This window comes from Sulfitobacter sp. G21635-S1 (assembly GCF_027213915.1).
Lineage (GTDB): Bacteria > Pseudomonadota > Alphaproteobacteria > Rhodobacterales > Rhodobacteraceae > Sulfitobacter.
On the sequence record NZ_JAPWGV010000002.1, the window covers coordinates 338,449 to 391,121 of the forward strand.

The following is a 52,673-nucleotide window of genomic DNA, read 5'->3' on the forward strand; positions in this document are numbered from 1 at the left end:
CGATATCCGCAATCGGCTCATCAACCAGCGGCACTTCGGGAAGAACATCTTCAACATCCGGCGCGGCACCGCCAAGCAGGCCGCCCAGCAAACCACCACCCAGCACCGCATCCACAACGCCGTCGTCACCCAGCAGACCACCAACGACACCGTCATCCCCGAGAACCGCATCCGCAAGGTCTTCGACAGTCTCTACAACATCCTCGACCACTTCCGGTGCGGCCACATCCGCCACATCCGGCGCGTCGCCGCCAAGCAGGCCGCCCAGCAAACCACCGCCCAGCACCGCATCGACAACGCCGTCGTCGCCCAGAAGACCACCTACGACGCCATCCTCCCCGAGAACCGCATCCGCAAGGTCTTCTACCGTATCCACAACATCCTCGACCACTTCCGGCGCAGCCACATCCGCCACGTCCGGCGCGTCGCCGCCAAGCAGGCCACCCAGAAGACCGCCACCGCCCAGCACCGCATCGACAACGCCGTCGTCACCCAGCAGACCACCGACGATACCGTCCTCCGCGAGAACCGCATCCGCAAGGTCTTCGACAGTCTCCACGACATCCTCGGCCACTTCCGGCGCAGCCACATCCGCCACATCCGGAGCAGCGCCGCCAAGCAGACCACCCAGAAGGCCGCCACCGCCCAGCACCGAATCCACAACGCCGTCATCGCCCAGCAGGCCTCCGACGATACCGTCTTCACCAAGGACACCATCGGCGAGGTCTTCGACAGTCTCTACAACATCCCCGACCAGTTCCTGCGGCAAGATATCCGCGGCGGACGGCAGGTCGGGCGCGTCGTCGGAACCGCCCCCGAAGAGACCGCCAAGAAGCGGCACCGACCCGAGCAGACCGCCAATGCCACCCTGCTCACCCGACAAACCGCCCAGCAGGCCGCCATCGCCAAGCAGGCCACCCAAAACGCCATCTTCCCCGAGGACGCCGTCAACCAGACCGTCATCACCCAGAAGTCCGCCAACCAGCCCATCATCACCAAGGAGACCGCCAACCAGCCCATCATCACCAAGGAGACCGCCAACCAGACCGTCTTCGCCAAGGACACCGTCAACCAGACCGTCATCGCCCAGAAGCCCGCCGACAATCCCGTCATCGCCAAGCACCGCGTCAACCAGACCATCGTCTCCGAGAACGGAATCGATAACACCCCCGTCGCCGAGCACGCCCGAAAGGACGCCGTCTTCGCCGGTGAGCACGTCCACCACGCCATTCTCGCCCAGAACGGAACCAAGCACGCCACCCTCGCCGAGCAGACCACCCAGGACACCATCCTCACCAAGGATCCCGTCAACCAGCCCGTCATCGCCAAGGACGCCGTCCAGAACCCCATCGACCAGACCGTCGTCACCAAGGATCCCGCCAACCAGCCCGTCATCGCCGAGGACGCCGTCCAGGACCCCATCAACCAGGCCGTCGTCACCAAGGATCCCGTCAACCAGCCCGTCATCGCCAAGGACGCCGTCCAGAACCCCATCGACCAGACCGTCCTCGCCAAGGATCCCGCCAACCAGACCGTCATCACCAAGGACGCCGTCCAGAACCCCATCGACCAGACCGTCCTCGCCAAGGATCCCGCCAACCAGACCGTCATCACCCAGCAGCCCGTCCACGACCCCGTCGACCAGACCGCCGTCGCCCAGGACACCGTCAACCAGACCGCCATCGCCCAGAAGCCCGCCGAGAACGCCATCGACCAGCCCGCCATCGCCAAGCACCGCGTCGATCAGACCATCATCCCCGAGAACGGAATCGATAATGCCGCCATTGCCCAGAACACCCGCAAGGATGCCATCCTCGCCGATGATCGCATCGATCACGCCATTCTCGCCCAGAACGGAGCCAAGCAACCCGTCCCCGCCGAGCAGGCCATCCAGCAGGTCGTCCACAAGACCACCATCACCGATGACCGAATCGATACCCCCCCCGACAACGCCATCCTCACCCAGAAGGCCGCCGATCACCCCCTGATCGTCCGGGCTGACATCGTCCTCGGGGCTGGCATTTCCGCCGTTGTTATGGCCGGTCTCGACCACCGGAGCGTTCAATCCACCCCCGCGGACTTCGGTCTGCGCCGCGACCGGAGAAACGGTCATTGTATTCGAAACGGCAACAATACCGGGCGCATTTGCCTCGCCGGCAATGCTGAAAATTTGCTGATTTTCCTGGAATGCAGGGGTGGCCGCAAGGTCGCTCGCGGCGGATTCCTGCCCCTCTTCGCCAAGCGAATCGGTCCGGGCGCCGGCTTCAGCCAGGGGAGATTCGGATTGGAACTCGGCCGCGACACCGGCTTCGGCCGCAATATCGCCCGCGCCGTCAACCGGCCCGCCGCCGCGCTGCGTCTGAGATCCGGCTTTCGCGACGGGCGCAAGGAAATCGCCTCCGGGCAGGGTCGCCGCAAAGGCAAGCAGCCCGTCCTGGGACGCGCTCTGCGATGCCAGGCCCATGCCGATCGCGCCAGCCGTGACTGACACGCCGGTGTTACGCGACCCCATTTCGCTCAATGCCTGAAAGTGGGACATCGGAATCGGCGAACGCGCACCCTGATCCTGCGCCTGAGTACCCTTGTTGCTCTCAAACTTGCCCAATTGGCAGCTCCATGACTCTGAGCCGTTCACACGACATGATGCCTTGCATCAAAAACGCGGTGCCCCGCCCTCGGTCATCACGACGAAAGCGAGGACACCCATACTTTTAACCATACACCGCTTAGTACGAAACTCTACATAAATTATCCATACCAAAGCATTACAGACTTAAGATATAGTGCAATTTTGCCTCACCTGACAAGGCTGTCGTAACGGCGATTCTGGAAACAATCCTTGCGCGCCCCGGGCCGGTTCCGACATCCTTTTGAGAGTCGCACCGGGGCCAGCCAGGGGATCGGCCCGGGGGGTAAGTACGCCCATAGGGGCGCCAAGATCTCCGGCAACCTTAGGTTATCCTTAGCCGCAATCGTGGCTGACGGCCCAGACCTGCCGTTGGCTTCAGTGATCGGTGCAGCATTGCGGCTTCACCGAAGCAGACGTTTGGCACATTGTGCAGCATTTTTGGTTTGCTATGCGGAGAAAGCCGCCCTTCACTTTTGTAGTGCGAAGGACGGCACTGGATCGTGTTTCTACTTGCGAGAAGTGGCGCTCCCGTGGCTCTGTCGTGCTCTAGGAAGCGCTGTTGCCACCCTATGTATGGCGTCAGTCGTGGAAAAACTGCGTTAGCAACTCTGCAATCGGCTTCGGTGTTTCCATCAATGCCAGGTGTGGCCCGTCGATCCAGTCGAGCGTGCTATGGCCGATGCCATCCGCCAGAACGACCGAGGCTTTGGGGTCCACCATCTGATCCTGTTGATTGCCAAGTACCAACGTATGAGCGCGAATATCTGCCAGATCGCTTGAGACATCGACTTGGAGATCGAGCTCGGCCTGCCGCGCGATACCTTGCCAGTTGCTGCTTGCCACCATTTCCGCAACGACCGATTCCATATCGTCTATTGCGGCGAGGAAGGCGCGGCTGAAGCCTGTCAACAGCATGAGCCGTGCGAGCGATGCCGGGTCCCGCCGTGCAAGATCCGCCCAGTGCCGGAACTGCAATTGCGACCGGGGATCACCTCCAGAGACAAAGCCACCGACCAGCGCGAGCCGTTCGACCCTGTCTCGCTGCCGGGCCGCAAGCCGAGTTGCAACAGCAGCGCCGAGGGAGAAGCCCAACAGATCGAATGACTCGACGCCGGCATGGTCCACCGCTGCCAGCACTTGCCCGGCCAGACGGTCCAGTGTCAGGGCCTTGGCGGGATCATCTGTCAGCCCGGCCCCTGCGTAATCAGGCCGGATTACCCTTCGGGCAGACAGGTAGGGCATTACGCCAGAAAAGTTCGCCTCACCGTCCCCTCCTGTCCCATGCACCAGCACCAGAGGCCGCCCCTCACCGTCGTCACGATAACCAACGCGGGCACCGTCATACTGCAAATATTCGATTTTCGACATGAATCCATTCTCCGACTTGATGTGTCGGCTCTTGTTATGCACCCTGACAGCGTTGTTAGGGTCAAATGGAAAATGGAGATATATCCATGCAGATCGGAGAAATTGCTCGGCGCAGTGGTATCACCGTCCGGATGTTGCGCTTTTACGAGGCCGAAGGCTTGCTCCAGCCGCACCGAACCGGCAGCGGCTATCGCGACTATTCTGAAGCCGACCTCGAAGAGGCAAAGCGGATAAAACAGTTGGCGGATGCCGGCCTGACGGTCGAGGCGATGCACGACCTTTTGCCCTGCATCATCAGCCCGAAGCCTACGTTCCACCCCTGTGACCGCTTGCGCGCCCGGCTTGAAGGTGAAGTGGCGAAACTCGACCGGAGGCTGGCGGATATGGAGCGGTCCCGGTCCCAGATTGTCGGCTACTTGGCTGATCTGCCAGTGGATACCCCCGTCCCCTTGTCTCAGGACTAAGGCATTTACACCTTAGCCGGTTTTTCTCAAGACAGCCTCGCTGAACACTGCCTATGAATGGATTGAAGGGCCATCGGACCTGCCCTTCTTGCCTTGCGCAGAATTGATCAAAGACGGCCTCCCGGGTACTTTTGCCGCCCTGGCGTCGGGTGGCGGTAACATCAACAAAGCCCCTTTGAGCGACTTTTTGCAATACAATACCGGTTTGTCGGTTGGCTGCCGGATAGAAATCACTATTCATTTCTGGCAATTTTTTTCTCTTTTGCAGGTCCGGATTGCATGTGGTGAAGCCAGTGGCTAGCCTGTCGCTAATTGCTTAGGATGATGTCGCACAGCCAGCCCAAATTTTATTTTCAGAAAGGCGTTGACCAGATGAGCCTATCCAACACCGCACCTGTCGCTGAAAATGATGCTGTTGCAACGGATGCTGACAACATCCTCTCCGGTTCGGTTCTGGCAGACAATGGATCGGGGGCGGACAACGACCCAGATGCGGGCACGGTTCTGGGGGTGATAGAGGTCAATGGCGTCGCAGCAAATATCGGACAGCAGATCACCTTGCCCTCGGGCGCACTGCTGACGCTCAACGCGGATGGTACGTTTGACTATGACCCAAACGGCGCGTTTGACGCGCTGCCAGACGGGGAAAGTGTCACGGATACTTTCACTTATACGCTGACCGATGGGGAGCTGGTCTCGGCACCAGGTATATTTGCCGCAGAATTGGAGCTTTCGGAACTTGATGGCGGAGATGGCTTCGTAATCAACGGCATTGATCCCGTAATCATCGACCCCGGGGTACCTGATGGCGAAAATAATATTATCAATCAAGGGGACCACAGCGGCAACTCAGTCGCTGCTGCTGGTGATGTGAACGGTGACGGTATTGACGACTTGTTAATCGGGGCGTGGGGCGCCGATGGCAATGGTTTTCGGGATGCTGGCGAAACCTATGTCATCTTTGGCAACGCCTCTGGATTCGACGCTAGTCTTGAATTATCTGAACTCGACGGAAGTAATGGTTTCGTCATCAACGGCGTTGGTAATCTTGACCTTTCGGGAATATCGGTTTCGTCCGCAGGAGACGTAAACGGCGACGGTATTGGCGATCTAATAATTGGAGCATCCGGCGCAAATCCGAATCAATATGTGACCGGAGCAGCATATGTCGTGTTTGGCAACACGGCAGGCTTTGATGCAAACTTTGACTTGGACGCACTAAACGGTAGCAACGGTTTTGCTATCCACGGTATGTCTTTTCACGACTATTTCGGAGAGTCAGTCTCATCTGCTGGCGATGTCAACGGTGATGGTATTGACGATGTGATCATTGGAGCTGTCACGGTTGACGCAAATGCGGAAAACTCCGGTGCAAGCTATATTGTTTTCGGCAGTGATGCTGGTTTTGCGCCTAACTTGGAGTTGTCGTCACTGGATGGCTCCAATGGGTTTGCTATAAGCGGACTCATAGAGTCTGACCGTTTCGGAAGATCGGTTTCCTCCGCAGGAGATCTCAACGGCGACGGCATCGACGACGTGATCATTGGAGCAGATGGGGCAGATCCGAATGGCATTCAGACTGGAGCGACCTATGTCATATTTGGTAGCAATGAAGGCTTTGACGCAAATTTTGACTTGAACGCATTGGATGGACGCAACGGATTTGTCATCAACGGGTTATATAATTTCGACAATAGCGGTTACTCCGTTTCGTACGCAGGTGATGTAAATGGCGATGGTATTGCGGATGTCATTATCGGTGCACCGAACGCCAACAGGACTGACGTACGTTCTGGACAAAGCTACGTTGTGTTCGGCAATGCTGAAGGATTTGATCCGAGCCTAGAATTGTCGGCCTTGAATGGCAGCAATGGCTTTTTGATCAACGGTGTCGCACGAGGAGACAGGAGCGGTACTTCGGTGTCATCCGCAGGTGATGTAAATGGCGATGGCATTGACGATCTGATCATAGGAGCCCCTCGCAGAAACTTTAGCAGCAGCGGCGAGAGTTACATTGTGTTCGGAACGAGCACGGGCTTTGAGCGACAATTGGATCTCTCAGCACTAGATGGCACAAACGGCTTTGTTGTGAACGGCATCAATGAATTTGACCTCAGTGGTATATCCGTCTCCGCCGCTGGTGATGTAAACGGCGACGGCATTGATGATTTGATTATCGGAGCACCCGGTGCGGACCCTAATGGAAATGCAAGTGCTGGACAAACTTATGTTATCTACGGTCGGATAAGTTTTGTACCTGTCATCGACGTGGGTACAGTCACGGTCACGATCAACGGCGTGGACGATGCGGCGATTTCGCGGGATGACGCTTTTGACGTTGGAGAAAACGCTGCGCTCAGCGGTCTCAGTGTATTTGGCGATAATGGCTTTGGCGCAGACACGGATATTGATTCACCTCTTTTGATCACGGCGGTGAATGGCAGCGCCGCTGACGTGGGGCAAACGGTTGTTCTGGCCAGCGGCGCTCTGCTGGTCCTGAACGCGGACGGTACGTTTGACTATGACCCGAATGGCCAGTTTGAACATCTGCCGGGTGGGGTCACTGCAACCGACAGTTTTACCTATGAGTTGAATGGCGATGCTACCGCCACGGTCACGATCACGATCAACGGCGCAAATGATGCCACAGTGGCGCAGGACGATGCGCTGACCTCCGATGGTCTTCGGGTTTTGCAGGGCTCTGTTTTTGCAGATAACGGTTCGGGATTCGACAACGACCCGGACTCCAATTCACAACTCACCGTAGTCGAAGTGAATGGCGTGCGAGCGAGCGTAGGCCAACAGATCATGCTCCCTTCGGGCGCGCTGCTGACGCTGAACGCGGATGGCACCTTTGATTATGTTCCCTTTGGGGCGTACGAAGTCCTTGGTGCTGGTCTGCAAGGCAGTGACAGCTTTACCTACCGGGTTTCCGATGGTTTGGGCTGGGGCGGAGACGTGGCCACCGTGACTATCACACTTGGTGCTTTGGACGGAAACATTGCCCAGTTTGGCACGTCCGACAGCGAGCTTATGAACGGCGACCCGGACAGCGACATTCTATTCGGCCTGCGCGGAAATGACACGATCCTTGGCAATCAGGGGAATGACACACTCAGTGGTGGCGAAGGTGCTGATCTGGTCTTCGGGAATGCAGGCTTTGACACTCTCTGGGGAGACGAGGGCGATGATACGCTGGATGGCGGGGCAAATACGGACCAGTTGAACGGTGGGTCTGGCGATGACCGACTTGTCGGGGGTCAAGGCTATGACAATCTCTATGGTGATGCCGGCAATGACACGCTGCTGGGGGGAACGGATGCGGACCGTCTATACGGCGGTGCCGATGATGACCTGCTTTATGGGGGCACCAATGTTGGCCTGAGCGTTGATCGTCTCTTCGGCGAAGAAGGTAACGATACGTTGTATGGTGAAGGCGGGTTTGACCATCTCGACGGCGGAGCTGGCAATGACCTGCTGGACGGCGGCAATCAGGCCGACAATCTTTATGGCCGCAGTGGAAATGACACGTTGATTGGCGGTCAGGGGTTTGACCGCCTTTTCGGAGGCGACAATGATGACCTGTTGCACGGCGACGCGGGGACTGACGGGCTTTTCGGTGAACAGGGTGATGATACGCTGGACGGCGGCACAGGAAATGACCGTCTCTGGGGGGGCACGGGCAATGATGATCTGAGCGGCGGGGCGGACAACGACCTTGTCCAGGGCGGAGCAGGATTTGATCGGATCGACGGAGGCACGGGCGACGACACACTGATAGGTAATTTCAATGCTGACACCTTCGTGTTCACGGATGGTCATGGGAACGACACGATCACGGATTTTGATGCAACTAACGATCTTGAAACAATTGATTTCTCGAACCTTTCGACGATCAATACTCTTGCTGATCTGTTGGGAGTGGGCGGCGCTGCGTCACAATCCGGAGCGAATGTGTTGATCGACACGGGCGACGGCAACACAATCACGTTGCTGGGTGTGAACCTGAACGAACTTCACGCAAACGATTTTATATTTTGATGTGCGCAGGCTGGCGAAATGCTGAGTGTGGGGACCCAGGATCGGTCTGGTCTTGTCAGAAGAACTTGACTTGCGGGCATCTATGAAGCCGAACGAATGAAAGTCTAACAAACACGCGTCTTTGATGAACCGACGAAACAGACTCCTGGTTTTGATAATGGGTTCAGGTCCCTTGATGGCATGTTTGCAGGTGTGCGCCTCAATCTTGGTCGGCAAAAGTTTGGTCGCCACTACACAGGTGGGGATCAGAAATGTACCCAAACATCCAAATGCCTTTTGGTTGCCTGTCCTATGGGGCAGGTTTTACCCTGAATTTGACGCATAGATGTTGATCTTACCGTTCGACTTTCGCAGTCGCGACTGCAATGCGTAATGACGTAGCGAGTACGGTAAACGGTCGTTGCCGTCATTGTCCGTCTTCAACTCTGTTACGTCCAAGAAGTGATTGAAGATACCTCGTGCCGTGTTCACCGCTGTCGTGCGGTTCGGGTACTCTGGCATGAACACAAACGCTTGTGGGTCAGTCAGGTCACTGTCTCCGTCAACGATATCTTGGTAAAGAGAGTAACCGCGCGGCATCGTCGCTACATAGCGGGGACCCGTCTTACCGTCGATCTTCAATTCAAGATGTAGCGGGTCATCAGCGTTACCTACAGCGTTTCGGGATTAACTTGAAACATCCAACATCACTTTTCGCGTTCGACCGCAGGGAGAGGCAGCGAACAAGTGATTCAGGTATCTCCCGAAGCGCTATAAGGTGCCTCTCTCGACCACATCGCAGTGACGCAGGGCAAACTACTCCGACACGGTTGGACGCATGAACGAATGCACCATGAACTCCCAAATTTGGACGTGTTGGGGTTCGATCAGGACACCCCGGACCTTCGTTTCTCCTGCCGCCGCGATCTTGCGCGCAGTCGTAATCAGTTTTTTGTACTGCCCCCCAGTAATGGACACCCGTGGCGCATCTTTCGTACGCTGCTTGGGCATCGCGGGGATAATGTCGATCACGCCGTCCTCTAGCGCGTACATCAGCACCTTGCCGATCATCATGCATTGTTTTGCCTTGGTGCCTGACGCGAGGGGTTTGTCTCTCCGACTGTCCAAGAACGTCAGGTCGTCACGCACCATGCCTGAATTGATCTTACCCACGTCATGTTTCCCAAAGTACGCGACGACGCCGTCCTCAGCGCGAAACAAGATCTTATACTCATCGCTGAACGCGTACTTGTTCTGTGCGCCCCTCTTCTGAACTTTCGTCGCATTCGACTGCAACCGTGCGTAATGCTCAAACGAACGATCCTTGGTCAAAGCGTGACTGGTGTTCTGCTTCGACTTGTAGTCAGCGACGATTTCTTCTGCGACTTCGGCAGCATCTAAGCGACTGGTTTCTTTGGTCGAACGAACGACGTATCGCTTCTTCACGGAATCATATACACGCGCGCGCCAGAACGGTGATCTGCCCGTCTTATAGATGCTGAGTCCACGTCGGAGATGCTTGATCTGTTTCTTTGCGTTTGGTGATTTTCCCGTTAAACCAATGGCTTATCCTGAGTGTGTAACTGTGTCTAAGTATACGAAACGACAAGACAGTCGGAAAATCTATATTTTATCTAATTAATTCAGCAATTTAATGGTGCCCGGGGGCGGAATCGAACCACCGACACGAGGATTTTCAAACCGAAGCTTATTGAAGGTGTCCAACAGCTTAGCTTCGGAAAACCTGTCAAACCCACCACAGCGCATCAAGCACTTAGCGGCGAATTGTCAAACCTTGTCCCCGAGGCCATCCAATGAGCTGGCGGGTTGCGAATGCGTGTGCCGAACGGAAATTCGGGAGTGCGACGCGCAAGCAGATTATCATGTTCTTGGCGGACAAGGCCTCGGATGATGGTTCAGGCATCTGGTGTTCGAAGGGGACGATCCAGCGGCACACCGAGCTGGGCGAGACCACGGTCAAGCGGACGATCCGCGACTTCCTGAAGGAAGGCATTCTGGTCGAAACTGGCGCGCGGGGGTGCAAGAACGGATTCACAGTGGTCTACCGGATCGATCTGGCCCAGATCGAGGCGCTCGAGCTGACCGCCGAGCCCGATATCGAGACGGGGGCCACTGTGGACCCCGTCCAGACTGGACCCGGAACGGGGGCCACAGTGGCCGGGGTACCGGGGCCACTGTGGCCCCCAAACCATCCTAAAACCATCCATAAACCTCCTTCGCGCGAGCGCGAGGCGGCGGAGGATGAAGAGGCTGAGAAGATTCTGGCCGCCTATCCGACCGACCGGCTGCGCGGGAAGGCTGAGTGTCTCAATCGGATCAGGGAAGCTTTGGATGCTGGAACAAAGGTCGAGGCCCTGTTGCAGGCCGTCCAAGCCTACGGGACTGAGAGCAAGGGCTTCACCCGGTCCAAGGTCTGTTTCTCGGACAACTGGTTCAAGTCGGGTCGCTGGCGGAGCTATGTCGAGGACATCGCAAAGAGCCGGGAGACTGCGAAGGCCAAAGAAGCTGAGATGCTGGTAGGCTTGGCAAACTGGGTCACAGACAAGCATCCGCTTTGCCGCCACATCACGCCGGGCCAGATCGACGCGTTGCTGGCCGCAGAGCTTGTGACACAGGCGCAAATCCAGGCGGCGGGCCTTAGATCATGACCGCAACCGATCCCACCGAAGAGCAAACAGCAAGGCGACCCATGTCATACGCTGGCGCTGCTGACACGGGACCTTGCGAGGGGCGGCAAGCCTCCCCTTCGAACCCCACCGGCGCGGGAAATGCCCGCACCAAAGAGCCGCTGACAGAGACCTTCGTCTTCCGTTGCACCGCGTTCGAGAAGGCCCAGTTGCGCGCCAAGGCTGAGGCCGCGGGCCTGCCCGCCGCGACCCTGCTGCGCGAGGCGCTTGGCCTAACCGAAGCGCGTCGTCGTAAACCCATCCCCCGCGCCGATCCTGCGCTGGTGCTGACCGTCGGGCGCATCGGCGGCAACCTCAACCAGATCACGAAACAGATCAACGGCGCTGCCAAAAGAGGCGACTTTGCGGAGGTCGTGGCTCTCAGGTACCTGACCCGTTTGGTTGTGATCGAAAGGGGTCTGGCCAGTCTTCTGAAGGAACATCGAATTGCTTGATTTCTTCGTCAAACCTGCCGCGCTTCATGCACTCAAGCAAAGCAATTCCGGCCTGCCTGCGCAACGCATCGTAGAGCTGGTTGCTCTTAAGCCATTCAGGATCGTTAGTGTCTTCAGACGGATCGTTCGCAAGTGCTGTGACGAGTTCTTCTATCCGATCCAACTGGCTCATCTCATCCTTTGTGAATACCGGCTCGGTCATGCAGAGGAAGCATGTCTTAGGCGAGACATCGTCCCAAAGGTTCACGAACTCATACCAACCCATGCTGGCCGCGTCCTCTGGCACGACCGCCATTTCCAGCCATTCTATTTGTCTGTTTCGGATACGCTGTTTGACAATTGTACTGTCCATTCTGCGGTCCTTGTTCCGGCACGCGTTTCAGCATCTGAGAAAATCGAATGCTGATCAAGTTCTTCCCAAATGGCAAAGGCGCGGGCGCGGGACCGGTCGGGTACCTCGTGGCCGAGCGCGTGCTGGCCTATGACGACAACCGCGATCTGATCCGCGATGTGTCGGGCCAGCCGATGACCGTCACGCGCGCCCCGCTCCCCGAGTCCTGCGCGGCAACCCTGAGCGCACCGAGGCGTTGATCGACGCCAGCCGCCACCAGTGGACCTACCGCGCGGGCGTGATCAGCTTTGCCGCCGAGGACGCGCCCAGCGAGGCGCAGCAGGCCGAAGTCATGGACCAGTTCGAGCGGCTGGCCTTCGCGGGGCTGGACGGCGAGCAATACGACATGCTCTGGGTCCGACATACCCACGAAGGCCGGGTCGAGCTTCACTTCTGCACGCCGCGCCTGGAGCTGACGACGGGTAAGAGCCTCAACATCGCGCCACCCGGCTACCAGAACGCCTATGACAGCCTTCGGGACGTTATGAACCAGCGTCACGGCTGGGCCGATCCGATGGAGTTGGACCGAGTCCAAGAGGTCCGCGACACCATTGAAACCCCGACCCGCGCCCAAGGCCGCGACGAGCTGCACGCGTGGTTGCAAGACCAGATTAGCGTCGGCCTGATCACTGACCGCGCCACCATGATCGACGCCCTCACAGACGCAGGCTACGACCTGCCCCGCGTCGGTAAAGCATACCTGACCGCCCGCGATCCAGACACGGACGAGCGCTGGCGTTTGAAAGGAGAGATTTTCCATGAAGACTGGCAAGCCGACCCGGCTGAGCGAGAAGCTGAACGTGGAACTCGACACGATCCGGGCCGAACACGTCGCCTCGATCTCGTCTCAGCTCAAGAGCTTCAGGATCGATTTGAAGAACATTGTGGGCGCCGCGCAGCATACCATCGCGAGCGATACGCGCCGCTTCCAGACCGAGACGGCGACCATGTTCGAGACGCGGCTGAGATCGATCCACCTTTGGCTGACGATCTCACCCTGGCTGATCGCAGCGATGGTACTGACGGGGATCGCCTTGATGATGGCCGCGAGCTTCTTCTGGACGGTGCATCTGACACGCTCGGAGCTGACGGAACTGGGCCTGACACGGATCGAACGGCCCGAGGGGACCTGGCTGATCCTGGACCCATCGAAGACGCGGCTAAGGACCTGCACGATGGGCGGCAGATCAGTGACCTGCATCAAGATCGAGGAGAATTAGATGACGACCCCCCTGACAGCCTTGGAACGCGACTTGCTCGCCTGCGTCGAGCGGTTGGTGACGGCATGCGAGGTCTCAGCAAAGGAATTGAGCGGGTTAGAGGAACGCTCGACGACGAGGATCGAGAAGGAACTGGCTGGCTTGAAAGACTGCGTAGCGTTACTCATTCGTTCACAAGCCGCATCCATGAAGGCCTTGAACGGATTGCTGAACGACGAGGCGAGCTACAAGACGCTGGACGAGAGCTTGCAGCAGAGCTTGACCTTAGCGAAAGCCGCCGCCGAGAGATTGAGGGACAGCTAGACAGCCAGGAGGCCCATGCGGAGAGGGGGCTGCGGCATTGACGGTGGGCCGTTGATAGAAATTGTCGATGGCATCGCGAATAAAGATGAAACTGCAAATCACAATATGCCCAAACGCCATGCGTCACGCCCCATCTTTGATTCTCCTAATTAGGTCAGCAATTTGATCGTGATCGATTCCATTCATCTCTGTCGTCGTGACTAAAGTTGCCACTTCACCACCCCCCTCATCGGCGGATTTTACACCGTTCTTGCGGTACCATTCCTTCTTGTAGCCCCATTTCTTTTCATACTCAGGGTTGCCGAGCATGCCGAGGTGCTCCCACAACCACGTGACGCCGGTATCCGGGTCCTCAATCGTAAAATCAGGATATCGGCGACTGCCATCCGTGCCAATAAAGGGTAGCTCGTAGGCATACTCGATGCCGGAGGCGCTCAATTCATTGGCAATTATCACTTCGGACTTTGAGATCATCAGCTCTTTGCGTCGAGACATGTGAATATGCTTGCCGTCATAGACATGCTGGCCGATCTGCACGGGTTCCGGATCTTCGAACAGGTTTGTCAGACGGCGCGCTGCGTCTGAAAGATGCCGGTACTCAAGAAGCTTGTGCAATTCACCCTGGCAGAACAGGACAAGCCGTTCATTTTGGCGGGTCAGCGCCGTGTAAAGCAATTCACGTGAGAGAATCCTGCACGGGTTCGGCAGCACCACAAACACCGTGTCAAACTCGCTGCCCTGGGCCTTATGGACCGTAAGAGCGTAGGCAAGTTCGAGCAGGTTCTTATCCTCGCCGAGATCACTCTGCCAGTAGGTGTATTCGTAGCCCGGCTGCGAGGAGAGCGTGACCTTCAGATTGTTGAGCTTTGTTTTCTTGCCCTTTCTCTTGAAAGGGCCCGTAACGATGCCAATCTCGCCATTCGCGACATAGAGCAGCGGCTCGGTGCCATCGTCGAACTGTTCGGGGAAGACCCATCGCCTGCGATGGTTGCCGAGATTGATGACCTTGTCGCCATAAATGATCCCGTCACCGCCCATCGGTGTCGGCACCTTGGCGAACCTGCGGTCAGCAAGCGCTGCCTTACGCTTTGTCTCGCCGCGAAAGCCCTGCTGGATCAGGCGATTGAGCGTGATCGTGCCTGCCGCTTCACCCTTGATAGGCGAGAGGATTTGCCAACGGTCTGCTGCCGGTCCCGAGCTCCAGAAATTGAAATAGACCGATGAGCCGCTCGGATTGCCGCCAAGGGCCTGTACGGCGAATGATTGTTCCAGATTCTCAGGATCGACACCGAGCTCTTCTCCGATCACTTTAGGCAGCATCGTTGCGAGCGCTGCCGGGGTAGACCAGGAACAGATTCTCAAGTGTGGGCCGATCTCACCGTCGGTGACCCCGGCAATTATCTCGTCCTGCGCCGGTCCTGCTGGGCGGCCACTGAACAGCTCGGCGAACTCAAGATCGCGCCGCTCTTTGCCTTTTTGGCGGCTGCCGATAGTCAGCTCGGCATAGCCCTTGCCGATGCGCGGCTTGTTGGCGGCGAAGCTCTCGGGCTGCAGCAGCTTGACGATATCGACAAAGGGGCGTCCCGCGCCGATGGGCGGAAGCTGGCTTGGATCGCCGACGAGGATGATCCGCTCGACGCCGCCAAGACCGTCAAGCAGCGCAGCAAGCTGCTCTTCGGTCAGCATCGAGGCTTCATCAACTATCACGGTTTTGCAGGCAGAGTAGCGCTCGGTATCGCCCATCACGTGATAACTTTGCGTTGCTTCGTGGTAGCGCTGCGGTCTCAGAAACTGCGCAAGGGTTTTTGCTTCCATTCCTGTTGAAAGCTGCAGGCGTACCCGTGCCTTGCCGGTCGGGGCGAGCAGAAGAATGCCGCGATTTGCGATCGGCTCCGCTTCACACAAGAATTTCAGAAGGGTCGTCTTTCCCGTTCCGGCGGGGCCGATCAGCACAGAAAAGCGTGAGGCGGCAAGTTCTTCGAGTGCCGCGGCCTGTTCCTGGCGGCGAAGATACGCGCTCGATCCCTTGGAGGCCTTCTTGTCGTCGGGAAAGGTCATATCCAGCTTTTCGAGCCAGTCGATCTCGACGCTGTGCCGCTTGCCCTGATTGACGCGCTTCCTAACCGTGCTCGCGATCAGCTCGCGGCACACGACCAGCCGGTCGAGCTGGTATGCGGGCTTGCCGTTCTCAAGCTGACATTCGGTGATGATCGGACCGAGCCGGTCGGCATGGATTTCATACTGATCGTCAGACGCCGGAAGCGACGGGCTCAATGGCTTGTCGCGCAGTTTTGCAATGATGTCCGCCCGTGAAATCAGGGTATGGCCGTTGATCGCGGCCTCTTCCAACACGGCGGCGGTTGCCGCGCGTAGCCGCCTGCCATCAACAGGACCGGTGATCTTTGACGGTGCCTCCAGCGGGTGCTTGGTGGCGATCGCCTTCTCTGGGAACGCGCCCTGATCGATCGTTTCGAATGCGATGGACTCTGGCTGGTCGCGATCGCTTTCATACAGCAGATAAGGGTTCGCCATGATCGCTGCATCACTCAGCTCTTCGCCGGACAGAGTGATTCCGGCATTGCTTCGCGATGACTCGTCCCACCAGCGCATTGCCTGCGGCAATGAGATGTCAAAGCGGGCGAGCAGTTTGCCAAAGGCGAGGCGATCCGTGCCACGCTTTCCCGCAAGATAGGCCCATGTATCGGCAAAGCCTTCGACCTGGTCTTTCAGATCACCCGGGAGTTCCTTTGGGTCTTTGACCAGAGCTGCAAGGACCGGCCACGGATTACCGTTTTCGCCTGCTTTTTCCCAGCAGTGATATGCGAGCTGATAACCGTGTTCGACGCCCATAGCACACAGCACCGAGCCCATGCCCGGATAGGGGCCGCGCATGGTCCAGAGCTCGCCGAGCTGCTGGTCGATCCATTTTTGCTGCAGGCTCCAGTCACCCCCGAATTGCTCTTCGTAGTTTGCCAGCGCGGTCTTGATGCTCAGCAGAGCGGCGATGGCCGTTCCCGGCGAGACGTGCTCGCTCGCAAACAGAAATTCCTCGCGATAAGCATCGGGGATGAAGGCCATGTAGGGCGACGGGTCGAGCGCCGGATCATTGTCGCAGCGCTCAAGGAGATCGTGATAGGGCAGCAGAATGCCGTCCTTGCCGTCAGGCCGGATGGTATGGCCGACCGAGCGTTCCCAGAGATAGGAGCGCAGCCCGTCATGGTTGGGAGGATCGTAGTCCCATTCCTGCAGCTCGCCGACTGAGGTAATCCGGCCAACGCCGATCAGCATCCACTTGTCATCGTCGATGAGCGGGGTGCGCTTGGCATAGGCGAAGATCAGGCTTTGCTTGGGCTTGAGCGCGCCGAAGAAGGCATCCAGCAAGGCCGCCTGATTGTTCTCACCCTGAATCCAGGGCCTACCGGCCAGCCATCCCGGTTCGTCCGGTTCGTGCTCGGGCGCAGACTCGATCCCGTAGCGCTCGACGAGCGAATAGTTGTCGAGTTTCCCCTTCCGCCAATCCTTCCCCCATGCGCGCTCTTTCAGGAGCCAGCCAAACGGCGTTGCCGCCGCCGAATAGGCAGGGTGAATGAAGGCGGTATCGCTGATGTGGCTGTGGTGCTCACTCGTGCTCGAATAGGCGTGGTGAGCGATCCGGCGCTGCGGTCGCTTCGAGAGAAAGTTCACGCGCTCGGCAAAGCAGGGCGGAACGTCCTTGACCGGAATGTCGTCAAGAAACTCGCCTGCATAGGTCTCTTCGAGATCACCGTCCTTGCTTGCGCCGATGCGATTCAGCGCAAGGCAGCTCGCATTCTCGCGCGGTGCGCGGCAAACAGTGCCGTCCCAACCAGCGTCATGCCAGGGAACTCTAACCGATAGGTGACGTGTCGGAATCCGGGACATCGAGTGTCCTTTACTATGCGTGTCGGGCAACAATATCCGGTACCTCTTGTGGTTCAAAAGCAACGTCCCATGACCAATGTCTAAAGCCACCGACTTCATTCACAGCATCTACCCACTCGGCCAGTGCAACGCGTTTTGCCTTGTTTTGTGGGCTGTCAGCCCCTTTGATTTCCAACGCCAACATTTTGCCGTTTGTGTATTTCACCAGGAAATCAGGAACATAGCGCCTGCGCGAACCCGACCATAGATATTGTATTTGAAATCCTAGGTGATCATTCTTTGCGTAGGCCTGAACATCGCTCGATCTCTCGAACACGTTGGCTGCATGACCTTCCCAGGAGGAATCCCCCACCAAATGGCTGATATGTGACTTAACGGCAGGGAAATTGGGCTTGGTCGTGTACCAGGTGCGCATCTGTCCCGTGGAACCGATTGGGTTTTCCTCGTCGAAGATCGGCGTCAACTTGGTCCTGTTCTGCTCAAACACACTTTGCATAAGGTGCTGAACAACCAGATCGATGTTGAGAGCGATCAGAATGCGACGCCTTAGAGGATCGGAGTGAAAGAGCGACGGGATTTGCAGCGCCCCAGAGTCGATGAATTCTTCGACGATCCGGACAAGCTGCGCTGCAAGCAGGTCTTCCGACCCCTTAAAGCCATGATTTAAGCCTGCGAACCCCTTTCGGGCCGCTTGAAACACGAGGCGTTGAAGCCTGAAGCCGTCCGGGAGCTTTTCCAAGTCAATCGAGGAGACTTTGCCCAGGTCGGTTGCACCGCCTAGAGCAGGGGCTAAGTCCGCGCTGATGGGCGTGGAGGCAGGATCAAGCGTAAGTGTCTCAACGTCCGACCATTCAACAGACAGCTCGCGACGAACAATCGACTCGACACGAACCACGTTCGGCCATTTGATCTCAAGATTGGCGCGTTCAGGAACGACTTCAATCTGTGTTGTTGGCTTAGGTGGAGGTGGGGCTTCACCGGGTTCCCCGGCTTCGGAGATCGAAAGAGGAACGCCAAACACGTTCACGTATTCCGGTAAAAACAGACCATTCTCGTCTGTGTCGTAGGAAACCCGCCGAAGGCCTCGACCAACAACTTGTTCGCACAGCAACTGCGACGTGAACGCGCGCAAGCCCATAATGTGGGTGACGTTCTTCGCATCCCATCCTTCGGACAGCATCGCCACAGATATCACATTCTGCAGGTCCTGTCCGGCCTGTCCGCGTTTGCCGACATTGTCGATGATCTCGCGGAGCAGCTCTTCCTTCTTTAGGGCGGCCAACTGCCGTTTCCGGGTTTCCGGTATGTCTGACGCTTCAACGATCTCCTGAAGTCGCTGATCATATGCTTTGTCCGAAGTGGCCGCCTCGCCGATCTCCGCCTTGTCCAGTACCTTGGAGTCCACGCGCAAGGTCTTGTTGGGGGCCTGCAGCTCCGGCCAATGGGCATCACCCTGGTTGAAATAGTTCTCGATCCGGGCGGCTGTCTCTGTCCGATTGCACACCGTCAGCATAACAGGCGGTGAATGATGTCCGGCTTCGGCCCAGTCCTTCGCCGTCTCTCGCCAATCGGCCCCAAGAAGCGTGTAGGCATCTTGCACGAGCTTTGGCAGCGCCTCGTGCGGTTCTGCCCTCGCTCGGTTCAGGTCTTCGGAGACCGATTTGTCACGATAGATGTGGTAGAGCTTTGATCGTAGCGTTTTGGAATCCGGCAGCGCATCATCCCGAACCACTACGCGCGGCGTCTTTACCAGCCCTGCCTCAATCGCATCGTTCAGCCCGAAATCCGAGATGATCCAATCGAACAGCGCCGTGTCGGTGCTCTTCTTGCCAGTTGGGGCAAAAGGGGTCGCGGAGAGATCAAAACATCGTTGAATGCGGCGCGTCTTGTGGATGCGGTCCAAGCCTTCGATCCAGCGCGTCGCCTCGTCCAGGTCAATACCCTGTTCCGCCGCCTGCTTCTTGGAAATCTTCAGCTCTGGCGGTTTACGATAGGCGTGGTGAGCTTCATCGTTGATGACGATTATGTCCTTATGCGCGGCCAGCTTGCCAAGCACACGGCGCGTGAACGCCTCGTCAGACTCCTTGCCCTTCTGGACGACCGACCGCTGAACCACTTTCAACGGCATCAGCGTATGCCAGTTCTCGATCAACACCTCAGCCTGGTTCAGCTTCTGGCGCATCGACTCCGAAGGACACAGATTGAACTCATCGTAGTAGCTGCCCTCAGAAGGCATCAGCACCTGCAAACGGCCCTTCACGGTCAGGCCTGGCGCAACAATGAACACCGCGCGGCTGAAATCCTTGTTTCGCTTCGGATAGGTCAGCGCGTTCAAAACCTGCCAGGTGATGATCATCGCCATCACCGTCGTCTTGCCCGCGCCGGTGGCCATCTTGTTGCACAGCCGTTCCCACGCACCACCATCGCCTGGCACATGAACGCCCTGTTTGTAGGCCTCCGCGCCCTCGACCCACCAGATCAGCGTCTCAATCGCCTCCAATTGGCAGAAGTAGAACGGATGCTGGCGCGCGGTTTCGTCGTGCCAATGCTCCAACAGCTTGCGCGTCACGATGGTGATACCGGGCCAGCCAGCCTCGCGCCATTGATCCACCCGGTCGCGGATCGTGTTGACCATGGCCAGCACTTCGGTGCGCTTGGTGTTGTTGCGCGCGTCGAAGACCTCGTAACTCGCAGGCCGCCGCTCTGGCTTGATCTCCAGCTTGCCGCCTTTGCCCTCGATCCAATGCTGCTCTGGCCGCTCCCACGGGCGGTTGATGATCAGGGACATGGTTCAGCCTACCTGTATGCTACGTTCGGGCAACTTCATGCCCTTCTGGGCAAGCTGACGAGCTTCCTTGCCTCCAGCCCGAAAACTCGTTTTGCCGCTATAGAGCCATCGATAAGCAATTTCTCCTTTCTCTTCGGCAGCAGAGGTCAATGCTGCTAGATCAGCAAAATCCGGGGTCTTCAGCTTGGCTTTCAACCACTCCAGTTTCCTCAACATCACTGCAACCTCACCCGATCCACTTGCGGGATGCGGCTCGATCCACAATGCAAACTCAATTCCAGCAGTGAAGCCAACACCATAGTCCCAGCGATTGTCGTTGGGTTCATCGGCTTTGAAGTGCTCGTCAAGATCAACACTGCCCGAAAAAATTGCGGCTCCCCTGACACTTATTTGCCCCCGATACTCAGCTTTTACTGCTTGTTTCCCAGCGTTGCCGTATAGCCCGGCTGCGGTGGTGGCATCCAAGAACAAACTCATTTCTTTGACGCCCTAGCATTTGCCCTGGTGACTGCCTTCGCGACAACATCTGCCGAACGTCCAGCGAACCCATTCAGGTCACCCCAGTTTGCAATCGCCTCATCCTCTGACCCAGGGTCTAGAGACGAAATGTCTTGAGCCGCCTTGCCTCGCTCAAAGAAGTACACACGGTAGTCCTTGCCGAGTGAACTCTCTGCGATTTGTTTGGTTGTGGGGTTTGAATTCAGTTCAAATAGCTCGCGCACGTCGGACTCTTTTCCCCCACATTCTTGAACTTGCCGAAGCGCCCAAATCAAATCGAGCACTACAGTGGAGTGTGTGGAAATCACCACTTTGTATCCGCGCTTCAACAGCTCCAAGACCAAGAGCAAGAATGTAGACACCGCTCTTGGATGGAGTCCCATCTCGGGCTCTTCGATGACAACCCATTCGATGTTGTCGCGCTTTGAAACCTTGCCTGCCGGGCAGAGCCAATAGAGCCCCAAAAGAAGAGGTACGAACTCCCTCTGACCCGCCGACCAAGCCAAGAAGGGGAGCCCGTCAGACAAGCCCTCAATTTCTAGTGTCAGGGTCTTGGTAAAATCCTTGGGCTCTACCGTTAACTGCGCACCGCCAAAGAGGTTCTCTGCGATCGGCCCTTTGAGGCTTTCGTTGAGCCGGCCTTTTGCAGGGAACAGTTGCGCGTTCGAGCCGAATTCGTTCTGAAGCAGAATGTGAACCTGATGTGCGAAATAGCGAAGCACATAAGGGTCACCGAAATTGAAGCTCCCAAAGGTCTGAGAGACCCCTGAGGGCAAGCTAACAACTCGTTGTGCTGGAATGTAAAAAAGCCTTTCGATCTGCGAAGATTTAGGCTTCTTGAACTTAGTAAGTGCCTGAAGTTCGTAGCGCTGTCCTTCCCACGTCACATGCGGGCTGTTGTTCAACATGCCTGCCATACCGCGCCCATAAAAGCCGTTGATGACAGCTGCGGGATCGCCGTTGAAAACAACGTTTTGCTGCTCAAAAACGCCTAGTACATGGTTTCGGTCTGCCGCGAGCTTTAGCGTCTGTAAGAACACACTCTTGCCGCTGGCCTGCGGTCCGACCAAGACCGTCAAGTCGCCCAGGTCCACTTTTGCTTCGCTAATTGGTCCGACGTTCTCGAGACGTATCGAAGCACGTTTCTTTCTTTTCTTGATCGGCATCTCTATCCCTCCAGCGCGACGATTTTGAGGGATTCGATCCCGCGATCATCCACGATCTTCACCGCGATCCGCTTGTTGTCCCCGGCCTCGAACGGCAGCGACACCGTTCCGTGAAACTGCTCCAGCAGGTCTTCGTCCAACTCCGCGCGGATCGTCTTTTTCAGCCGGTTCCAGCCGCCCTTGGCATCGGCCATCGGGAAGAACACCTGATGCGGCATGAGCGACCGTTGATCGTAGTCCTGATCCAACGACCACATGGCGATCTGTTTGGTGCCGCCGCCCTCGATCTCGCCGGTCTTGGGGTTGAAATAGTCAAAGCCATGCACCTCGACCTGCCAAAGCCCATCGTCGCGCTTGCGCACATCGACCTCGGGCTGGCCCATCAGCCAGAAGGACTGGTTAGAGGATCGTGCCTTTTTCAGATCCTCGGTCAGCAGGTCCGTGTTCATCTGCACCTTGAGGAAGGTCATGCCGGGCACGTTCATCTCGTCGATGTCCTTGGCGGCCTCCGGGTCAAAGGTGAAGGCGCAGAACAGCAAGAACTTCGGCTTGGGCATCAGCGTGTAGGCTTCGTTCATGGCCTCTTCGACCTGGCGCTGCTCCAACGCGGCGTGTTCGGGGCCGAAGCTGACCACCACACGCTCGCCCGTATCGGCGACCGATCCGCTGGCATGCAGGAAGCGGGTGCCGGGGATCACCTCGAATTCGGCAAAGCGCATCATGTTGCCACCCTTGCCGCGGACGCCGGTTTTCAACAGCTCATCGCGCCAGAGCGACTGGCGCGAGGTTTCGCCAGAGCGGGCGACGGTGCTGTCAGCCTCTTCCGCTGGCAGGCTCTCGTCCAGTGACAGCACGGTGGGCGCCGGCACGGCCTCGACGCTGAACGGGCCGGTGATGCGCAGCTTGTTCTTGTCGATCCGGGGCTTGTCGTAGAGCGTTTCCTGATCCGCGTGATCGGCGATGGACTGGTCCATGCGGCGCTGCATGGCCTGGCGGGCTTTATGGAATGCCTCGAACGGGGCTTTGGCCCCCTCGGGCCAACCCTCGGGCAGGTCAAAGGGCACCTCCCATTCCTCCAGCACGTCGCCATCGCGGAACGACACCTGCTTGCCCTTGCGATAGCCCTGGGTGGGTTTGATCGGCAGCGGGGGCGCGGATTTGAGCGCGACGTTCAGATCGGCCAGCGCCGCCGCGATCTTGGGATGATCCTCGTCATAGATCGTGTCGATGTCGGGGTTGTTGGCGATTGATTTCAGCGTGATATGCGGCACGGTTTCATAGTCGAACCCGCCGGTCAGCCCCTCATGGGGATAGCGCAGGGCGTAATAGTCGAAACTGGCGGTCATCAGCCGCTGCTTGGCCAGCGTGATCGCCACACGAGAGGTGTCGCAGGTGATCCAGCGCCGCCCCCATTTTTCGGCGAGTACTGAGGTGGTTCCTGAGCCACATGTTGGATCAAGCACCAAATCTCCGGGATTTGTGGTCATGAGCAAGCAGCGCTCGATGAACTTTTCGGCAGTCTGAACGACATAGGTTCGTTGAGCGGCTGCGGGCTGATCCGTCCAGGAATTTTCAAGTTTTACAACTGGAAAATCGCGATAGAACTGCTTCATGTATGGGCTCGATCCCAGCAGCAGTAACCTTCCAGCTTTGGAAGCCCGCACCATTCCTTCTTGAGTAGTCCCCCAACTTTTTCCGCCAAACGGTTTGCAGAGATGGCCCTGAAAATCGAAATCGTAGATACAACTGGGCGTAAATCCCGATGAAGTCAGTTTTGACCTGCGGAAAACTTGATCCCAGTTCGGCAGACCGGAAAAGTGTTCCTCAGAGACTTTCTCAAAGTGATGACCTTGGGCAACGAAGCGCCACTCTTTGTCGTCGGAGATGTCACGCATCCCAAAGACGTTGTTGAAGGTCATATTCGCGGGGTTTTTCGCATACCAAATGAGGTAGTCGTAAACCTTCGCGATACCTTTCTGGCCGAGCGGGCTTGTGGCTTTGAAATTGATCTGTGCAACGAAGCGCTCTGGCCCGAATATTTCGTCCATCAACTCACGAACGTGATGCACATTCTCATCCGAAATTTGCACAAACACCGACCCACTCTCGGTCAGCAGTTCCCGCGCCAGAACCAACCGGTCGCGCAGATAGGTGAGGTAGGAATGGATGCCCAGTTCCCATGTGTCCCGGAACGCCTTGATCATCTCGGGCTCTTGCGTCAGGTCGGCGTCTGACCGGTCCTTCACGTCGCGCTTGTTGGTGAACGGCTGAAAATTCGACCCGTATTTGATGCCATAGGGCGGGTCGATATAGATCATCTGCACCTTGCCGCCCATGCTCTCCTTGGTCAGCAGCGAGTTCATCACCAGCAGGCTGTCCCCCGCCACCAGCCGGTTCGACCAGCCCTTTTCGTGGTGGTAGAAATCCAGCGCTTGGCGCAGCGGCAGGTTTTCAAACGGGGCCGCAAACAGGTCCGCCTGCCGCCACTGCGCGCTTGCGTCCTGCCCTTTGAGCCGCTTGGCCGCATTCGCCAGGATCGTCGCCGGGTCCACCCGTTCATGGACATGAAGCGAGACGGTATCGACCTCGAACGAGGTCTTCTCTGCCTTACCCGTCCAGTTCAGGTAAGGAGCCTGCAAGCGTTTGAGTTCCGTCAGCGCGTCCTTCATCCGCTCCGGATCGTCGCTGGCCAGCGCGTCATCGATCAGCGTCTCAATCGCCCCCCGAGCGCTGTCAAAATTTAGCACAGGGTCCAGATGCGGATCATAGGCCCAGGTGGATTTCTCCCCATCCGGGTCGGTGTCGGCATGCACCATCCCCACCTCGGGGTTGTTCACGCGGGTTTCGCCATGGCGATACGACAGCACCTCGGTCGGTTCATCCGACTTGCGGCTGGCCTTCTTGCGGGTGCTGGTGCTGGCCTTGGGTTCCTTCGCCACGGGCGCGGTCAGCTCCAGATCAGCCACATCCGCCCGATAGATCGACCCGCCACGCCCCTTGCCCCGGCCCAGTGTGCCATAGTCAATCAACGCATCCCGCGCTTCGGCATAGGCTTCGTCGGACAGAGTCGGGATATGGTCGCGCAGCAGGGCCATCATGGCCCCGTTGCCGATGGAGGAGCCATCTTCGGGGGTTAGTGAGAGAATGAGATCGGAAAGATCGGACGTCATGAAATGAACCTTTGAACCTACTTGGAGTCTTGCAGCGAAGGTCGGGGAAGTTTTGCAATCTGGCGTTGAAAGTAGGCCTCGAGTCCGGCGGCAAGCGCAAGTGCTGGCGACATGATGACAAGCGCGATTGTCGAGACCCCGAGAAGTGCCGCGAGCGCCCCAACCGGAACAGCGCCGCCAACCATCACCAACGCGAAACACGGCAGATAGATAACCGCGGCGAACAGAACGATGTGAAAGATCGGGTCCGTATAGCGGACGAGATCGTTGTGAATCCGCTCGATCACAACCCGTTTCTGTCTTTGCCAATGTGGCAGGTCAGTGATTTGCATCTGTTACTCCCTCAACAATTCGATCCAGGTGTGAACGTCTTCCATCTTGATCTCCGGCCCATCGATAAGAGACCGATACCACCGCGCCACGATGGCCCCGCGCTTCTCGCTTTTGATCCGAATGCCTTGGTCTGTCAGGAAGCGATCCAGAGAGGTTTCGAATTCTTCCAGCGCGTCGATATCGTGCTGCACGCGCGCAGCTTTCGTGCCCAGAAGAATCCAGGTCACGTCGGCTCCAAATTTCTCATCGAGCATGACCAAGGCCTCAATCGGCAGCCCCCGCTCGCCCTTCTCATAGCTATGATAGGCTCGCAGCGAAACGCCGATTTCCTTGGCCATGTCCGATTGGGACAGTCCGATTTCATTGCGCGTGATTGCAAGTCTGGCTCCTATGCCAACAAGCAAATCGGTGGGATTTTGCCTCAAATGCGGCTTCCTATTGACGGACGTGCTATTTTCAACAAATATGCAAAAAATAGCACAGTGATGGTTGTTTCTTATCTGACCACGCCAGCCGCGCCAAAACAACCGATTCCGCGCAAACCCAATGAAGGAGGTCATTTTGGAACAAGAACGCCTGCTTTCACCTAAACAGCTCAGCGAGATCGTTGGGCTCAGCCCTGCGCAAATTCGCGCGCTCATGAACACCGGCAAACTGGAGTTCGTGGAGATTTCATCGAAAACCAAAATGCTGACCATGAGCGGCTGGGAGCGGTTTCAGAAGAACGCGACCAAGGTCAAAAGAGCCGAGGGTTCGGTGGTGAATTGACGGGGGTGTCTGGTTATGGCGACGACCAATCTCAATATCAGCGTGATCGACAAGCGCATGCTGAAGCAGTCTGAGGCCGCGAGCTACGCCGGGCTGCCGGTGAAGCACTTCAAGGCGGCTTGTCCCGTGCGCCCCGTTGAGTTGAAGCAGGGTATTTTTGCTTTGGGATCGCCGCGACCTTGATCTCTGGATTGATGATGTGAAGTCCGGGGCCGCGACCGACACCCGCGACGCCATTCTGGACCGCCTTTGATGACACAGGTGCGGGTCAAAGGGTTCAAGATTTTCAAGGACCGGCACGGGAAGCCACGCTGTTATCACCGTGAGACCGGCCACAAAGTTGACCTTGCCCACGCGCCCATCGGCACTGCCGAATTCTTTGCCGAGTGTGAGACGATCCGCGCCATCGCTGAGGCTCAGCGGGCGAAAGCCCCAAAGGCCGGAACGCTTGGCGGGTTGATCCAGTCTTACTTTGAAACCGAACACTATCAGAACCTCGCCGAAGCCACCCGGCGCGACTACCGCAAATGTGCCGATTTCCTTGAGCCGATCCGCGATATGCCGATCCACGTTATCGACACACCGCTAATCGCGGGTATCCATGACAAGGCCGCAAAGAAGATTGGTTGGCGGCGGGCAAATATGGTCCGCACTCTTCTCAGCGAGGTGTTTCGCTACAATATCCCGAAGGGGCTCATCTCCGCCAACTTCGCCAAAGACGTCATTCCCAAGAGACGCCCACGCGACCGTGCATATGCCAACCGCCCCTGGACCATCGAGGAGCGTGACACCGTCTTGGGCAAGGCGAAGCCCCATGTGCGCGTGGCCCTTGCCCTGATGATGAACACCGGCCTAGACCCGTCCGACGCCTTACGATTGCGGAATGATCAGGTGGATGACGGCACGATCTGGGGCGTGCGTGGCAAGACAGCCGAAGAGGTTGCGATTCCGGTCAGCCCGACCCTTCAGGCCGCGCTTAACCGCATGCCTAACCACGATGCCGAGACTGTGCTTTCCAATTCGCGCGGTGAGGCATGGACATATAACGGCTGTTCGACTGTTTGGCACCGCTTCAAGACCGCCCTTGAGAATGAAGGCCTTATCGAAAAAGGCCTAACCCTCAAGGGTTTGCGGCACACGGTCGCCACGACTTTGCGCGAGGCGGGCCTCGATGAACGCCGCAACGCGGACCTTCTGGGGCAGAAAACTCCGTCCATGGCGCGGCACTATTCGCGCTCTGCGAACCTTGCCGACAAGAACCGCGAGACCATGGCGACACTGGAAGAAGAGAACCGAAGGCGGGCCAAAAGTGTCAAACCTTCGCAGAGAAGCGTCAAACCTGACCGAAACGAGGATCAGTCATGAGCAGAAAACACAATCATATCAGCTTGTTAAGTGGTGCCCGGGGGCGGAATCGAACCACCGACACGAGGATTTTCAATCCACTGCTCTACCCCTGAGCTACCCGGGCACGGGTCACCACGATGTGGTCGGGTGAGCGGGTTCTAGGACCTCTGGGGCGGGGTGTCCAGCCTCTTTTTGCCGCTGAAACCAAAGGGCTTTCAGTGTGGCTTTGATGGCGTGTCCGCCGCGGCTTCGGCGGCCTCGATGGCGGCTTCGATGTCTTCGGGGTCGGTGGAGGGGGCCGCATAGCTGCCGTTGAACCATTTCGCCAGGTCCAGGTCGGCGCAGCGGCGCGAGCAGAAGGGGCGATAGGCCTTGATCACGGGCTTGCCGCACATCGGACAGGACATCACAGCACCTCCGACAGGGCCGCCCGCATGCGCTTGCGCTGCAGTTCGAAATGGCCAAGCGGGGTCCAGCCCACAAGCGCCGTTTCCACGTCATCCCCCCGGAAGGCCGCGCGCAGGGCGGATTCAAAGGCGCGGCGGTCCTTTTTCGGCATCGGGGCCAGGTCCAGGGTGATCTGGCCGCCCAGGCCCCGCACCCGCAGTGCGCGGGGCAGCAGGCGCGCGCAGGCCATGTTGGCCTTGACCCCGGCGGCAAGCGAGGCGTCGCTGCCGGTGTTCACATCCACCGCCACCAGCGCGCGGGTCGGCTCCACATAGATCGAGGCGCCACCGCCCAGACCCACCTGCGGGCCGCGTGCGGCCTCGACCTCATCCATCACGCCGTGGTCCTCGAAACCGCCCGGCTCCGTCACCACCTCCGCCGGGGTGGTCCAGTCGCGCCAGGCCAGCACATGGGGGCCGTCGCCTTCGCTCAGCACCTCCATCCCGGTTCCGCCGTCCTCCATCACCCGCTCGGCAAGGTCGAGCATGGCGGTGATGTCCTCGGCGATATCATCGTCATCCGCAGCGGCGCAGGAGGAGCGCAGGATCAGGCCAAAGCCGCTGTCCCCGGCGCTGTCATGGGCCACCTCAAGCAGGCGGTCGCGCAGCGCCTCGTCCTTGATGCTGCGCGAGATGTTCAGCCCCGGGGCCTCCGGCGTGACAATGGCATAGCGGCTCTTGAACAGGATCTTGGCAGTGACCGGGATCGCCTTGCCCGGCTCGGCAAAGCCGGTGACCTGCACCAGGATCGGCTGACCGGGGGCCAGCCCCTTGATCTGGCGCAGAAAGGCAGAGCCGTCGGGGGTTTTCAGGAACATGCCGCCCTGCCCTTTCACCGGCCGGTCCGCGATGGCGCGGTAGACGGTGCCGGGGCGGGGGGCGTCGCTGTCGATCAGCAGATCGTCCAGCTTGCCGTCCACCATCAGGGCGGCGGCCTCGCGGTCGCCCAGGTGGTCCAGAATGATGGTGCGGCCCTTCATGAGGTCCCTTTCAGCAATGGATAGCCCGCTGCGATCAGCAGGTTCGCGGTTTCGGCCAGGGGCAGGCCCACGATACCGGTAAAGGAGCCGCTGATCCATGGGATCAGGGCGCCGGCAGGCCCCTGGATGCCATAGCCGCCCGCCTTGCCCTGCCAGTCCCCGCTGGCAAGGTAGCTGGCGATTTCTGCGTCAGACAGGGATTTCATGCGCACGATGCTTTGCACGTCACGCTGCCACAGCCGGTCGCCCCGTTTCACGGCGACGGCGGTGATCACCTTGTGGCGGCGCCCCGACATCATCCGCAGAAAGGCTTCGGCCTCGGCCGCATCCCCGGGCTTGCCCAGGATGCGCCGGCCCAGCGCCACGGTGGTATCGGCGCAGAGCACGATGTCATCGGCTGCGCAGGGGACGGCCGCCGCCTTTTCCCGCGCCATGCGGGCGCAATAGGGGCGCGGCAGTTCGGCCTTCCCGGGGGTTTCGTCGATGTCGGGAGAGCGCACGTCATCGGGGACCACGCCGATCTGGGCCAGAAGCTCCAGCCGCCGGGGCGATCCCGATCCGAGTATCAAAGTCGGTCTGTCAGTCAAAACCACCTGCCGTAGGGTGCGCATTCACTGCGCACCATCCCGCGCCCGCACCGAGCGCCAAACGTCTGTTTTGAAAAGACGTCTGTTGCGAAAAGAAGGAACCCGAGGAAGGTGCGCAATGAATGCGCACCCTACGGGTCATTTGAACCGGTAATTGATCCGACCTTTGGTCAGATCATAGGGGGTCATCTCGACCTGTACCTTGTCGCCTGCCAGAACCCGGATGCGGTTCTTGCGCATCTTGCCTGCCGTATGCGCGATGATCTCATGGCCATTTTCAAGCTCGACCCGAAACGTCGCGTTAGGCAGGAGTTCCTTCACGACACCGGGAAATTCGAGCGTATCTTCCTTGGCCATGGTCTCTCCTTGGTTTACCTGCCCCAAATGCGGGGCACGCTGCTAAATGAGCCTATTGCGGCCAATTTTCAAGGGGTATTCAACGCAATCTCACAGCTATCGCCGCGCCGTCGCGTCCCGATTGCCCCTGCCAATGGCTGCGGTTGAGCACGACGCCATCGCGCCTGACATGGGCAACCTGGGCCAGGTCGACCTCGGCGCAGGTCCAGCCGGGGGCGTTCAGCGCGCCCTCGGCCATGACACCGGTGGGTGGGAATCCGGTGTCCGGCGGGGCAAAGATGCCGCCCGCGCCAAAGCTGGTGCCCAGCGCCTCGGACCAGTCAGCCTCCCCCACAACGCTGGACATGGCGGTGATGCACTGGTTCTCCAGCGCCCGGGCCATCGCGCCGATCCGCACCCGCCAATAGCCCGCCAGGGTTTCGGTGACCGAGGGCACGCAGATGATGTCACATTCCGTCAGCGCCCGGCCCAGCAGGGGAAATTCGCTGTCATAACAGATCAATATGCCGATCTTGCCCAGGGCGGTGTCGAATACCTGAAGCTTGTTGCCCGGGATAACGTCCCAGATTTCGCCCTCGAAACGGGTCATGATCTGCTTGTCCTGCACGCCGATCTGTCCGGTGGGCGTGATCAGCCGCGCGCGGTTGACCGGCCGGGTCCGCGTCGCCGCGGGGGCAGAGGCGGCAACGATATGCACCCCATGCGCGCGGGCCAGTTTCACATGCAGGGCATCGGCCTCCGGCAGCCGGTCGGACACGGCGAACAGCGATGCCTCCAGATCGCCCGCCACCTCCGGGCCCGCCAGGGTGGCCAGTTCCATCGCGGCATATTCGGGGAAGACCAGCAGGTCGGCCCCCTGCCCGGCGGCCTCTGCCACCCAATGCGAAATCTTGTCCTCGTATTGCGCCCAGGATGTCAGCACATCGAGCGGATAGGCGGCGGTGGCAATCTTCATCTCGGTCTCCTTCTCGGGCGCACCATGGGGGGTGCGTGGAAAAGCTGCAAGTGGCGCAGGAGGACCCCGAAGCGCTTTGCGCTACATGCCGGTCCATGGACACAAAGCACAAGCCGGGCCAGCGCCTGCCCGGGGTGGGCGATACTGACCTTGGTTCATGCCACTTTATTTCTCAACCGTGATGAGCCCTATCATGGGAACACCAAGCCTAACTATATCGCCTACCCGTCATGCCAAAGGCATGCCGACGATCAAGGGCGCACCTTTGGTGCGACCGGCGGGCAGGCGCTGGCCCGGCGCCTGCGGCTTGTTCCGGACCTTGGCATGCCTGATCGACGGCGGCTTTGTCCGCTTACAAGTCTTTCGCGCGGCTGTCGGCGAAGATCCGGAAAGTGCCCTCTCCAAGTTCCTCTAGCGCGGATTCAAGGCCGCAGGCCGCCGCGCATCGCCGGGATGGTCCGCTTTGCCCCCCGGTCCATGGACACAAAGCGCAAGCCGGGCCAGCGCCTGCCCGGGGTGGGCGATACTGACCTATGTTCATGCCACTTTATTTCACAACCGTGATGAACCCCATCGAGGGAACACCAAGCCTAACTATATCGCCTACCCGAGCGGCGGGCAGGCGATGGCCCGGCGCCTGCGGCTTGTTCCGGGCCTTGGCATGACCGTTCGACGGCGACCGGACCCGGCCGCCGGACTGCCCCATACCGCGCCCCGGCCCATCAATGCGCCAGCCTCTCGTCAGGCCCGAATGCCGCTATATTCCGCTTTTCTTATGAGGTCTTCGCAAAAACGTCATAAAACCTTGACCCCGGCAGCGGATGCTTTCAAGAAACACGAAACAAGGGGCCAAGCATATGTTGAAAAAGGGCGTCACCCTGCGTGGAATCGAAGTCTTCGAAGCGCTGGCACAGGCCGGGTCGGTGGCACAGGCGGCCATGGCGACCGGGCTCAGCCAGCCCGCGGTCAGCCAGCAGATGCGCAATCTGGAACAGGCGGTCGGGGCCGATCTGATCGACCATTCACGCCGCCCCATGCGGCTGACCCCGGCGGGGGAATTGTTTCTGCGCCATGCCGGGGTGGCCCTGTCGGAACTCAGGCTGGCGCAAAGCGAGGTCACGGTGATGGACCTTGCCCACCTCAAGGAGCTGAGCCTGGGCATCATCGACGATTTCGACAATGACCTGACCCCGCGCCTTGCCACCATCCTCGCCGACAGCCTCACCGGCTGCCGGTTCCGCATGATCACCGACGGCAGTCTTGAACTGGCCGCCGCGATGCAGGCGCGGGCGCTGCACATGGCCATCGGGGCCAGACCCGCCGAACCGCCCGAAGGGGTCACCGAATATCCGCTGGCGCGCGACCCCTTCATCATCGTGGCACCGGCCGGGCTGGACCAGACGCCCGACAGCCTGCTGGCGGGCACCGGGCCGCTGCCGCTGCTGCATTACGCGGTCGAGCAGCTGATCGCGCAACAGATCGGCGGGCATATCGCGCGGGCCGGGCTGACGCTGCCGACCCGGTTCGAGATCGGCAGCCATCTGGCGCTGATGGCCATGGTGGCGCGCGGCATTGGCTGGGCGATCACCACGCCCCTGGGCTATATGCGCGCCGCGCGCTTCCACGAGGCCCTGCAACCGATGCCCCTGCCGCTGCCGGATGCCGCGCGGCAGATCACCCTTTTTGCCGGGGCGGACTGGTCCGACCCGGTCCCGCGCGATATATCCGCAACCATGCGCCGCCTGATGCAGACCCATATGATCGGTCCGGTCACCGCACAGCTGCCCTGGCTGGCCGAGAGTTTCCACCTGATCGAGGACCAGAACCCATGATCCATTCCCGCAGCAAGATCGTGATCCTGACCGGTGCCGGCATTTCCGCCGAAAGCGGGATCGAGACCTTCCGCGCCGATGACGGGCTCTGGGCGCAGCATCGGGTGGAGGACGTGGCCACGCCCGAAGGTTTTGCCCGCAATCCCAGGCTGGTGGTCGATTTCTACAATGCCCGCCGCGCGCAGTTGCCGCAGGTGGAACCCAATGCCGCGCACCGCGCCCTCGCCCGGCTGGAGGCCGAACACGAGGGCGAGGTGATCGTGATCACCCAGAACGTCGATGACCTGCATGAACGCGGCGGATCGCAGCGGGTGATGCATATGCATGGCGAGCTGAAAAGCGCGCTCTGCGCCGCCTGCGATCACCGCTGGCCCGCGCCGATGGTGATGGCCCCGGGCGATCCCTGCCCCGCCTGCGGCGCGCCCGCCGCGCGGCCCGACATCGTCTGGTTCGGGGAAATGCCCTATGACATGGACGCGCTGTTCCAGCACCTGAGCGAGGCGGAAATCTTCATCGCCATCGGCACCTCCGGCAATGTCTACCCGGCGGCAGGTTTCGTCGCCGAGGCCCGCCGCGCAGGGGCCCATACGATCGAATTCAACCTCGAACCTTCCATGGTCGGGAACCAGTTCGAAGAACACCGCACCGGCCCCGCGTCACAGACCGTGACAGATTGGGTCGAAGCCTTCCTGCGCGGCTAGAGCGCGGGTGGGAGCGGGCCTGCAGGCCCCGGGGCGACATGGGGTGCGGTGCGCGGCGCAGAGGACGCTGCCCCCGATCAGTTAGCCCAAGGCCCGGAACAAGCCGAAGGCGCCGGCCCGGCTTGCCTCAACGCTGCGCCATGGCATGAACCCAGACTTCCGCCTCTGGCTCGTGCGGCGCCCGTGTGCCCTCCGTGCGGGCACCAAGCCGCTTCGCCACGGCCTGTGAACGCAGATTCTTGCGGTCGATGTAGCTGTACAGCCGATCCAGCCCCAGCGCTTCGCCGGCCCATGTCCTGACGGCAATTGCAGCTTCTGTGGCAAAGCCTTTCCCCTCGCCCTCCTCGAAGAGATGCCAGGCCAGTTCCACCTCCGGCCAGTTGGAATGCCTGATCAGACCCACGCGTCCGACAGGCTGTCCCGTCTGCTTTTCAACGACGGTAAAGAAGCCGAAACCGTGCCATTGCCAATGTCCGATTCCGGTCAGAAACCCGAACCAGGCCTGTTCCGCCGTGACGGTCTCTCCCTGCGCTTCCAGTGACGGGGCGCTGGTCATGAACCGGGTGAAGGCCGGCAGGTCCTCCCGTTCGGGACCACGCAAGATCAGTCTTTCGGTGGTGAGCACGGGTGCCGCAGATAGTTTGTTCATCAAGCGCCTTTCCAATCGCAAATGAGGGCTGAAGCCAGCTACGGTATAGCCAACGCCCCCGCGCAACTGAAAGAGCCCATGCGGGGCGGTTGTGGATTTTGCCCCTGCGGGCGCGCACCTGACCTTCTGCGGAAGGCGCGCGAAGGTCTGCAATGCGGGACATTGCGGCCATCGAACATGAACACCCAGGGCCCGGAACAAGCCGAAGGCGCCGGGCCATCGCCTGCCCGCCGGTCGGGTAGGCGATTTGGTGAGGCCAGGTGTTCCGCCGATAGGATTCATCACGGTTGAGAAATTAAGTGGCATGAACATAGGTCGGCATCGCCCACCCCGGGCAGGCGCTGGCCCGGCTTGTGTCTCATGTCACTCCGGTCTCGAAACAGCCCTTCGCAGGAAGGTGCGCGAAGGTCTGCAATGCGGACGAAACTGCCGTGCCATTGGCGCGGTGCATACCCCCAAGCGCCTCCGCCCGGCGTCAGCCGGGCATCGCCCGACCTCCCCCCGGAGGGCGATTTTGCACCGTCAGCCAAGCCATGATCCGGTCTGCGGGCTGAAACGTTTCCCATCGCATAAAGGTCTGGAACGCCCTCCAGGTCGGGCGATACCCGGCTGACGCCTCATGTCACTCCGGGCTCGTTCCCGCCCTTCGCTGCAAGACCTGTGAAAGCCTGCTCTGCGGGTTTTGCTGCCGTCGGTCACTGGCGCGCAAGCCCGGAACAAGCCGCTGGCGATTCGCGTCATGCCGGGGGCGGGGAGGCGCGTGACCGCTTTTCAGTTGCTGTGCTTCATCGCGCCGTGATCCGGCTTGCGTTCGTGGTCCACGGGGATCATCACCTGCATCTGGCCCGCTTTTTCAAACGTCAGCGTGACGGCGATTTCGCTGCCCTGTTCCAGCGGGCCGGTCAGCCCCATGAACATCACATGATCGCCCCCACGCGCCAGCTGGTGCATGCCGCCTGCGGGCAGCGCGATGCCATCCTCGATCTCGGACATGCGCATGACGCCGTTTTCATCCTCGCTGTGGGTGTGCAGCTCGACCCGCGCCGCCACATCCGAGCTTACAGCGATCAGGCGGTCATCCTCGTCCCCATCGTTCATCAGCGTCATGAAGGCCGCGCCGCTGGCGGAAGTGGGGGTGGAGCTGCGGACATAGGCGTCGCTGACCATGATCTCGGCAAGGGCGGGGGCGGCAAGCAGCATCGCGGCAAGGGCGGCGGTCAGATGTCGTTTCATATGTCGTATCCTTGGTTGGCGCCGGTGAAAGCCTGGTTCAGACCGTCCGGAAAGAGGCCCGGCCGGGAGGCAGGGTCAGCGACACACAGCCTGTCATCGCCCCGGTTCTACCCCGGCGCGGAACCGGTGACGAGGGGGCAAAACGACACAACCCCGGTCGCGGGGGACCGGGGTTGTGCATAGGTCGGCAGAAAGGAAAGCTCAGCTCAGCGCGTCAGCTTCCGTACCGGATTTCAGGATCGCTTTCTTGATCTTCAGCGCATTGGCGGACAGCTCGGTGTCTTTCGCCTTGGCCAGGAACTTGTCCAGGCCGCCACGGTGGTCAACGGACCGCAGGGCATGTGCAGAGATACGCAGTTTGAACGAACGGCCCAGCGCTTCGGACTGCAGGGTCGTGTCATTCAGGTTCGGCAGGAAGCGACGCCGCGTCTTGTTGTTGGCGTGGCTTACGTTGTTGCCCGTCATCGGGCCTTTTCCGGTCAGTTCGCAAACACGCGACATGGGTTCATCCTTTGATTTAGTGGTGCGGCAACGCAGGCCCGCTGCAACACATAAAAGGGGCCGCGCGATGCGACCCGTAAACTTGTCCGCTGGCTTTAGTGGGAATCACCTTTGGCGTCAAGCCGATGTGACCGAAGTTATGCCCGATGGTCAGGCCACCCGCCACCGCCTGGGGTTGCAAAAATCACGCGAGGGGGCTGCCGCCGCATTTATTTCTTTCATCCGCCAGTCCAATTTGCAACACCTTTGGAATGACCATTCGCCTGCGCGCCCTTCTTGTTCACCTCTTCACCGCCACCGGCGCCGTCTTTGCCATGCTGGCGATGCTGGCCGCGGTCGATGGCAAATGGGACATGATGTTCCTCTGGCTCGTGGTCGCCTTTTTCGTGGATGGCATCGACGGGCCGCTGGCACGCAGATACGACGTCAAGACCAATGCGCCGGAATTCGATGGCGTGCTGCTGGACCTGATCATCGACTACCTCACCTATGTCTTCATCCCCGCCTTCGCCCTGTTCACCTCGGGTCTCATGAACGGCTGGAGCGGCTGGGTCATGATCATCATCGTCACCTTCGCCTCTGCCATGTATTTCTGCGACACAAGGATGAAGACAAAGGACAATTCCTTTTCCGGCTTTCCGGGGTGTTTCAACATGCTGGTGCTGGTGCTCTTTGCCCTGACGCCCGCCTGGTGGGTCTGTCTGATCATCGTCACGGTCCTGTCCGTCGCGATGTTCCTGCCGATCAAGTTCGTGCATCCCGTGCGCACCGAGCGCTGGCGCGGGGTAACGCTGCCGATGGCGCTGGCCTGGACCTTCTTTGCCGGTTGGGCCGCCTGGGGCAATTTCGACGCGGCAAGCTGGTCTCACTGGGGTCTGGTGATCACCTCGGTCTACCTGATCCTGGCCGGTGCCGTGCAGCAGGCATTCTTTGATCCGAAAGACTGACGGCAAGAGGCCGGACGGGGAAGGACTGGGTGGAGGTCTTCTCTGACCGCTGAGGCGAAGCGCAACCCGGGTATCGCCCGACCTGGAGGGCGCTCCAAACCAATGTGTAGCGAGCAGCGTCTCAGCCCGTACGCGGGTCATGTAGTCGCAAAGGTTGCAAAATCGCCCTCCTGTCACGCCAAATGCGTGCCGACTACATACGGCGCACCTCTGGTGCGACGGGAGGTCGGGCGATGCCCGGCTTACGCCGGGCGGGGCGTTTGGGGGTAGGCACCGCACCGACGCGACCTGTGCAAAGCCCGCTTGCCGGGCCTTCACAAACCTTGCGGCGAAGGTCTGGTTAGAGCCCGGAGTTACATGAGGCGTCAGCCGTGTATCGCCCGACCTGGAGGGCGTTCCAGACCTTTATGCGATGGGAAACGTTTCAGCCCGCAGACCGGATCATGGCTTGGCTGACAGTGCAAAATCGCCCTCCTGGGGGAGGTCGGGCGATGCCCGGCTGACGCCGGGCGGAGGCGCTTGGGGGTATGCACCGCGCCAATGGCATGGGCAGTTTCGTCCCGCACATCCGACCTTCGCGCGCCTTGTAGTTAAGATCGGGATCAAGCCCCGAATGACCAGAGGCGCAAGCCGGGCGGGTACGCCCTTGCGCCAGTCTGCGCTTCTGACGGTTTAAGCAAGCGGGCGACAAACGAACTCACATTTCCGCTTGACCTCAACCTTGGTTGAGCCGCCATCAAGGGGCAAATCGCAAAGGATTGCCCATGACCGCCTCGACAACATCCACCCCGAATACCGAATATGTGCCCTGGCGCGAGTTCCTTGGCGCGGGCTATAACGCGCCTCTGCTGCTGGTCTGCCTCGGGGTCTGGCTGCATGCCGCCGACAGCCTCGTCGTGGCCACCATGCTGCCCGCCATCGTGGCCGAGATCGGCGGTGCGGCCTATGTCAGCTGGACCGTCTCGATCTATGAAATCGGCTCCATCGTCGCAGGCGCGGCCAGTGCGCTCCTGACCCTGCGCTACGGGTTGCGGGTGCCGATGGCCGGGGCGGCATTTTGCTTTGCCGCCGGCTGTGCGCTGTCGGCACTCAGCGGCTCCATGGGGCTGGTGCTGGTCGGGCGCAGCCTGCAGGGCCTGGGCGGCGGCGGGCTGACCGCGCTGTCCTTTATCGCCATCGGCGTGCTCTTCCCGCGCCGCCACGCGGCCCGCACGCTGGCGGTGGTCTCCGCCTTCTGGGGGGTATCCGCCTTTCTCGGCCCGCTTCTGGGCGGGTTGTTCGTGGAATATGCCAACTGGCGCTGGGGCTTTGCCTTTTTCGCGGTGCAGGCCCTGGGCCTTGGCCTGTGGATCGCGCTGCGCCCCGCACCCGCCACTGCCGACACCGGCAGCGGGTCGCCCGGCGGCTTCCCCTTCTTCCGCCTTGCCGTGCTCTGCGCGGCGGTGATCCTGATCTCTTCCGGCGGGGTCCGGGTGGAACTGCTGCGCAGCAGCCTGCTGATCCTGGCGGGCATGGCCTGCCTGTGGTGGTTCCTCTGGCGCGATGCCCGTGCGGGTGCCGCGCGGCTGCTGCCCGCTGCCCCGATGAACCCGCGCCAGGCCACCGGCGCCACGCTGCTGATGCTTTTGTGCATCTCGATGGCCACCATCGGCTTGCTGGCCTATGGCCCGCTGCTGATGACGCTGATCCACGGGGTTTCGGCCCTGACCGCAGGCTATATCGTCGCCGCCTCCTCGATCGGCTGGACCCTGACGGCAGTGGCGGTCAGCGGATCGCCCGAGCGGCGCGACCGGCTGTGGATCGGGCTGGGCATGGGGATGACAACCCTCAGCGTTGCGGGTTTTGCCTATGCGATCCCGCATGGGCCGCTCTGGCTGATTGCCCTGTTCTCGGCGATCGAGGGCGGTGGATTCGGCCTTGCCTGGACCTTCATCCTGCGCCGGGTCACGGCGCTGGTCCCGGCAGAAGAAGCAGCCCGCGTTTCCGGCGCCATCCCCACCGTGCAGCGCATGGGCTATGCCCTGGGGGCCGCCTATGTGGGGATCGTGGTCAATGCCAGCGGGTTCCTGGAGATGACTGGCCCGGCAGACGCCGCCCATGTCGCGCGGGTGCTGTTCCTGTCGAGCCTGCCGCTGGCGCTGATCGGGCTGGCGGCAATGGCGGGGTTGTTGCGCCGCCATCCGCATGACGAAAGGCTTCAGATGAGCAGCCCTGCCGCCCCCTCGTGACGCAGCAGCGCCACCTTGGTCTCCACCCCGCCGCGTCCTGAAAACCCGGTCAGCCCCTTTGCCCCCATGACCCGGTGGCAGGGGATGATCACCGGGATCGGATTGCCGCCACAGGCCTGCCCCACCGCCTGCGCGGACACGCCCAGATCGCGGGCAATCTCGCCATAGGTGCGGGTATGGCCAAAGGGGATCGCCGCGATGGCAGCGCAGACCCGGCGTTGCAGCTCGGAGCCCCTGACCCGGAGCGGCAGATCGAAAACCTCCAGCCTGCCGGCATCATAGGCGGCAAGCTGGCGCAGCCCCTCTGTCAGCAGATCGCTGGTGTCGGGCTGCGCCACGGCCCCCCAGCTGACAGCGGTGATTGCGCCATCCTGTTCTGTCAGGGTCAGATCGCCGAAGCGGGTGGAGATATGGCTGCGTTTCATGGTGCCAGAATGACGCGGAATGCCCCTGCGCTCAATCCGGAACCTGCGGGTATCACGAAGGGCAGCGCCAGTGTTGATTACAGACACCCTGGCCCGGAACAAGCCGAAGGCGCCGGGCCATCGCCTGCCCGCCGGTCGGGTAGGCGATATAGTTAGGCTTGGTGTTCCCATGAGAGGGCTCATCAAAGCTGAGAAATAAAGTGGCATGAACATAGGTCAGCATCGCCCACCCCGGGCAGGCGCTGGCCCGGCTTGCGCTTTGGCTCAACAATTTGGCACAAAGGCCGGTTTGGCTTGGCATCAGACAACGTCTGCAAGCACCGATACCCGCACGAGGCCCTCGGCCCCGGCGGTGTCACTGCATTCAGCCTGAATATGGAAAGGAGCCGGTAAAGGTGGCGGCGCCGCCAGATTCGGAAAAACGAGACAGGGCCTGGCCCTGCACCCTGAACGGTTCAGCGTGGCGCGACACTTGCGCGCCTCTGCTCCTGTGGTGCCGAAAGGTGGAAAGTCTTTCGGCGGTCAATCGCGATTGGGATGGGGTTTAGGGCAATGCCGGTTAAAGCCGCGTTTGCCCTGCGGGCGATGGCGGGCGGTGCCGGGCAACACCCGCACCGCCCGCGCGGGGTCAGACCCGCGTGTCCATTTCCCGCACCGCTTCGTCACAGCGTTTGCAGACACCGGGTGTGGCATGGCTGCCCACATCCGGCAGCACCTTCCAGCAGCGGGCGCATTTGCCGCCCTCGGCCTTCTCGAACACCACGGCAACGCCTTCGGCCTCGGGCATGCGGAACGCCTCTGCCGGGGCCGGGTCACCGGTGACCGAAATGTCGGAGGTGATCGCCACATCCTCGAAAGACACGCTTTCCAGTGCCGCGCGCTGATCCGCATCCGCGACATGAACCACCGGCGCGGCCTCAAGCGAGGCGCCGATCACCTTGTCGGTGCGCTGCACCTCCAGGGCCGAGGTCACCACCCGGCGCGCTGCGCGGACCGATGCCCATTTCGCGGCCAGTGCCGGGTCCAGCCAGTCGGCAGGGGTTTCCGGCATATCCACCAGATGCACCGAACTGTCCTCGCCCCCGAACCGCTCAAGCCAGACTTCCTCCATGGTAAAGACCAGCACCGGGGCCAGCCAGGTGGTCAGCCGGTGGAACAGCAGGTCCAGCACCGTGCGGGCCGAGCGGCGGCGCAGCGTGTCGCCGTCGCAGTAAAGCGCATCCTTGCGGATGTCGAAGTAGAAGGCCGAGAGATCCACCGTGGCAAAGGTGAAGACCGCCTGGAACACCCCCTGGAAGTCGAAGCGCGCATAGCCGTCGCGCACCTGCCTGTCCAGTTCCGCCAGACGGTGCAGCACCCAGCGCTCCAGCTCCGGCATATCCGCAGGTGCGACCCGGTCGCTTTCGCTGAAATCGCTCAGCGCGCCGAGCATGTAACGCATCGTGTTGCGCAGCCGGCGATAGCCGTCCGCGACCCCTTTCAGGATCTCGTCGCCGATCCGCTGGTCCGCGGTATAATCGGTCTGCGCCACCCAGAGCCGCAGGATATCGGCGCCATATTGCTGCACGATCTTTTCCGGCACGATGGTATTGCCGATGGATTTGGACATCTTCATGCCCTTGGCGTCCAGCGTGAACCCATGGGTCACCACATTGCGATAGGGCGCGCGGCCGGTGGTGCCGACCGATTGCAGCAGCGAGGAATGGAACCAGCCGCGGTGCTGGTCGGTGCCCTCCATATAGACATCGGCGATGCCGTCCTCTGTCCCGTCAGGGCGGTCGCGCAGGGTAAAGGCATGGGTCGAACCGCTGTCGAACCAGACATCCAGAATATCGGTCACCTGGTCGTAGTCATCCGGGTTCACGATGCCCTCCAGGAAGCGCGACTTGGCGCCCTCCTCGTACCAGGCATCCGCGCCTTCGGCCTCGAATGCCGCGACGATGCGGGCGTTGACCTCGGGGTTGCGCAGCAGGAAATCCGGATCGGTGGGCAGCACGCCCTTTTTCGTGAAACAGGTCAGCGGCACGCCCCAGGCGCGCTGGCGCGACAGCACCCAGTCGGGCCGCGCCTGCATCATCGAATGCAGACGGTTGCGGCCCGATTTCGGGGTCCAGTTCACATTGTCGATCTCGGTCAGCGCCCGTTCGCGGATGGTCTTGCCATGCATGTCCAGCCCGTCGCCCACCACCTTGTCGATGGCGGCAAACCACTGCGGCGTGTTGCGGTAGATCACCGGCGCCTTGGAGCGCCAGGAATGCGGGTAACTGTGCTTGATCTTGCCGCGCGCCAGCAGCCCGCCGACCTCGACCAGCTTGTCGATGATCGCCGCGTTGGCATTGCCCTCCTTGCCGTTCGGCTTGAGGATCGCCTTGCCGCCAAAGAACGGCAGGTCGTCGCGGAACCGCCCGTCGGGGTTCACGTTGTAGGTGATCACCTGCTCCAGCATGCCCAAATCGCGGTAAAGCTCGTATTCCTCAAGACCATGGCTGGGCGCGCAATGCACAAAGCCGGTGCCTTCGGTATCGGTCACGAAATCGGCGGCACGGAAATCGCGCAGGTCGTCCCATTCGCCGCCCGCGCCTTCGGCGCCCGCCAGCGGATGCTGCAGCGACATCCCGGCCAGCTGTGCCGATGTCACATCGCGCAGCCGCCGGTACATGCCCGGTTCCAGCCGCGCCCGGCCCATGACGTCATCCGCCAGCTTGTCGGCCAGGATGTAGCGGTCCCCGACAGAGACCCAGCTTTCCTCCGGCGTGCCGGTCACCTCATAGAGCCCATAGGCAATGTCCTCGCCAAAGACGACGGCCTTGTTCGACGGGATGGTCCAGGGCGTCGTGGTCCAGATGACAACATGCGCCCCTTCGAAATCCTGCGCGACCCGGGTTTCGGCAGCCAGTTCGGCCCCGCGATCGGAGACAGATTCTTCCTCGCCGCCGGTCACCAGATCGGCCAGCTTGAAATCCACCACCTTGAACTTCACCCAGACGGTAAAGCTCTCCTTGTCATGGTACTCCACCTCGGCCTCGGCCAGGGCGGTCTGCTCCACCGGCGACCACATCACCGGTTTTGACCCCTGATACAGCGTGCCGTTCATCAGGAACTTCATGAATTCCTCGGCGATCACCCGCTCGGCGTGGAAATCCATCGTCAGATAGGGATCGGCCCAGTTGCCGGTGATGCCCAGACGCTTGAACTCCTCGCGCTGCACATCGACCCAGCCGGCAGCAAACTGGCGGCATTCGGCGCGGAATTCGTTGATCGGCACCTCGTCCTTGTCGCGGCCCTTCTTGCGGTATTGTTCCTCGATCTTCCACTCGATCGGCAGACCGTGGCAATCCCAGCCGGGGATATAGCGCGCGTCAAAGCCCATCATCTGGTGGCTGCGCACGATCATGTCCTTGATCGTCTTGTTCAGCGCATGGCCGATGTGCAGGTTGCCATTGGCATAGGGCGGGCCGTCATGCAGGGTAAAGGGCGTGCGGCCGGGCTTTTCGCGCAGCCGGTCATAGACCCCGATCCGCTCCCAGCGTGCCAGCCACTCGGGCTCGCGCTTGGGCAGGCCCGCGCGCATCGGGAAATCGGTCCTGGGCAGGTTCAGGGTGGCTTTGTAGTCAAACGTCTCTGGCGTGTCGGCACACATGTCTTGCGTCCTTCGAATCTCGGGGAAAATGGTCAGATCGGTGCGATGGTCTCAAACACCTCAAGCCCGGCGTCTCCAATCGGTCAGAGCGCCGGGGAAATAATTCGAATGAGGATCGCGAAATGCCATGCCATGCCGGGCTTATAATCAGGCACCGCCCGACGGACAAGACCCGACCCCCCTCTCTTTTTGGCCGTAAATATCCCTGGGGGAGTTTGAGGGGGCAAAGCCCCTTCAAGACGTCGGGGAGTTTGAGGGGGCCTGCCCCCTCATCAGCAAAATGGATCGCGCACCGCGTCAGCGGTTCATTCAGACAACGCCATCAGACCGGGCCGCCGCGCAGAAGGCCGCCATCAGATCCGCGTCCTTGACCCCCGGTGCGCTTTCCACGCCGGAGGCCACATCCACCTGCCGCGCGCCGGTCATGGCGATGGCCCGGGCGACATTCTGCGGTGTCAGCCCGCCCGCCAGCATCCAGGGCACCGGCCAGCGCCGTCCGGCAATCAGCCGCCAGTCGAAGGTCAGCCCGTTGCCCCCCGGCAGGACCGCGCCCTTTGGCGGCTTGGCATCCACCAGCAGCTGATCCGCCACCGCGCCGTATTCATCCAGCGCCGCCAGATCCTCCGGCACCGCCACGCCGACCACCTTCATCACCGGCAGCCCATAGCGCGCCTTGATCTCGCGCACCCGCTCGACACTTTCGGCACCGTGCAATTGCAGCATGTCCAGCGGCACGACCGCCACCAGCGCATCCAGAAAGGCATTGTCGGCATTGACCGTCAGGGCAACCTTGCAGATCCCCTCCGGCACCGTGCCCGCGATAAAGGCGGCATCGGCGGGGGCCAGGTAGCGCGGTGATTTTGCAAAGAAGTTGAACCCAAGATAGCGCGCACCGGCCAGAATGGCGGCGGGCACATCGGCGCTTTCGGTCAACCCGCAGATCTTGACGTTGATGGCAGAGGGCATCGGCGCCTCAGCCGGCTTCGTCCAGCAGGGCCAGGACCTCGTCCTTGCCCTTGTGCTTTTCGCCCTTCAGACGCGCCACTTCACGCTCCAGCCTGCGCATCTCGCGCGCCTGTCTGGCCGCTTCGGCCCGTTCGCCGTATTCGCGGATCCATTCCCAGACAAAGCCGATCAGCAGCCCCGCAAGGATGCTGCCCAAGATGACCAGGAACAGCGGCAGCCTGATCTGCGGCGTCACCGCAAACCAATGGGCCACTTCGCCCGGCAGCACCTTCAGTTCCACGATTTCCCGGTTGGCCAGCGCAACCGCGATCAGCGCGACGGCGAAGATCGCGATGCAGAAGTAGCGGATGTAACGCATCATGCTTTCCCGTTCAGCCTGTCCCGGAGCAGCTTGCCGGTCTTGAAAAACGGCACATGTTTCTCTTCGACATGAACGGTTTCGCCGGTCCGGGGGTTCCGCCCCACCCTGGCATCACGCTTCTTGACAGAGAATGCGCCAAATCCGCGCAGCTCCACGCGATCCCCCTTGGACATGGCCCCGGTGATCTCGTCGAAGATGGTATTCACAATGCGTTCGACGTCGCGCTGGTAGAGATGCGGGTTGTCATCCGCAATCTTCTGGATCAGTTCAGACCGGATCATCGCGATACCCCCCAAGGTGCGTCTATTTTTGCGTTCCACATGCCACTATAAAAAGAAACCCCGCCGCCGTGAAGCCGTGCTTGTGCCTGACTTCGACTTTTTCGGCGCGGAACCTCCTGTTTTTTTGGCTTTTTTGCATAACACCCGAGCTGCGGCGCCGCATCCGGGCGAAAAGCGGAAGCTCCCGCAGGCCGGGCGCCGCCGATTCGTTCGGCATGTCACATGACATATCAGCGCCCCTTGATCGGCGCGGCATCCGCCGTATCCGGGCAGCCGTGACAGGCAAAAGGCCCCGCATGTCGCCATGCGGGGCCCTTTGATTTCGTCAAACGCGAGGCGTTTACTTGTCGTCGTCGCCTTTCAGCGCCGCGCCAAGGATATCGCCCAGCGATGCGCCGGAGTCGGAGGAACCGTATTGTTCGACGGCTTCCTTCTCTTCCGCGATTTCGCGTGCCTTGATCGACACGCCCAGGCGGTGTGCCTTGGTGTCGACATTGGTGATGCGCACGTCGACCTTGTCACCGACAGAGAAACGCTCGGGGCGCTGCTCGGCACGGTCACGGCTGAGGTCGGAGCGACGGATGAAGCTCTTCATGCCTTCGTATTCGACCTCGATGCCGCCATCCTCGATGGAGGTCACGGTGACGGTCACGATGGAGCCACGCTTCACGCCGCCCACGGCTTCGGCGAACTTGTCACCGCCGACACCCTTGATGGAGAGCGAGATGCGCTCCTTCTCGACGTCGACTTCGGAAACAACTGCCTGCACCATGTCGCCCTTGCGGTAGTCCTGAATGGCTTCTTCGCCACGCTGGTCCCAGCTGAGGTCGGAGAGGTGAACCATGCCGTCGATGTCGCCGGGCAGCCCCACGAACAGACCGAATTCGGTGATGTTCTTGACTTCGCCTTCGACCTCGGTGCCCTCGGGATGCGTTTCCGCAAAGACTTCCCACGGGTTGCGCATGGTCTGCTTGAGACCCAGGGACACGCGGCGCTTGGCGCCGTCGATTTCCAGCACCATGACTTCGACTTCCTGAGAGGTCGAAACGATCTTGCCGGGGTGCACGTTCTTCTTGGTCCAGGACATTTCGGAGACGTGAACCAGACCTTCGACACCGGGCTCCAGCTCAACAAAGGCGCCGTAATCGGTGATGTTGGTCACGCGGCCAGTGTGCGAGGATTCCAGCGGATACTTGGCGGCCACCAGATCCCAGGGATCTTCCTGCAGCTGCTTCATGCCGAGGCTGATGCGATGGGTTTCCTTGTTGATCTTGATCACCTGCACCTTGATCGTTTCGCCGATGGCGAGGATCTCGGAGGGGTGGTTCACGCGGCGCCATGCCATGTCGGTGACGTGCAGCAGCCCGTCAACACCGCCCAGATCAACAAAGGCACCGTATTCGGTGATGTTCTTGACCACACCATCGACGTTCTGACCTTCGGTCAGGTTGCCGATGACTTCGGCGCGCTGTTCGGCACGGGATTCTTCGAGGATCGCACGGCGCGACACCACGATGTTGCCCCGGCGACGGTCCATTTTCAGAACCTGGAACGGCTGCTTGAGACCCATCAGGGGGCCCGCATCGCGCACGGGGCGCACATCGACCTGGGAACCGGGCAGGAAGGCCACGGCACCGCCGAGATCGACGGTGAAACCGCCCTTGACCCGGCCAAAGATCGCACCTTCGACACGTTCTTCTGCGGCATAGGCTTTTTCCAGACGGTCCCAGGCTTCCTCACGGCGCGCCATCTCGCGGGAGATGACAGCTTCGCCACGGGCGTTTTCGACCTGACGCAGGAAGACTTCGACTTCGTCGCCGACTTCGATCTTGGGCGCTTCGCCCGGATCGGCAAATTCTTTCAGCTCGACGCGGCCTTCCATCTTGTAACCGACGTCGATGATGGCCTGACCGGCCTCGATGGCAATGACCTTGCCTTTGACAACAGACCCCTCTTCGGGGGTGTCCATCTCAAAGCTCTCCTCCAGGAGTGCTTCAAATTCGTCCATAGCATTTGACATGTAGCTTTACGTTTCCTTTTAAGATGTATCTGGCCGTGCGGTTGTCTCCGCCGGTCTTGGGTGTGAATTGGACCTCGGGCCGATCCGGCAGACGCAAAAGAAATAGGGCCGGATGGTTCCGACCCTGCCTCAGTACTGCGTCCGGTGCTGTAATCGCCCCTTAGACAGCCGCGCATATAGGTTATTTGAGGCGCGCGCGCAAGAGCCTCGAATCGCGGATGTTCACGGCAGGCGGTTCCGCGCGGGGTCGGAACGCCCGGAATCAGGCCGGGCGTTCCTGTTCCTTCATGCCAGACGGGCGCGGCGGCGGCGTGCCAGGTGCAGCGCGATCTCGACCGCCGCGATGACCAGCATCGACAGGCCCACCAGCGGAAAGAACACCCCGGCCAGTACCGCAAGCACCAGCAACATGCGCGGCATCCGCCAGTCCGTGGGCATCGCGGGGGTGCCGATGGCCCCGGCCGGGCGGCGTTTCCACCACATGATCGCCGCCGAAACCGCCAGCATGATCATCGCCAGACAGGCCAGCAGCAGCACGATCTGGTTGGCCAGCCCCCAGGCCTGCCCCATGTGGATGCTGACCCCCCATTCAGCAGCCCAGCCCAGACCGCCAAGGTCGGACAGGCCCGCGTCATAGAGCACCGCGCCGGTATATTGGTCCAGGTGGATCACCCGTTCCTGGCTGATGTCGTCGGGATAGACCGAAGCCGTAAATACCCCCTCCGGCCCGCCGGGCATGTTCAGCGCATATCCGGGCGCAATGCCAAGCCCCTCGACCGTTGCGACCACCTGATCCAGCCCTGCCGGAACCCCGTCCGAGGGCCCTGAAACCGGCATCGGCTGCTTTTCCATGATCCAGGGCGCGCGATCGATCGCATCGCCCACCGGCACCGTGGAAACCGGCAGTTTGGACCAATAGCCATCGGGCATGCCCAGCCCCGCGGCATAGGACAGGTCATAGAATTTCCCGCCCCAGACCGAGGACCAGGGCAATCCGGTCATGGCAAGGAAGACGATGAACGCGCCGGTGTAGATCCCCGTCACCGCATGCAGGTCGCGCCACCAGGGCCGCCCTTTCGTGGCCTTGATCGACATTGTGCCCAGTTTCCTGCCGCGCGGCCACCACAGGTAAATGCCGGTGCCCACCAGCAGCACCATCCAGCCTGCCGCCGCTTCGATCAGCCGGTTGCCCAGCCAGCCGACATATTCCAACGAGTGCAGCTTGCGCACGACATACATCGCCGGGCTGCCGGAGGGGCCTGCGTCCCATTGGCTGCCCAGCACTTCGCCGGAATAGGGGTTCACAAAGACGGTATCCTTGAGCCCCTCCGCACCGAGAATGCGGACCTCTGCCGCGCGGTCGGGGGCGGCGGCGGGCGTATAGGCCTTGAGCGTGCCGGGATGGCTGGCCAGCGCGGCGGCGGTCAGCAGCGAGGGGGCAAGCGGGGCGGTGGCCTGCGGTTCGACCAGCCGCAGCTTGGCATAGGCGGCGGTGTTGAATTCATCCTTGAACAGATAGATCGCCCCGGTGGTGGCGATGATCAGCAGGAAGGGCAGGATGATCAGCCCGGCGATGAAGTGCCAGCGCCAGACCGCGCGATAGAGCGCGGAATCACCCGCGCTGCGTGTAGATGTAGGGGTCATGTCCCGTGGTTCCTTGAGATTTGTTTGCCCGCTCCGGGTCGTGCCGGAGCGGGAGAATGCATCGGCGCCGGTTCAGCCAGCGATCAGCTTGCGGATCTTGCCCACCGCGCTGTCGAAATCTTCCTGATAGGCGATGGGCTGGGCGAAGCGCCCGCGATCATCAAAGAGCAGCACAAAGGCCGAGTGATCCATCGTATAGCCGCCCTCGCTCAGCGGGACCTTCTGCGCATAGATGCGGAAGGCCCTGATCGCCTTGTCGATTTCCGCGCGCGAGCCGGAAACACCGGTCACCCCCGGCACCCAGGAGACATAATCCCCCAGCATCTCGGGCGTATCGCGTTCGGGATCGACGGTGACAAAGAACACCCGGAGTTCCTCGCCCTCCTCGGCCAGTGCCTCCTGCCAGCCGGAGACATCGCCCAGCGTGGTCGGGCAGACCTCGGGGCAATGGGCAAAGCCGAAGAACACGGCAGAGGGGGTGCCCCTGAGCGTGTCCTGGGTGAAGGTGCCGCCGTCGGTCATGGTCAGGCTGTAGTCGCCCCGCCCGAGTTCATCGGCAACCGATCTGTTGAGGCGCGGTTCAAGCACGGTGAACCAGCCCAGGGCCAGAAGCGCGATCAGCGTGATGCCCCAGAGGCCGATCAGGAATTTCCTGCGTTGTGAGGTCATGACGGGGTCACTCGCTCTTCTTGTGATGCGCATCATGTCCGCCATGCGCGTCATGCGCCGTGCCGTCGCGGGCCAGCACCGGCATGGTCAGCGTCACCGCGCCCGCCTTTTCAAAGGTCAGGGTGACCTCGGCTTTGTCGCCCTCGGTCATCGGGCCGGAGAGGTCCATGAACATGATGTGAAAGCCGCCGGGTTTCAGCATCACCGTTTCGCCCGCGGGAATCGGCAGGCCGTTCTCAAGCGCGCGCATCTTCATGACCTCGCCCTGCATCGCCATCTCGTGTATTTCCACCCGCGCGGCGGCGTCGGAAGAGGCGGCAATCAGGGTATCGTCGCTGTCGCCGCCATTGGTGACGGTCAAAAAACCGCCCGCGACGGGCTGGTTCGGCAGGGTCGCCCGGACAAAGTAGGCCGACAGTTCGAGATCGCCCAGGGTCACCATTTCATCGGCGGGCATGTCCATCGCCGCATGGCCGTGGCCGTGGCCGTGACCGTCGCTGCCGGCAACAAGGGTCAGCCCCGGCGCAGGGTTTGGCACATCATGCGATCCGCTGGTGTCGGTCCAGTCCGCGGTTCCGCTGGCGCAGGTTTGCAGGGCCGGGAAATAGAGCGTCTCGCCGGGGGTCAAGCCGGGGCCGACGGTGCCGCGCAGGGTGAATTCGTCATAAAAGGCGTCGGGCAGATCGCCCCCCGACCAGATCACCGCCCGCACCCCTTCGGTCATTTCCTTGCCGTGGTTGTCATAGGGTGTGGCATAGGCGCCGGTTTCGGTGGTCAGTTCCCAGCCCGCTTTCGGCATCGGCTTGGCCGCATAGAAGCCTTCAGGAATGTCGATGCGCAGGCTATGGGTCGCTTCGCCCGCGCAGCCGTGCGGGACACGCAGGGTCACCTTGGTGGTGGCGCCCACTGCCGCCTGTTTCTGTTCCAGCGTGGCATGGGCATGGGCGGTGCCTGCCAGCAAGGCAAGGCAGAGGGCCGCAATTGATGTGGTCTTTGGATAGGTCATGAGAGTCTCCACAGAGATCCGGGCGCTGGCGGAAGGCGCGCCCAACAATGAATTCGCACCGGAGCACCGGCACGGATGGATTGAACTCAGGTGAAGAGAGGGGGTGCGCGAACGCCAACCGGGGCCGAAAGCCGCGCGTGGCCCGCAACAAGGTCGGGCCGGCCGGCCTGAACAAAGACCGGCTGCACCCGCTGCGACAGGTCGGGTGCGCGGGCGGCGGCGGCCCTGGGCAGTATATGGCAGAAGGGGCAGCGATGATCCGAGGCCTCTGCATCCAGACCGCACAGGTCTCCGGCGAGGCTGCCCATGGCGATGAAGGCTTCCATGCGCAGGGCATCGTCGCGATCGGGGGCCATGTGATGGGCCGACACGGCACTGAGCACCGCGAGCATAAGCGTGGTGCAGTATGCCAGTATGGTTTTGCGCAGGCCCTGTGTCATGCGGGTTTAACTGCCGCAAACCGGGGCAAAGGGGAAGTGGGAAAATCTGCGACATAAAGCGCCGCAGTTGCCCCCGGGGTCGGGGAGCAGCGCAGGCTCAGGCCTAACAGGCCGCTGAAAAATGCCGGGCATTGCCGTTGGGCAGAGAAATTGTTCCTTGCACAGGCAGTTGTTCGGATCACAGAGGGCCGCGCCCGATCCTGGGAGGGCGCGTTCCAGACGTTTGAATAAGGCATAGCGCCTGAAATACTATGTATTATCAATGCATTGCGTGACGCTGCAAAAGCGCCCTCCCGTTTTGCCGGAGGCAAACCTTCGGTTTGACGGGAGGGTCGGGCGCGGCCCGGGCTTTCAGCCCGCGCCAAGGGGTGTAGCGGCCGCATCGGCGCACAATTTACCGGTTGCGGCTTGGCAAACCGCAAACAGACTCGTTTTTCAGCAGCTGGTTAAAAGATAAAGTCCCCGGCATCGAGGTCAGCCAGGGCCACCGAAAGCAGGGTGATCTGCTGCGCGGCGCTGGCGGTGATCACGACGTTGTCGCCCTGTTGCACCATATGGTTGCCCGACAGGTCGGCGAAATCGGTAATCTCCGACACCCCGGACAGGTCGATGATCTCGAAAGGATTGGTGGCTTCAAAATCCGCCACCGTGTCGTTGCCGTCGCCATCCACGAAGACAAAGCAATCGGCGTTGAAATTGCCGGTCAGCAGGTCGTTTCCCTGCCCGCCCCGCAGGGTGTCAAAGCCTGATCCGCCGAGAATACGGTCGTCTCCGTCGCCGCCCTCCAGCATGTCGTTGCCCTGATCGCCGAACAGGGTGTCATTGCCCTCGCCGCCCCGGATGTGATCATTGTCGTCGCCGCCGCTGAGCCGGTCCGCCCCGGCATCGCCCCAAAGCTGATCCAGCCCCACGCCGCCCCAGATCGTATCGTCGCCACTGCCGCCAAACAGGCTGTCGGCGTTGGTGCCACCTTCGATACTGTCGTTGCCAGCGCCGCCATAGATCGTGTCGAAGCCGCCCCAGCCTTCGAGAAAGTCGTTGCCGCTGCCGCCATCGAGGAAATCATTGCCGATCCCGGCGCGCAGCACATCGTCATCGTCGCCGCCCCAGAGGTGATCGTCGCCGTCCTCGCCAAAGAGCCGATCGGCATCCAGCCCCCCGGCGATGCTGTCATTGCCGCTGCCGCCAAAGATCGTGTCATCGCCGGTGGCACCGTCCACCACGTCATCGCCCCCGTTGGCATAGATGACCTCATAGGCGCCGGTCCCGGCCTGGGCCACGCCCTGCACATTCCCGCGGATGTATTCGGAAGTTTCGAACCCGTTGAAGCCGTCATCGCTGTGGACCACGTTCCTGATTCGCAGGTGCAGGCTTTCGTAATGGTCGAAGGGCACGAAGTTGACCTCGTTGTGATAGGCCACCTCGGTCAGCTCTTCTTCGGTCGGAACGTTGATGAAATGCAGCTCGTCGCCCCCGTGGCGCGACCCGTCCAGCGCGTAAAAGACATTGTCGCCGATCTGCAGGAACTGCTGCGGACCCAGTCCCAGTTCCGCGGCACTGTGCCCCTCGCCATAGGAGGTGAAGGACACGATGCGCACAAGGACGCTGGTGCCGTCAGCAATCCTGACACTTGCCGGCAGGGCGTTCAGGTCGATCGGATACCCTTCGATCATGATGACATCCCGCGTCGGCTCAAAGTCGTTGATCCGCCCCACCACCGGCGCGTTCACCAGATGGATGTTGGTGAAGTTGAAGATGTCGGCCCCTTCGCCGCCGTAGACGTGATGGCCCTGACGCCCGAAGTCATTGCGCAGGTCGAGGTTGAACAGATCATCCCCGATATCGCCCCTGAGATGTATCTGGCCAATATCGGACACCGACGCCGTCAGCGTGTCATCGCCCTGCCCGCCGTCGAGACTCTGCATGCCGATTCCACTGATGGAAAGCGAATAGCCCGCTGAGCGGACATCTGTGAAAGGCGGCATCTAAAGGGCTCCCGACCGTGTAGAGAGCGCAATGATAGGGAGGCGATCAGGGGGAGCGCAACGGATCAGGAGCAGGAATCCAGAAACTAACTGTTTCCGCTAAGTGTCAGCGCGGGCTTTGTGGTCTGCGCTGCGCCCGGAAATGAGACAGGCACGCCGACCGGAGCCGGCTGCCTCAGATTGCTGACAAACCTGGAAACGGCTGCCGCCGGAGGTAAATCGTTCTTCTGCGCTCAGCGTTACGTTTTCGAACGAAGGGCCGCGCCCGAGCCTGGGAGGGCGCATTGAGACGCGCATTCGGAGCGCCTCCCTT

At 60.7% G+C, this 52,673-nt stretch carries 45 protein-coding genes, 1 tRNA gene and 1 pseudogene (1 of these 47 running past the window's edge); 16 read left to right on the plus strand and 31 right to left on the minus strand.

Annotated features, from left to right (window positions below; translation table 11 throughout):
* Window positions 1-2,605: the 5' portion of a hypothetical protein gene (locus O4H53_RS03875; RefSeq protein WP_269361557.1), read on the minus strand. 2,333 nt of this gene lie to the left of the window's left edge; the window shows 2,605 of its 4,938 coding nt (coding positions 1-2,605); its start codon is at window positions 2,603-2,605; its stop codon lies off the left edge, out of view.
* A 603-nt stretch (window positions 2,606-3,208) separates the two neighbouring features.
* Window positions 3,209-3,997 (minus strand): alpha/beta fold hydrolase, encoded by a 789-nt coding sequence (locus O4H53_RS03880; protein ID WP_269361559.1) that lies wholly within the window; start codon window positions 3,995-3,997, stop codon window positions 3,209-3,211.
* Between the two features lie 86 nt (window positions 3,998-4,083).
* On the opposite strand from O4H53_RS03880, the gene O4H53_RS03885 reads away from it, so the two are divergent.
* Window positions 4,084-4,461: a MerR family transcriptional regulator gene (locus O4H53_RS03885; protein ID WP_269361561.1), complete on the plus strand. Its 378-nt coding sequence runs from the start codon at window positions 4,084-4,086 to the stop codon at window positions 4,459-4,461.
* 372 nt (window positions 4,462-4,833) lie between these two features.
* Entirely contained in the window at window positions 4,834-8,502 is a 3,669-nt protein-coding gene (locus O4H53_RS03890) for an Ig-like domain-containing protein (RefSeq protein ID WP_269361562.1), read from the plus strand.
* A gap of 795 nt (window positions 8,503-9,297) precedes the next feature.
* On the opposite strand, the gene O4H53_RS03895 is transcribed toward O4H53_RS03890, so the two are convergent.
* Window positions 9,298-9,927, minus strand: a complete 630-nt coding sequence (locus O4H53_RS03895; RefSeq protein WP_269361563.1) for a hypothetical protein — start codon at window positions 9,925-9,927, stop codon at window positions 9,298-9,300.
* A 368-nt stretch (window positions 9,928-10,295) separates the two neighbouring features.
* On the opposite strand from O4H53_RS03895, the gene O4H53_RS03900 reads away from it, so the two are divergent.
* Together O4H53_RS03900 and O4H53_RS03905 are read left to right on the plus strand one after the other, a co-directional pair.
* Window positions 10,296-11,150 carry a hypothetical protein gene (locus O4H53_RS03900; RefSeq protein WP_269361564.1) on the plus strand — a complete coding sequence of 285 codons (855 nt, stop codon included), beginning with the start codon at window positions 10,296-10,298 and terminating at the stop codon, window positions 11,148-11,150.
* Window positions 11,147-11,623 carry a plasmid mobilization protein gene (locus tag O4H53_RS03905; RefSeq protein ID WP_269361565.1) on the plus strand — a complete coding sequence of 159 codons (477 nt, stop codon included), beginning with the start codon at window positions 11,147-11,149 and terminating at the stop codon, window positions 11,621-11,623. The genes O4H53_RS03900 and O4H53_RS03905 overlap by 4 nt, the downstream gene beginning before the upstream one ends.
* Here O4H53_RS03905 and O4H53_RS03910 read toward each other — a convergent pair.
* On the minus strand, window positions 11,550-11,975 hold the full coding sequence (locus O4H53_RS03910) for a hypothetical protein (protein ID WP_269361566.1): 426 nt from the start codon (window positions 11,973-11,975) through the stop codon (window positions 11,550-11,552). The two genes, O4H53_RS03905 and O4H53_RS03910, sit on opposite strands and share 74 nt — an antisense overlap.
* Window positions 11,976-12,022: 47 nt before the next feature.
* Here O4H53_RS03910 and O4H53_RS03915 point away from each other — a divergent pair, with 47 nt between their 5' ends.
* From O4H53_RS03915 to O4H53_RS03930, 4 genes and pseudogenes are all read left to right on the plus strand, one after another.
* The gene (locus O4H53_RS03915; protein ID WP_269361567.1) at window positions 12,023-12,214 is read left to right on the plus strand and encodes a hypothetical protein; all 192 of its coding nucleotides are present in this window, start codon (window positions 12,023-12,025) and stop codon (window positions 12,212-12,214) included.
* Between the two features lie 38 nt (window positions 12,215-12,252).
* Window positions 12,253-12,459: pseudogene (locus O4H53_RS27165) on the plus strand (relaxase/mobilization nuclease domain-containing protein); the annotation flags it as partial.
* Between the two features lie 313 nt (window positions 12,460-12,772).
* A complete protein-coding gene (locus tag O4H53_RS03925; protein WP_269361608.1) occupies window positions 12,773-13,234 on the plus strand; it encodes a hypothetical protein in 462 nt (153 codons plus the stop codon).
* A complete protein-coding gene (locus O4H53_RS03930; RefSeq protein ID WP_269361609.1) occupies window positions 13,235-13,537 on the plus strand; it encodes a hypothetical protein in 303 nt (100 codons plus the stop codon).
* Between the two features lie 123 nt (window positions 13,538-13,660).
* Here the strand turns inward: O4H53_RS03930 and O4H53_RS03935 are convergent, their stop codons facing one another.
* From O4H53_RS03935 to O4H53_RS03965, 7 genes are read right to left on the minus strand one after another with little or no spacing between them, the layout of a single operon-like run.
* Window positions 13,661-17,437, minus strand: a complete 3,777-nt coding sequence (locus tag O4H53_RS03935) for an AAA family ATPase (protein WP_269361568.1) — start codon at window positions 17,435-17,437, stop codon at window positions 13,661-13,663.
* 13 nt (window positions 17,438-17,450) lie between these two features.
* Complete coding sequence (locus tag O4H53_RS03940) at window positions 17,451-20,225, minus strand: BPTD_3080 family restriction endonuclease (RefSeq protein WP_269361569.1); 2,775 nt, start codon at window positions 20,223-20,225, stop codon at window positions 17,451-17,453.
* 3 nt (window positions 20,226-20,228) lie between these two features.
* Window positions 20,229-20,690 (minus strand): hypothetical protein, encoded by a 462-nt coding sequence (locus O4H53_RS03945; protein ID WP_269361570.1) that lies wholly within the window; start codon window positions 20,688-20,690, stop codon window positions 20,229-20,231.
* Window positions 20,691-20,698: 8 nt separating this feature from the next.
* Window positions 20,699-21,889: an AAA family ATPase gene (locus tag O4H53_RS03950; RefSeq protein ID WP_269361571.1), complete on the minus strand. Its 1,191-nt coding sequence runs from the start codon at window positions 21,887-21,889 to the stop codon at window positions 20,699-20,701.
* 2 nt (window positions 21,890-21,891) lie between these two features.
* Window positions 21,892-25,059 (minus strand): site-specific DNA-methyltransferase, encoded by a 3,168-nt coding sequence (locus O4H53_RS03955; protein ID WP_269361572.1) that lies wholly within the window; start codon window positions 25,057-25,059, stop codon window positions 21,892-21,894.
* Window positions 25,060-25,076: 17 nt separating this feature from the next.
* Entirely contained in the window at window positions 25,077-25,391 is a 315-nt protein-coding gene (locus tag O4H53_RS03960; protein ID WP_269361573.1) for a hypothetical protein, read from the minus strand.
* Window positions 25,392-25,394: 3 nt separating this feature from the next.
* On the minus strand, window positions 25,395-25,817 hold the full coding sequence (locus O4H53_RS03965) for a helix-turn-helix domain-containing protein (protein WP_331284218.1): 423 nt from the start codon (window positions 25,815-25,817) through the stop codon (window positions 25,395-25,397).
* Window positions 25,818-25,953: 136 nt separating this feature from the next.
* Between O4H53_RS03965 and O4H53_RS03970 the strand changes: the two genes are divergently transcribed.
* From O4H53_RS03970 to O4H53_RS03980, 3 genes are all read left to right on the plus strand, one after another.
* Window positions 25,954-26,160 carry a hypothetical protein gene (locus tag O4H53_RS03970; RefSeq protein WP_269361574.1) on the plus strand — a complete coding sequence of 69 codons (207 nt, stop codon included), beginning with the start codon at window positions 25,954-25,956 and terminating at the stop codon, window positions 26,158-26,160.
* Window positions 26,161-26,175: 15 nt separating this feature from the next.
* Window positions 26,176-26,343, plus strand: a complete 168-nt coding sequence (locus O4H53_RS03975; protein WP_269361575.1) for a hypothetical protein — start codon at window positions 26,176-26,178, stop codon at window positions 26,341-26,343.
* 69 nt (window positions 26,344-26,412) lie between these two features.
* Entirely contained in the window at window positions 26,413-27,525 is a 1,113-nt protein-coding gene (locus O4H53_RS03980; RefSeq protein WP_269361576.1) for a tyrosine-type recombinase/integrase, read from the plus strand.
* Window positions 27,526-27,556: 31 nt separating this feature from the next.
* Here O4H53_RS03980 and O4H53_RS03985 read toward each other — a convergent pair.
* The 6 genes from O4H53_RS03985 to O4H53_RS04010 all read right to left on the minus strand — a co-directional run bounded on the left by O4H53_RS03985 (window position 27,557) and on the right by O4H53_RS04010 (window position 30,832).
* Window positions 27,557-27,631, minus strand: a tRNA-Phe gene (locus O4H53_RS03985).
* Between the two features lie 91 nt (window positions 27,632-27,722).
* Window positions 27,723-27,914 carry a DNA gyrase inhibitor YacG gene (locus O4H53_RS03990; RefSeq protein ID WP_269361577.1) on the minus strand — a complete coding sequence of 64 codons (192 nt, stop codon included), beginning with the start codon at window positions 27,912-27,914 and terminating at the stop codon, window positions 27,723-27,725.
* Window positions 27,914-28,933 carry a ribonuclease E/G gene (locus O4H53_RS03995; RefSeq protein ID WP_269361578.1) on the minus strand — a complete coding sequence of 340 codons (1,020 nt, stop codon included), beginning with the start codon at window positions 28,931-28,933 and terminating at the stop codon, window positions 27,914-27,916. The genes O4H53_RS03990 and O4H53_RS03995 overlap by 1 nt, the downstream gene beginning before the upstream one ends.
* Window positions 28,930-29,544 carry a Maf family protein gene (locus O4H53_RS04000; RefSeq protein WP_269361579.1) on the minus strand — a complete coding sequence of 205 codons (615 nt, stop codon included), beginning with the start codon at window positions 29,542-29,544 and terminating at the stop codon, window positions 28,930-28,932. The genes O4H53_RS03995 and O4H53_RS04000 overlap by 4 nt, the downstream gene beginning before the upstream one ends.
* Window positions 29,545-29,658: 114 nt before the next feature.
* The gene (gene infA / locus O4H53_RS04005) at window positions 29,659-29,877 is read right to left on the minus strand and encodes a translation initiation factor IF-1 (RefSeq protein WP_005978431.1); all 219 of its coding nucleotides are present in this window, start codon (window positions 29,875-29,877) and stop codon (window positions 29,659-29,661) included.
* A gap of 79 nt (window positions 29,878-29,956) precedes the next feature.
* Complete coding sequence (locus O4H53_RS04010; RefSeq protein WP_269361580.1) at window positions 29,957-30,832, minus strand: carbon-nitrogen hydrolase family protein; 876 nt, start codon at window positions 30,830-30,832, stop codon at window positions 29,957-29,959.
* 241 nt (window positions 30,833-31,073) lie between these two features.
* On the opposite strand from O4H53_RS04010, the gene O4H53_RS04015 reads away from it, so the two are divergent.
* The 3 genes from O4H53_RS04015 to cobB all read left to right on the plus strand — a co-directional run bounded on the left by O4H53_RS04015 (window position 31,074) and on the right by cobB (window position 33,365).
* Window positions 31,074-31,247, plus strand: coding sequence for a hypothetical protein (locus O4H53_RS04015; RefSeq protein ID WP_269361581.1), 174 nt, complete (start codon window positions 31,074-31,076; stop codon window positions 31,245-31,247).
* A gap of 442 nt (window positions 31,248-31,689) precedes the next feature.
* Window positions 31,690-32,664, plus strand: coding sequence for a LysR family transcriptional regulator (locus O4H53_RS04020; protein ID WP_114276010.1), 975 nt, complete (start codon window positions 31,690-31,692; stop codon window positions 32,662-32,664).
* A complete protein-coding gene (gene cobB, locus O4H53_RS04025; protein WP_269361582.1) occupies window positions 32,661-33,365 on the plus strand; it encodes a Sir2 family NAD+-dependent deacetylase in 705 nt (234 codons plus the stop codon). The genes O4H53_RS04020 and cobB overlap by 4 nt, the downstream gene beginning before the upstream one ends.
* A gap of 127 nt (window positions 33,366-33,492) precedes the next feature.
* Here the strand turns inward: cobB and O4H53_RS04030 are convergent, their stop codons facing one another.
* The 3 genes from O4H53_RS04030 to rpmB all read right to left on the minus strand — a co-directional run bounded on the left by O4H53_RS04030 (window position 33,493) and on the right by rpmB (window position 35,748).
* The gene (locus O4H53_RS04030) at window positions 33,493-34,014 is read right to left on the minus strand and encodes a GNAT family N-acetyltransferase (protein ID WP_269361583.1); all 522 of its coding nucleotides are present in this window, start codon (window positions 34,012-34,014) and stop codon (window positions 33,493-33,495) included.
* A 771-nt stretch (window positions 34,015-34,785) separates the two neighbouring features.
* Window positions 34,786-35,247, minus strand: a complete 462-nt coding sequence (locus tag O4H53_RS04035; RefSeq protein ID WP_269361584.1) for a copper chaperone PCu(A)C — start codon at window positions 35,245-35,247, stop codon at window positions 34,786-34,788.
* Between the two features lie 201 nt (window positions 35,248-35,448).
* Entirely contained in the window at window positions 35,449-35,748 is a 300-nt protein-coding gene (rpmB, locus tag O4H53_RS04040; RefSeq protein WP_114273540.1) for a 50S ribosomal protein L28, read from the minus strand.
* A 251-nt stretch (window positions 35,749-35,999) separates the two neighbouring features.
* Between rpmB and O4H53_RS04045 the strand changes: the two genes are divergently transcribed.
* Window positions 36,000-36,695 carry a CDP-alcohol phosphatidyltransferase family protein gene (locus O4H53_RS04045; protein ID WP_269361585.1) on the plus strand — a complete coding sequence of 232 codons (696 nt, stop codon included), beginning with the start codon at window positions 36,000-36,002 and terminating at the stop codon, window positions 36,693-36,695.
* Between the two features lie 764 nt (window positions 36,696-37,459).
* Window positions 37,460-38,923 (plus strand): MFS transporter, encoded by a 1,464-nt coding sequence (locus O4H53_RS04050; RefSeq protein WP_269361586.1) that lies wholly within the window; start codon window positions 37,460-37,462, stop codon window positions 38,921-38,923.
* Here the strand turns inward: O4H53_RS04050 and O4H53_RS04055 are convergent.
* From O4H53_RS04055 to O4H53_RS04105, 11 genes are all read right to left on the minus strand, one after another.
* Window positions 38,893-39,348 carry a methylated-DNA--[protein]-cysteine S-methyltransferase gene (locus O4H53_RS04055; protein WP_269361587.1) on the minus strand — a complete coding sequence of 152 codons (456 nt, stop codon included), beginning with the start codon at window positions 39,346-39,348 and terminating at the stop codon, window positions 38,893-38,895. The genes O4H53_RS04050 and O4H53_RS04055 overlap by 31 nt on opposite strands.
* A gap of 628 nt (window positions 39,349-39,976) precedes the next feature.
* A complete protein-coding gene (ileS, locus tag O4H53_RS04060) occupies window positions 39,977-42,988 on the minus strand; it encodes an isoleucine--tRNA ligase (RefSeq protein ID WP_269361588.1) in 3,012 nt (1,003 codons plus the stop codon).
* A 309-nt stretch (window positions 42,989-43,297) separates the two neighbouring features.
* On the minus strand, window positions 43,298-43,954 hold the full coding sequence (locus O4H53_RS04065) for a phosphoribosylanthranilate isomerase (RefSeq protein ID WP_269361589.1): 657 nt from the start codon (window positions 43,952-43,954) through the stop codon (window positions 43,298-43,300).
* Window positions 43,955-43,961: 7 nt separating this feature from the next.
* Entirely contained in the window at window positions 43,962-44,312 is a 351-nt protein-coding gene (locus O4H53_RS04070) for a LapA family protein (protein ID WP_269361590.1), read from the minus strand.
* A complete protein-coding gene (ihfB, locus tag O4H53_RS04075) occupies window positions 44,312-44,596 on the minus strand; it encodes an integration host factor subunit beta (protein ID WP_067297179.1) in 285 nt (94 codons plus the stop codon). The genes O4H53_RS04070 and ihfB overlap by 1 nt, the downstream gene beginning before the upstream one ends.
* 340 nt (window positions 44,597-44,936) lie before the next feature.
* Complete coding sequence (gene rpsA, locus O4H53_RS04080; RefSeq protein WP_114273547.1) at window positions 44,937-46,604, minus strand: 30S ribosomal protein S1; 1,668 nt, start codon at window positions 46,602-46,604, stop codon at window positions 44,937-44,939.
* 297 nt (window positions 46,605-46,901) lie between these two features.
* The gene (locus O4H53_RS04085; protein WP_269361591.1) at window positions 46,902-48,260 is read right to left on the minus strand and encodes a PepSY-associated TM helix domain-containing protein; all 1,359 of its coding nucleotides are present in this window, start codon (window positions 48,258-48,260) and stop codon (window positions 46,902-46,904) included.
* Between the two features lie 72 nt (window positions 48,261-48,332).
* Window positions 48,333-48,929 (minus strand): SCO family protein, encoded by a 597-nt coding sequence (locus O4H53_RS04090; protein WP_269361592.1) that lies wholly within the window; start codon window positions 48,927-48,929, stop codon window positions 48,333-48,335.
* A 7-nt stretch (window positions 48,930-48,936) separates the two neighbouring features.
* Entirely contained in the window at window positions 48,937-49,935 is a 999-nt protein-coding gene (locus O4H53_RS04095) for a DUF1775 domain-containing protein (protein ID WP_269361593.1), read from the minus strand.
* An 86-nt stretch (window positions 49,936-50,021) separates the two neighbouring features.
* Window positions 50,022-50,375 carry a hypothetical protein gene (locus O4H53_RS04100; protein ID WP_269361594.1) on the minus strand — a complete coding sequence of 118 codons (354 nt, stop codon included), beginning with the start codon at window positions 50,373-50,375 and terminating at the stop codon, window positions 50,022-50,024.
* A gap of 446 nt (window positions 50,376-50,821) precedes the next feature.
* Window positions 50,822-52,300, minus strand: coding sequence for a calcium-binding protein (locus tag O4H53_RS04105; RefSeq protein WP_269361595.1), 1,479 nt, complete (start codon window positions 52,298-52,300; stop codon window positions 50,822-50,824).
* Window positions 52,301-52,673 lie beyond the last annotated feature (373 nt).

Bases quoted from the DNA above. Each gene is read 5' to 3' on its own strand.
- O4H53_RS03880 (WP_269361559.1), bottom strand. From the start codon at position 3,997: ATGTCGAAAATCGAATATTTGCAGTATGACGGTGCCCGCGTTGGTTAT.
- O4H53_RS03885 (WP_269361561.1), top strand. From the start codon at position 4,084: ATGCAGATCGGAGAAATTGCTCGGCGCAGTGGTATCACCGTCCGGATG.
- O4H53_RS03890 (WP_269361562.1), top strand. From the start codon at position 4,834: ATGAGCCTATCCAACACCGCACCTGTCGCTGAAAATGATGCTGTTGCA.
- O4H53_RS03900 (WP_269361564.1), top strand. From the start codon at position 10,296: ATGAGCTGGCGGGTTGCGAATGCGTGTGCCGAACGGAAATTCGGGAGT.
- O4H53_RS03905 (WP_269361565.1), top strand. From the start codon at position 11,147: ATGACCGCAACCGATCCCACCGAAGAGCAAACAGCAAGGCGACCCATG.
- O4H53_RS03910 (WP_269361566.1), bottom strand. From the start codon at position 11,975: ATGGACAGTACAATTGTCAAACAGCGTATCCGAAACAGACAAATAGAA.
- O4H53_RS03915 (WP_269361567.1), top strand. From the start codon at position 12,023: ATGCTGATCAAGTTCTTCCCAAATGGCAAAGGCGCGGGCGCGGGACCG.
- O4H53_RS03925 (WP_269361608.1), top strand. From the start codon at position 12,773: ATGAAGACTGGCAAGCCGACCCGGCTGAGCGAGAAGCTGAACGTGGAA.
- O4H53_RS03930 (WP_269361609.1), top strand. From the start codon at position 13,235: ATGACGACCCCCCTGACAGCCTTGGAACGCGACTTGCTCGCCTGCGTC.
- O4H53_RS03935 (WP_269361568.1), bottom strand. From the start codon at position 17,437: ATGTCCCGGATTCCGACACGTCACCTATCGGTTAGAGTTCCCTGGCAT.
- O4H53_RS03940 (WP_269361569.1), bottom strand. From the start codon at position 20,225: ATGTCCCTGATCATCAACCGCCCGTGGGAGCGGCCAGAGCAGCATTGG.
- O4H53_RS03950 (WP_269361571.1), bottom strand. From the start codon at position 21,889: ATGCCGATCAAGAAAAGAAAGAAACGTGCTTCGATACGTCTCGAGAAC.
- O4H53_RS03955 (WP_269361572.1), bottom strand. From the start codon at position 25,059: ATGACGTCCGATCTTTCCGATCTCATTCTCTCACTAACCCCCGAAGAT.
- O4H53_RS03960 (WP_269361573.1), bottom strand. From the start codon at position 25,391: ATGCAAATCACTGACCTGCCACATTGGCAAAGACAGAAACGGGTTGTG.
- O4H53_RS03975 (WP_269361575.1), top strand. From the start codon at position 26,176: ATGGCGACGACCAATCTCAATATCAGCGTGATCGACAAGCGCATGCTG.
- O4H53_RS03980 (WP_269361576.1), top strand. From the start codon at position 26,413: ATGACACAGGTGCGGGTCAAAGGGTTCAAGATTTTCAAGGACCGGCAC.
- O4H53_RS03990 (WP_269361577.1), bottom strand. From the start codon at position 27,914: ATGTCCTGTCCGATGTGCGGCAAGCCCGTGATCAAGGCCTATCGCCCC.
- O4H53_RS03995 (WP_269361578.1), bottom strand. From the start codon at position 28,933: ATGAAGGGCCGCACCATCATTCTGGACCACCTGGGCGACCGCGAGGCC.
- O4H53_RS04000 (WP_269361579.1), bottom strand. From the start codon at position 29,544: ATGCGCACCCTACGGCAGGTGGTTTTGACTGACAGACCGACTTTGATA.
- infA (WP_005978431.1), bottom strand. From the start codon at position 29,877: ATGGCCAAGGAAGATACGCTCGAATTTCCCGGTGTCGTGAAGGAACTC.
- O4H53_RS04010 (WP_269361580.1), bottom strand. From the start codon at position 30,832: ATGAAGATTGCCACCGCCGCCTATCCGCTCGATGTGCTGACATCCTGG.
- O4H53_RS04015 (WP_269361581.1), top strand. From the start codon at position 31,074: ATGCCGACGATCAAGGGCGCACCTTTGGTGCGACCGGCGGGCAGGCGC.
- O4H53_RS04020 (WP_114276010.1), top strand. From the start codon at position 31,690: ATGTTGAAAAAGGGCGTCACCCTGCGTGGAATCGAAGTCTTCGAAGCG.
- cobB (WP_269361582.1), top strand. From the start codon at position 32,661: ATGATCCATTCCCGCAGCAAGATCGTGATCCTGACCGGTGCCGGCATT.
- O4H53_RS04030 (WP_269361583.1), bottom strand. From the start codon at position 34,014: ATGAACAAACTATCTGCGGCACCCGTGCTCACCACCGAAAGACTGATC.
- O4H53_RS04035 (WP_269361584.1), bottom strand. From the start codon at position 35,247: ATGAAACGACATCTGACCGCCGCCCTTGCCGCGATGCTGCTTGCCGCC.
- rpmB (WP_114273540.1), bottom strand. From the start codon at position 35,748: ATGTCGCGTGTTTGCGAACTGACCGGAAAAGGCCCGATGACGGGCAAC.
- O4H53_RS04045 (WP_269361585.1), top strand. From the start codon at position 36,000: ATGACCATTCGCCTGCGCGCCCTTCTTGTTCACCTCTTCACCGCCACC.
- O4H53_RS04050 (WP_269361586.1), top strand. From the start codon at position 37,460: ATGACCGCCTCGACAACATCCACCCCGAATACCGAATATGTGCCCTGG.
- O4H53_RS04055 (WP_269361587.1), bottom strand. From the start codon at position 39,348: ATGAAACGCAGCCATATCTCCACCCGCTTCGGCGATCTGACCCTGACA.
- ileS (WP_269361588.1), bottom strand. From the start codon at position 42,988: ATGTGTGCCGACACGCCAGAGACGTTTGACTACAAAGCCACCCTGAAC.
- O4H53_RS04065 (WP_269361589.1), bottom strand. From the start codon at position 43,954: ATGCCCTCTGCCATCAACGTCAAGATCTGCGGGTTGACCGAAAGCGCC.
- O4H53_RS04070 (WP_269361590.1), bottom strand. From the start codon at position 44,312: ATGCGTTACATCCGCTACTTCTGCATCGCGATCTTCGCCGTCGCGCTG.
- ihfB (WP_067297179.1), bottom strand. From the start codon at position 44,596: ATGATCCGGTCTGAACTGATCCAGAAGATTGCGGATGACAACCCGCAT.
- rpsA (WP_114273547.1), bottom strand. From the start codon at position 46,604: ATGGACGAATTTGAAGCACTCCTGGAGGAGAGCTTTGAGATGGACACC.
- O4H53_RS04085 (WP_269361591.1), bottom strand. From the start codon at position 48,260: ATGACCCCTACATCTACACGCAGCGCGGGTGATTCCGCGCTCTATCGC.
- O4H53_RS04090 (WP_269361592.1), bottom strand. From the start codon at position 48,929: ATGACCTCACAACGCAGGAAATTCCTGATCGGCCTCTGGGGCATCACG.
- O4H53_RS04095 (WP_269361593.1), bottom strand. From the start codon at position 49,935: ATGACCTATCCAAAGACCACATCAATTGCGGCCCTCTGCCTTGCCTTG.
- O4H53_RS04100 (WP_269361594.1), bottom strand. From the start codon at position 50,375: ATGACACAGGGCCTGCGCAAAACCATACTGGCATACTGCACCACGCTT.
- O4H53_RS04105 (WP_269361595.1), bottom strand. From the start codon at position 52,300: ATGCAGAGTCTCGACGGCGGGCAGGGCGATGACACGCTGACGGCGTCG.